Source organism: Dehalobacter sp., assembly GCA_023667845.1.
Lineage (GTDB): Bacteria > Bacillota > Desulfitobacteriia > Desulfitobacteriales > Syntrophobotulaceae > Dehalobacter.
Window position 1 is genome coordinate 1 of record JAMPIU010000182.1, and the last position, 57,671, is coordinate 57,671.

A 57,671-nucleotide genomic window follows, 5' to 3' on the forward strand; every position below is an offset into this window, starting at 1 on the left:
AACACGTGGAATTAAGACTGTGTGACACACTTGCAAGTCTAGAAAATAATCACTTAAGGGTAAAAAGCATTACTGGCTGGGATTGGATTGTATCTAATAATTTATACGCAAATTAGTATAATACATTGATAGAATAAATATACACATAGATAGTTAATTCCTGATATGCAGAGCTGCTTATTATCCCTATGATCAGTCTGAGGGACACAGTTTCGCTGTGAGCGGAGCATTGTAATGAACATTGCATTTCTGATTTGACGGGAGAACGCCAGCTGTTCCATTTGCATAGAATATCCCACAGACATTATTGAACTGGAGGAATCATCATGGGGAACACAAGTGGGATTCGGCATTATTATATTGAGGCATTCACGCCTTACGGTTACGTATCGCTGCTGCCTGAACTGCTAAAAGAAATTAAATATACATATCTTCTCACGGGCGGCCCGGGTACAGGAAAATCAACCATGATGAAGCTCATTGGCATCCAGATGATTGACCGTGGGAATGATGTTGATTATATCAGGTCGATCAGGGAAGCCGATTCAGTTGCCGGTCTGTATCTGCCCAAGCATAAAATATGCTTACTCGATAAGGATGAATTTAACTGGCAGATAAATTTTTGCGGCCCGTACCACCGTGAAATTGATTTTTCTTCCTTCTGCCGCCAGAGCAGACTGGAAGAACACAGTCCTAAAATCAGTCAGCTGGGAGCAAGTCTTGCTGACATTGAGCAGGACATCATTGCCCAGCTCAGAAAAGACTATATGCCAAAAAAAGAAGAGGAATCTGAGGAATCTGAGGAAGATAGCCACGCCTGTCAAAACAAAACCAGGAACCTGGACGCTGTCCTGTCTTTGGCCTGGGAAGGCGATCAGCAAGGTGATGATTCGCCGCATATTGATGAGATCACGCGAATCCTTTCCAGAATAAAAGCAAACAATCTGTCGTTCTATTTTCTCCATAGCCTTCAATTAGAAGGGTGGCTAAATCTTGCTCCAAGATATATTCGGGATTTTGACCGGATTTGCCTGGATGGTGAAGAGTCTGCTCACCTTCTGCGGGTACTGCTCGAAGAGGTTAAATGCCTGGGGCAGGCCATGGAAATCATTGTTCATCCGCTAAAACCGTACACAATCGTCGGTTTGCTCTTTCCGGAAAAGAATCTGGCTGTCTGGAAAGGAAATCCCTGTCGGATTGAAGAGCAGGGTTTCCGGATGGGTCACAGTACGGAGCTGATAGCTATTCTCGAACAATACAGAAAGAACCGCCTCGAATTAAAAAATCTAATTAATGACTCCGTGAATTTCAGGGGATTGGACCATTTCCGCAGCGAGCTCCTGAGCAGTATTTTGACGGACCTCCATCAAGGATGAAACAAAAATGCGGGAATGAGAACAAAATGATATAATAAATATACTGTCTTTGATGGAGGGATATTCTATGGAATTTCGACTGCGGGCTCCTTATAGTCTTTCTGGAGATCAGCCCCAGGCAGTGGACAAGCTTACTGAAGGCGTTCTAGCCGGTAAAAAGCACCAAACGCTGCTTGGTGTTACCGGATCGGGTAAAACATTTACAATGGCCAGCATCATTGAACGCATTCAAAAACCGACCCTGGTCTTTGCACACAATAAGACGCTGGCCGGACAGCTGTATTGCGAGTTTAAGGAATTTTTTCCGGAGAATGCGGTTGAATATTTTGTCAGTTATTATGATTATTATCAGCCGGAAGCTTATGTTCCATCCAATGACCTCTACATTGAAAAAGACGCTTCAATCAATGAGGAAATAGAAAAATTGCGGCACTCGGCCACAGCTGCGTTGTTTGAAAGAAGAGACGTCATTGTTATCGCAAGTGTTTCCTGTATCTATGGTATGGGCTCTCCGGATGAGTACCGGGATATGGTTCTGTCTTTGCGGCAGGGCCAGGAAATAGAACGCAATCAGATGCTGCGCAAGCTGGTTGAAATCCAGTACGACCGGAATGATACCGCCTTTTATCGTGGAACTTTCCGGGTAAGAGGGGATGTCGTCGAGGTATGTCCTGCTTCTACGGATGAAAAGGCAGTCCGGATTGAAATGTTCGGCGATGAAATTGAGCATCTTTATGAGGTGAATCTTCTGACCGGTGAAATCCTGGGAGAACGAAAACATATCTCGATTTTTCCAAACTCCCACTATGTGACCGAACGTGATAAATTAATGCTGGCAGCTGAAAATATTGAGCAGGAGCTTGAAGAGCGCCTGCAATATTTCCGTTCCAGGGAAAAGCTGCTGGAGGCTCAGCGCCTCGAACAGAGAACCCGCTACGATATTGAAATGCTTCGGGAGATGGAATTTTGCAACGGTATTGAAAATTATTCCAGGCATCTTACCTTCCGCAAACCAGGAGAAACACCCTATACTTTGCTGCACTTTTTCCCGAAGGATTTCCTGATGTTCATTGATGAATCGCATCAGACTCTGCCGCAGGTCAGAGGCATGTTTGAGGGAGACCGTTCCAGGAAAAGCACGCTGGTGGAGCATGGTTTCCGCCTGCCCTCTGCCATGGATAACCGGCCGCTGCGTTTTTCTGAATTTGAAATAGTTGTACCCCAAAGGGTCTATGTCAGTGCGACTCCCGGACCATACGAAATGGAGCACTGCCGCGAGGTTGTCGAACAGATTATCCGGCCCACAGGTCTGATTGACCCGGAAATCATTGTGAGGCCCACCCAGGGACAGATTGATGACCTGATCGGCGAGATCCGGCAGCGGATTGCCAGGGACGAAAGAATTCTCGTGACCACACTGACCAAGAGAATGTCCGAAGACCTGACAGACTATCTGAAACAGCTGAATATTAATGTCAGATATCTTCATTCTGATATTCAGACCCTTGAGAGGCTGGAAATCTTAAGAGAACTCCGTCTTGGAGAAATCGATGTGATTGTCGGGATTAACCTTTTAAGAGAAGGCCTTGATTTGCCTGAGGTATCGCTGGTGGCGATCCTTGATGCTGATAAGGAAGGATTCTTAAGATCGGAAAGGTCTTTGATCCAGACTGTGGGCCGGGCGGCACGTAATGTCAACGGAAAAGTCATCATGTATGCGGACAATATGACGGAATCCATGAAAGCCGCGATTGGTGAGACCAACCGTCGCCGAGCGATCCAGGAAGAATATAACAGAGCACACGGGATTATCCCGCAGACCATTCGCAAGCAGATCTATCAAGTGCCTGAAGCGACGAAAGTTGCGGAGAAAAAGACGGCTTATGGGGAAAAAGGCGGCAAGTTAACACCTGAGGAACAGGAAAAAACCATTCAGGTCCTGGAAGAAGAGATGCTTAAGGCTGCCAGGGAACTGGATTTTGAACGCGCAGCTGACTTGAGGGATGCGATCATTGAACTGAAGGGAGAATATGCTGGTATGACACGGAGCAGCCGCTCTAAATCCGGCAAAAACTATTCTTCCGAGAAACAGAACAGATCCCGTAAAAAAAGAAGGTAAATGAATGCGAACAAATGTTCCTTTTTGCTGTTTTTTGGTGTAAGATAAGATCGTGGCAATTATAGTAGAATAGATGTTAAATAAGGAATAGAATCAAGCAAAAATATAGCCTTATCATCTTTAGAAGCCTTATGGAGGAAATGTATGACCCAGGATTATATCAAGGTACGGGGCGCCCGTGTCCATAACCTCAAAAACATTGATGTCGATATTCCGCGGGATAAGCTCGTTGTTATTACCGGCCTGTCCGGTTCAGGAAAATCATCTCTAGCTTTTGACACCATTTACGCTGAAGGCCAAAGACGCTATGTTGAGTCCCTTTCAGCTTATGCCCGCCAGTTTCTGGGCCAGATGGACAAACCGGATGTCGATTATATTGAAGGACTATCACCCGCAATCTCCATTGATCAGAAGACGACCAGCCGCAACCCGCGATCAACTGTAGGAACGGTAACAGAAATCTATGATTATCTCAGACTGCTTTATGCAAGGGTCGGCCATCCGCATTGTCCGAACTGCGGCAAAGAGATCAGTCAGCAGACCGTTCAACAGATGGTCGATCAATTGCTGACCTATCCGGAGAAAAGCCGTCTGCAGATTCTGGCACCGGTAATCAAAGGGAAAAAAGGAGAGCACGTCCGGACACTCGAACAGGTCAGAAAAAGTGGCTACGTCCGGGTGAGGGTGGACGGAGAAGTCAGAGACCTCAGTGAGGAAATACTTCTCGAAAAAAACAAAAAGCACTCCATTGATGTGGTTGTCGACAGAATTTCCCTGAAGCCCGACAGCACCGCCCGGCTCGCCGACTCAATCGAGACTGCGCTAAAGCTCGCCGAAGGCACGGTCCTGGTCGACATCGCGGGTCGGGAAGAGATTCTGTTCAGCGAAAACTTTGCGTGCCCGGACTGCGGAATTGCAATCGACGAGATTGCTCCAAGACTATTTTCCTTCAACAGCCCATTCGGGGCCTGTCCGTCGTGTACCGGACTCGGAGCGAATCTGGAAGCAGATATCGATCTGATTATCCCTGACCGCAGCAAGTCGATCAATGAAGGTGCAATCGTGCCGTGGGCGAAATCGAGTTCGAGCTATTATCCTGCCCTGCTGCAGGGGCTGGCCGAAAAATTCGGCTTCAGTCTGGACTGCCCGGTGAAAGATCTGACACCGGAGCAGTGGCAGGCCCTGGTCTATGGCTCTGATTCACCGATTAAATTCAGTTACTACAATGTCTTTGATGAATTAAAATATTGGAAAGCGCCTTTTGAAGGACTGGTGCCGTATTTTAACCGCCGATATAAGGAATCGACCTCGGACTATGTCCGGAATGAAATAGAAGGTCTGATGACAGAGAAACCGTGCCCGGCCTGTCAGGGCAAGAGGCTGAAACCGGAAGCGCTGGCTGTAAAGATTAATCGTTTATCTATCTATGAGCTGACCCGGCTTACCGTGATGGAGTCCCTGGACTTTTTTAAAAAGATCGTTCTAAGTGAAAAGGAACAGATGATTGCGCGTCAGGTTTTGAAAGAAATCAAAGAAAGGCTTGGTTTTCTTGTTAATGTCGGGCTGGACTACCTGACGCTGGATCGTGCCGCCGGGACACTTTCAGGCGGGGAGGCCCAGAGGATCCGTCTGGCCACGCAGATTGGTTCGAGTCTCACCGGCGTGCTGTATGTGCTGGATGAGCCAAGCATCGGTCTGCACCAGCGCGATAACGCTAAACTGCTGGACACGTTGAAAAAACTGCGGGACTTGGGGAACACGCTTTTGGTCGTGGAACATGATGAGGATACGCTTTTGGAGGCCGACCATATCATTGATATCGGCCCTGGTGCCGGAGCCCATGGGGGGCATATTGTGGCGCAGGGAGATCTGGAAGCGATCAAGGCGTGTGAAGCTTCGATTACCGGGCAGTATCAGACCGGTCGAAAAAAGATTGAAGTCCCGGCTGAACGCCGTCGGCCGAACGGAAAATGGCTTGAAGTAATCGGCGCAGCCCAGAACAACCTGAAACAGCTCCATGCCAAATTCCCATTGGGTGTGATGACTTGTGTAACAGGCGTGTCCGGATCGGGCAAAAGCACGCTGGTCAACGAAATATTATTCAAAGGGCTTCAGATGGAGCTCAAAATCAGCAGCAAAATCCGTCCCGGGGCTTACCAAGAGCTCAAAGGACTGGAGTATGTCGACAAGGTTATCGACATTGATCAGTCTCCGATCGGGCGTACACCGCGATCCAATCCGGCCACGTACACCGGGCTATTTGATTTTATCCGGGACCTCTTTTCTCAGACGCCGGAAGCGAAAATCAGAGGCTATAAACAAGGCCGGTTCAGCTTCAATGTCAAAGGCGGACGCTGTGAGGCATGCCGGGGAGACGGAATCATAAAAATCGAAATGCATTTTCTTCCGGATGTCTATGTGCCGTGTGAGGTATGCCGCGGGCAGCGTTATAACCGTGAGACCCTGGAGGTAAGCTTTAAAGGAAAAAATATTGCGGAGATCCTCGACATGACGGTTGCTGAAGCGGTTGAATTTTTCGCGGCTGTACCTCGGATTGCTCGGAAACTGCAGACCCTGCAGGATGTTGGCTTAGGCTACATCAAGCTTGGGCAGCCGGCTACGACCCTTTCCGGGGGAGAGGCCCAGCGCGTTAAGTTGGCCACGGAGCTCAGCCGCCGCAGTACGGGGAAAACGCTGTATATTTTGGATGAACCGACGACCGGTCTGCACGTTGCCGATGTGGATAAACTGTTAAAGGTCTTACAGCGCCTCGTTGAGGCGGGCGATTCCGTTTTGATCATTGAGCACAATCTGGACGTGATTAAAACCGCCGATTATATCATCGACCTCGGTCCGGAAGGCGGCAGCCGGGGAGGCGAGATTGTCGCAATTGGTACGCCCGAGGAAATCGCCGCGGTTCCGGCATCATATACAGGACAGTTTTTAGGAAAACATCTGGGAATTTAGGACAATGGGTTAAATTCATTAATTTTTACAAGCTGATGTCGTTTTATACGGTATCAGCTTTTATGATTTTTCGACAATGTCATTAATTGGTGTACTCCCCTTGTGGAAAAGTGTCGGCAGGGGGTAGACAATTGAAGGCAGATGGTATATATTATATTGTAAATAATTTTAAGGAATCGTTCCTATATTTTTTGGAGGGAAAGAGAAAATGCGATCGAAAGTCAACATCAATGCGTTGCAGAACAAAGTGAATTTAAGTGAAAAAATTACCATGCTCACGTGCTATGACTATCCAATGGCCCTTCTTGAAGAGAAGGCTGGTATCGATATTATACTTGTCGGAGATTCTATGGCGATGACCGTTCTGGGAGAAGAAACAACCCTGGGCATGGATCTGGATACCATGGTCACACATGCTAAGGCAGTCCGTAAAGGTGCACCCACGGCGTACTTAGTCGGCGATATGCCTTACATGACCTATCAGATCAGCAAAAAAGAAGCCATTCGCAATGCAAGCCGTTTTATGGCAGAGGCTGGCTGCGATGCTGTCAAGCTGGAAGGCGGATCCAATATGGCGGATACCGTCGAAGCTATGGTCAAAGCGACCATTCCTGTCATGGGACATCTTGGCTTAACTCCGCAATCGATGGCTCAATTAGGTGGATTCAAATCCCAGGGACGCGATTGTGCAGGCGCCTTAAAGATTATTGAAGATGCCAGGATTCTTGAGGAAGCCGGTATTAGCCTGTTACTGCTGGAAGCTATTCCGCCTGAAGTCGGCAAGATTGTTACTGAAAGAGCAAATATCCCGGTTATTGGGATCGGAGCAGGTCCATATGTTCATGGACAGCTGATGATCGTCCACGATGCGCTGGGTTTCTTTGACGCTTTCACCCCCAAATTTGTCAAGAAGTATGTGAATCTGAATTCGATCATCTTGGATGCTTTGGAAAGCTACAAGAATGATGTAGTTGGGGAACAGTATCCGGAAGACGGGCATAATTATAACTTTATGAATGGGGAATTGGAAAAGCTTCTCAGGCAAGCATAAAAATCATACAGTAATATGAAGGTTTAATTTTAGATACTGCTGACAACCGTTGTTGGCAGTATTTTTGTTTCTTCAGTACAAACAAATGAATTACACGAATTTCTGGATATTGTTTTCCCTGGCGAACCGGTACACTGCAATTAGGAAGAAAGCCACGGCAAAAGCAATCAAGATAGCAATATTCATCAGGATTTCCGACAGACTGCTGCCGGACTGCATTTTTTGAATCGCATCCAAAGCCCACCATTGCGGCATAAAGTGGGCGATTTTCTGCATGGTTTCGGGCATCAGGCTAACCGGCCAGAAACATCCTCCCAGCATGCAGGTCGGCGTCAGGATAAGCGTAGAAAGCGTGCCTGCCATGTAGGACGAACTGGAAAACGCTGTTGTAATAAGTCCGATCCCGATTGAAACAAGGCCGAACAGCAGAAGGATAAAGAACAGAAGGATTGCAGGCACATAGGTTTCAATACGGAACAGATATTGTAAAGCCACGATGATAAAGAGTGTTTGAACGGTAACGATGATCAGGCTGCTTAGCGCATTTGCACTGAGATATTCCTTTGGCGATACGGGACTCGCACAAATTCTGTGATAGGTCCTGGTTTTTTTTTCATTCAGGATAGCATGAGATGTCAAGCCTGCTCCGAGCATTACAAACATCAGCAGGAAGCCGAAGCTTGTCAGGGTAATATCCTTGCTGACACTTTCGTCCTGCAGTTCGACAGCAGATACCTGGAGCGGATGGCTGCTGTATTCCTGAAACAGTCCCCGGAAAGCTGTCTCGTCCCCGCCGGCAGCGGCAGCCAGATCTTTCAGATTCCGGGTCTGCAGATTAAAAAACTGCTCCAGCCAGGCCGTTGTATCCTGTCCCTTTAACGAGATGATTTTGATTGCTGCCGGAGAGCCGGCAACAATACTTTTTTCATATCCACCGGGGATGATGATAGCTGCCTCCAGGGTTTGATCCAGAAGGTTGTTTTTTATTTCTGTTTCTTGGAGGGGAGTAAGCGTATAGTTTCCCGCTTTAGCAGTTTCCTGGACAAGGTAGGCGGAAAGGGCAGTTTGGTCTTTGTCAATCAGCCCGATTTGGACGGGTTCTGACTTGGCCCCGCTGTAGATCGCCAGTGCAAAGACAATACCGAGCAGCGGAAGAAGCAGATAGACAATATAATTCCCCTTTTTTCTAAAGGTGACCTTTAAGGTGTTCCGGACTAAAAATAGAATGTTTTTCATTCAGACCGCCTCCTTTCTGGATAGGAATGCTGAGACCATTAGAAATGTCGCGGCGACAGCCAGATTGATCAGAATAGCAGGAAGCATGATCGTATAGTCCTGATCATAGATCAATCTGAAAATTGCCTCATTTGTCCACTTAAGCGGAGATAGCGCAGTGATGGCAGTGAGTGGACCATTCAGCGAGGATAACGGGACATACCCGCCGCCGAGGAAAGCAATAATTGGGATCAGAACATTTAGACAAGCGGCACCTGTACCGTCATTGCGAATCAGGTAAGCAATTCCCGTACCCAGACTGATTGCCAGAACAGCTTCAGAGAAAATGATCAGCAGGACCGATAGCAGGTCTGATCCCCAGTACACTTTAAAGAAAAGCGAGCTAAACAGAAGAACGACCGCTGCCTGCACGATGGTTACCAGGAGGCCGCCGAGGGTTTTGCCTGTGAGCAGTTCGATTTTGGTGACAGGACTGCTAAGTATCCGGTTGCCGGTTTTAAAATTCTGTTCATTTTTAACAGACCAGAATCCGGTCAGCGAAGCGTACAGTAAAAAAAGTGTCAGCATGGTTACCGCGTAGTAATCCAGTGAACCGGGTTCTCTTTTTTTGTCTATGGATTCGGACTGAACATAATCTTCTTCAGGACTAGCCATAATGCCCGCTAATGCAGAAGGATTTGTTTGGGCAATCAGCTTAACGGCATCATATCTGGCGGCAAACACTTTAACGGATGATTCAACGAGATTGGCCTCAAAGTTAAAACGCGCATTTTTGTAGACGTGAATTTCCGGGGGGGCGCTCGTCAGCAAAATAAAACAGGAATACCGGTCATTTCTAATACTGCTTAGACCTTCCTCTGGGTTTGTCGTTTCGGTAAAAGTAATTCCCAGCTGTTTCTGCAGCTCCTCCTGAAAGGAATGAAAACTTTCGGTAAGTGCCGGATCTCCTTGAACAGAATAAAGGACACGTATATCGTCCAATACAATATCATTGGAAAATACACCGGAAAAGGCCGTACCCAGGATGACAATCAAGACAATCGGGAAAAGGACCATCATAATATTCGCTTTGGAATCCCGAATGTTCTGTTTGAATTCCTTTAAAATAATATGAATAATTCTCATGGCAGCCACCTAATCCCTTAGACTGCGGCCGGTCAGCGACAGAAATACAGTTTCCAGGTCCGGTGTTCTGCTCTCAACACTTTTGATTGAGAACTTGTTTTCGGTAAAGTAACAGATAATTTTATCAAGGTTGTGGACTTCTTTGGCAGTGCTAATTTTTAGCGTATTTTCTTCAATGTCCATCTGAAGAACCCCGGGTATTTCCCTGATCTTGTCTTCGACAGCTTTCGTGATCGAGTCGTTAACGGTAATCCAGACAATATTGGAGTCGGTTAACAGCGCTTTCAACTCTTCTTTGCTGCCCAGGGCAATCACTTTGCCGTGATCCATGATCGCGATTCGGGAACAGATTTCTTCGACTTCTTCCATGTAATGGCTGGTATAAATGATCGTACAGCCCATCTGATTTAATTTCTTAACAGATTGCAGGATATGATTCCGGGATTGTGGATCGATACCTACGGTAGGCTCATCCATGATAATCAATTTCGGTTTATGGGTAATCGCACAGGCGATATTCAGCCGTCTTTTCATGCCCCCGGAAAAGCTTTTTGGATAACTGTTTGCCTTATCGCTTAATCCGGTAAATTCAAGCGCCTCAGCCGCTGCCTTATTCAGCTCATCCCCTCGCAGATCGTAAAGGCCCGCAAAAAATTTGACATTTTCCAGCGTGGTCAGATCTTCATAAATGGCAATATCCTGGGGAACTATGCCTGTGTTTTTCTTCGAAAAGGCTTTGTTTCTTTTCGTATCTTTATTCAGAATAGAGATCGTCCCTTTATCGATGGATAATAAGCCAATAATCATGTTAATAGCGGTGCTTTTACCTGCGCCGTTCGGTCCCAAAAGTCCAAATATTTCTCCCTGTGCAATGCTGATATTCATGTTATCCACAGCAATGACATCACCGAATTTTTTCGTAACATTTTCCATTACCAGGATGCTCATAATGAACCGCCCCTTTCATTTTCCTATCCATCACTATGATTCATCATAGATACTACTAAAAAAAGGAACCTTTCGTTAGTAGAAAAGGTCACCAATTCGTATGACAAAAGTCATTTGTTTATGATGATTGTAACATTCTTTTGGTTATGTAATGTTTTTATGATCTGGAACCGGTCAGGTAATAAATCGCAATTTGGGTTCTGTGCTCAAGCTCCGTTTTATTCAGGATGGAAGTGATATGATTTTTTACCGTACCTTCCGAGACATAGAGCTCCTTTGCTATTTCGCGATTAGCAAGGCCTTTGGAGATAAGTTTGATGATATCCATTTCTCTATCAGAGAAAAGATCTTCAGCAATTTTGACTTTGGGATTCGTGACCAGTTCCTCCCGAATTTTTTTCATCACACTGTCCTGCATCACAATGCCGCCCTCATATACCATTTTTATCGCGTCCATGATCCGGTCAGGGGAACTGTTCTTCAGCAAATACCCTCTCGAACCGTTTTTTACAGCCGTCAGAATAAAATCATCGTCGTCAAATGTGGTCAGGATCAGTGGCTTGACGGTCGTTTTCTCAGATATTCCTCTGGAAGCCTGCAGGCCGTCCATGACAGGCATCCTGACATCAAGCAGCACGATATCGACTTTCTGGGATTCACAGTATTGGATGGCCTGCAGGCCATTTCCCACACAGGCGGTTACTTCAAAACGTTCGTCGTTTTGAAGTATGATTTTAAGCCCTTCCCGAATCAGGATGTCGTCATCGGCGATAAGTACTTTAATCGGCATTTTCTGCTCCTTTCACAGGCAGTAAGGTAATGACGGAAAAACCGTCTGAACTGTCCAGAATTAGTTTGCCTCCGCAGCTTTCCGTTCTTTCCTCCATCCCTTCCAGCCCCAATCCCTTCTTAATCGATATGGCACCGACTCCATTATCTTTTATTTCGACTTTAATAAGTTTATTCATTATTTCAAGGTTTATTTTCACTTCTCCGGCGGATGAATATTTCAATATATTTGTCAGTGCTTCCCGGACATTTTCCAGGATGATTCTCCATTGTGAATGGGTAATGCAGTTCAGATCACCCCGGTAGTTCAAATGTGTTTTCATTTGGCTGTTAAATGAATGCTCATCCAGAATCGCTTTCAAACGATTAATGCCAAGCTGCTCAGGAGCTGGTTTGATAGTTCTGAGTGTGGAACGGATATCCTCCATGCCTTCTTTCAAGACATGGATAACATTGGAGATAATCTTCTTTGATCTATTCTGGTCCCGGTCAATCACCACGCGGGCGGCTTCAAGCTGGATCAGGCTTCCGGCAAGGACATGCCCAATTTTATCGTGAATATTTTGCGCAAGCGTATTTCTTTCTTCCAGCTGGCTTAAATACTTGACCTGGTTTTCATATTCGGTACCGGAGTGCAAACGGCCGTAAAGAGAATGGTTCTTTTCTCTTAAGAAATCGTTGTCCGCGGCCAGGCGGGCAATGCGCATCGAAGATTTTAGGGACAGTTCATAAATCATGGCGCTCAAAAGACTGATCAGCAGATATTCCGGGATAATACTCCCCGCAAGCAAGAAAAGAGGAAGAGATGTAGAGATCAGGGCATATAATGGATTTTTCCCGAACTGGTGAAACAATTCCAATAAGTTTAACGGCAAAAGAAAAACAAAGAGATTAGAGGCATAGAAAGCAGAGAGAATCAGAAAAACACATATCAAAACCATCCATGTTTTTTTTACGGATTCCTTGGAGGAAATAATATGAAACATACTCACAATGATATAGATAAGTAGAAGTAACAGCACCAGGGGTAAATTGGTCATCCCAGTCAGTACATAGCAAAAAATACTATATAGAATAATCACTAATTTCGTGCCCAAAAGCCAGCTGGTCATCAGATTACCTCGTTCATCCTATTTCAGTATATCAGAAAAACCTTAGGTGCTTTCTGATATATCTATGGGCAACTAAGGCTTACGCCTGTGCCAAAAGGCTTGGCGTAAGCCAAGTTTTCTATATAATCCTACTATAGTTTTTCTACCGGGACCATGTCAACCCTAATTCTGGTATATTATACGTCTGACTACCTTGCCCAAAAATCGAAAAGGCTACGGCCCTGAAGTTCTATGGTATAATAGTATCGATTTATTCGTGTAATCTACCAAAGGAGTGAAATAGATTGATCCGACTTGTTGCCATAGATTTGGATGAAACACTGCTTAACGATGCGTGGCAAATTTCAGAAGGGAACATCAAGGCCATCCGCCGCGCAGTGGCCAAAGGCGTGATGGTTACGCTTGCTACAGGAAGGATGGCTGTATCTGCCAGAAAATACGCCAGCCAGCTGGGTCTGGATGTTCCGATTATTACATGCAACGGAGCCTTGATCGAGCACTCCCTGAGCAGGGAAATCATCTGCCATAAAGTGATTCCGTCAGGATTAGCTATGAAGATTATTCAGCATCTCCAGTCGAAAGAAGTCTATACACAGGTGTTTATCAAAGATGAAGTCTTTACAAATAAATGGAATCAATATTCCAAAGCCTATGAGGAAATGACCGGAATAAAGGTCCAGGAAACGGATGTGCTGCAAATTTTGCACACTGAGCCGGAAGGTGCTGAAAAAATATTGTGCATTTCCGGAGAGGATTATCTCCAGGCTGCTACGGCAGATCTGCGGCAGATCTATGCCGACAGGCTTCATTTTACGCGTTCCAAGCCAATTTTTCTGGATATGATCGATAAAGAGGTCAACAAAGGCAGCGCGCTTAGGGCGTTAGCCGCGAATTTCGGCATCTTGCCGGAAGAAATTATAGCGATCGGGGATAATTTCAATGACCGGGAAATGCTGATGTTTGCCGGCATCGGTGTAGCGATGGGCAATGCCCTTCAGGAACTTAAAGAAATTGCGGATTATATTACAGCTTCAAATAAAGAAGACGGAGTAGCCAAAGTTTTCGAGAAATTTGTTCTGTAAGGTCCATCATAAATCAGAAAAAAGAATCAGCCTAAGAATTCAGGTAAGGAGTTTTAATGTGAAGATCCTGCTCGTTGGCATAAATACCCGGTATGTACATACAAATCTAGCCATTCGCTGTCTGCGTGAAGTCTTGAAGACACAGGGAAACACCGAATGGGAAATCTGTATTCGCGAATTTTCGATTAATGAGCATCTGGACAAAATTGCCGGAGAAATATTTGAAGAGAAACCGGATGTCCTTGGTTTCTCCTGCTATATCTGGAACATTGTCTCCGTTAAGGCCCTGGTACGCAGGCTGAGGCCTGTCTTGCCCGATGCCTTCATCCTGGCCGGGGGGCCGGAAGTATCTTTTGACTGTGATCGTCTTATAAATGAAGTCCCCCAGCTCGATGCGGTCGTTGCCGGGGAAGCTGAACGGGTTCTGCCTGTGCTGCTCGAAGGTTGGTCCGAAGGCAATCTTCCCCGGGATGTTGCCGGTGTTGTCTGGCGACTGCGGAGAGAGGCCGGCGGTCCCCAGGGCCTGGACAGCATGACCGCCTCGGATGGTTTCCGGGGAATGATCAGCGCCGATGCATGTGGCATGGTAGTAACGAATGCAGCAGTACCGGATGCCGTAGATCTGAATCTTCTTCCAAACCCCTACGCGGGGCAAGAGGATCTTCGCGGAAAGCTGGTTTATGTCGAGACAAGCAGGGGCTGTCCGTATAACTGTGAATTTTGTATTTCGTCCACTTTCAAGGGTGTCCGGTTTCTGCAACCGGAGCGTCTTCGTCCCATTTTGCGGCAGCTTTTTGCGAACGGGGCAAGGACGATTAAATTTGTGGACAGAACATTCAACGCATCCAAAACGCACGGGTTTCAAGTTCTTGACCTATTTAAAGAGGAAGCTGAACGGGAGTACGAAAAAACAGGACCGGAGGGCACATATGGATTGTCTGGGGACATTCCACGGGCTCATTGCGAGATAGCCGGAGATTTGCTGGATCAGGACTGGCTGCAGTACTTGCAGAACTATCCAACAGGAATGATTCAATTAGAGATAGGAGTCCAGTCCACCCATCCACCTGCTTTAAAAGCGATCCGCCGATCCCAGAATTTTGCGGACTGGAAAGATAAGGTTCGTTATTTGCAGCACGATTGCGGTATACCGGTTCATTTGGATCTTATTGCAGGCTTGCCCCATGAGGGGTGGGCAGAATTCCGCAAGTCATTTGATGAAGTTTTTAATCTCAGACCGAACCATTTGCAGCTTGGTTTTCTCAAGGTATTGAAGGGTTCGGGAATCCGCAGGCAATGTACCCGATACGGGCTGAAATACTGCCCGGATCCGCCCTATACGGTCCTGAAAACACGGGAGTTGAGCCACGAACAGGTTTTGGACCTGGTCCGAATAGAAGAAATTCTGGAAAGGTACTATAATTCTGGAAGGTTTAAGTTTTCACTCGAAGTTGTTCTTGCTGATCGGCAGAGTCCGTTTGATTTTTTTGATGCTCTGGCCAGATACTGGCACGGCAAGGGCTGGTTCCAAAGAGAATGGAGTTCCAGGTCACTCTTCGAGAATATCTGGGAATTTCTGATGGAACAGCCGGACGGCCGGACCGCACTGAATCGGAAACTTTGGCGCGAAGCACTGCGTTTTGATTATTTTGTCGCTGAACGTCCCGGGCAAATCCCTGATTTTCTACAGAGAGCAGAAGAGACTGTCCAGGATAAAAGTTGGAAAGAAGAGATAAGGAAGGACCCGATTTGGCAGAACCGGATTCCTGCGTCTGAGGGCATGGACAAAAGGCAGTGGATTAGAGCTACGGCTATCGAATATTTTGAGCGGGATATTCCAACAGGGACTACAGAACATTCCCCGGGAAAAGGCGGCTGGTATTTGTTCTACTACGGTCGAAAGCCGACCCAGTATTTTAAAGTTGAAAGTTGAAGCTCCTAAAAGCATATAGAAAACCAATTGACAAAAACAGTCTCAGAAAGTAGTATTTGTAACTTTCCAGCGGACGGATTAGAATAAGAAGAAAAGAAACGAATATTTGCTCGGGTTAGTCTCCGTAATGGATGGCGCAACAGCCGAGAAGCGGTGTTGTGGCCCTCAGACTTGCCCTAGCATAATGGTTTTTTATTTTAGTGAGATTGTATCAGGTATGAGGAGAGGAAATCGCTCTGAATGGAAAAAAGGCTGAAAGCACTTCCGTGTATTATGATAATTATATTGAGCTTAACGGCTTTAACAGCTTGTTCCAAGGGACCCTCTCCGGGGAAACCCGGCGGAGACGCCCCTGCGGTAATCTCTGTCTGGTATTCGTTGGACGGCAAAGAAGAACAGGCTTTACTTGCGCAGTTTGCCAGAATCAATAAGGAATATCCCGAAGTATCGGTTAAAGGTGAAAAAATTGCTGAGGCAGATATTGTCCAGCAGGTCTGGAACTACCAAGCCGGAGCAGAGGGGCCGGAAATTGTGATTGCTAGAAGACAGATCCTTGATGCGCTCTATAAAAAAGGAGCGGTCTCACCTGTCCTGGCGGATATCGACTCAGCCTATCCGGCGGCGAGAGCGGTTTTTACGTATAATAAACAAGCATTTGCAGCACCCTGGCTTACGGATGTACCACTGCTCTACTACCGCAAAGATAAAGTACCGGTGCCCCCGGCAAGTCTGGCGGAAATCTGGGAGAAACATTCCGTCATCGCAGTTCCGGGTCTGAATGCGTCGCTGCTCAGTCCGTGGTGGAGGGCTGAGGGAGGAACGTTAAGCACTAACGGTATTCCAGCCCTGAATTCGCAGAAGAATCGGGCTTTTATCAACAATTTTGCAGCGCTTCGTCAGCAAAACCAAGTGCTTTTGGACAGCGCGGCCTTAGCCCGGTTTGCCGGGGGTGAGACCGGTTACCTGCTGACCTGGGCCAGTGACAGTACCAAACTGACGAACATAGGCGGAAACTGGGACTGTCTGTCCTTCTATTCTTTACTGGGAGCCAAGGGACAGGTTTTGCTGGATCATACGATCGGAATCGCTAATTCATCCATAAAGACGATTCCTGCCATGGAAAGCGCAATTAGGCTGGTTGAAGAAGAACTGCTGAAGCCGGCGGCGGAAGAGGCGATGTTTCAAGCCGGCGGCAGGCTGCCTGTTAACAGTGCGTATTACGAATCGGCGGCGAAGCGTTTTCAGTCAGAGGTTGCTTTGTCTTTGCAGTCTGCCTGGTATTTGGAGGGTTCAGTGAACGACTGGACGTATTTGGACCTCCTAAATTCCAGCTGGCAGAATATTGCAGGAGGGGCCAATATGGAAAGTGAACTCGCTCGTATTCAGCAGGATGCGTCGGATATTGGCAAGCAAACGAAATAATCAGGAAAGGAACAATTCAGGTGGGGGAAAAGGCTATGAAAAGAGAAGCATTGAAACTGGTGATTATTACCGGTTTGTCCGGGGCTGGGAAAACGCAAGCCCTGCAAAGTATGGAAGACCTTGGATTTTTTTGCGTTGACAATCTTCCGCCGAGCCTTATTGAAAAGTTCGTTGACTTGTGTGCCCAATCCCAAGGAAAAATAGACAAAGCTGCCATTGTCTGTGACTTACGCGGCGGAGATTTCTTTTCTTCTTTAAACCAGGCGCTCGCGGATCTGCAGGAGGCGGGATATCAATACGAAATTTTATTCCTAGAGGCTTCGGACGATGTTCTGGTCAACCGTTATAAAGAATCAAGAAGAAGGCATCCCGTATCTCCGAAGGGAAATGTGCTGGAAGGCATTCACAAAGAGCGGCAATATCTTGCCGATTTACGCGGGAATGCAAGCAAGATCATTGACAGTTCAGACCTGACAACCGTACAGATGAAGGAAAAAATCAGGAATCTGTTTGGAAAGGAATACGATCCGGCCAGGATGTCTGTATCGGTTGTTTCTTTCGGGTTTAAATTTGGGATACCGCTGGATGCCGATACAATCATCGATGTCCGTTTTCTGCCTAATCCGTATTATTTAAAGGAACTTAAACCCCTGAACGGCAAAGATAAAGAGGTCAGGGATTATGTTTTGCTGAATCCTACCACGACTGATTTTATCGGCAGGTTTTTTCATATGCTGGAATTTATTCTGCCGTTATATCTCAAAGAAGGTAAAAGCCACCTGGTCATTGGCATAGGATGTACAGGGGGGCAGCACCGTTCCGTGGCAATTGTTGAGAAAACAGCGGAGTTCCTGCAGATGAACAATTACTCCTGTGTTATAAACCACAGAGATATCAAAGGATAGGAATGGTTTGACGAGATGGAACTTCCGAAAAAATATTTGGAAATGTGCAAATGGTTCTATCCAAATTTAGGTGTAAAAAGATATTTTCTGTTGGCAATCCTCGGTTTATTTCTTGTCGCCGGCGGACTTTCGGTCATCAGCTCCGGGGAAACCCTCGGATTTATTGAAGTGCAGTTTCGGGAGATCATCTATCAGCTGGCCGGCAAAGATACCGTAATGGTGGGTCCGACGGGGGTCGTTACCTGCCTGGCAGGAATGGCTATTGTTTTTATTGCGTTTAAAAAAATGATCAGCTCTATCATTTCCGTGCTGATTCCGGAAAATGAAGATAGAATTCTCGATGTGATCTATTCCCGCCGTCAATTGAAGCGAGGACCTAAAATTGTTGTTATCGGTGGAGGTACGGGGCTGTCGGCGTTGCTGAAAGGGCTAAAAGAATATACCAGCAATCTGACGGCTATCGTTACCGTTGGGGATGATGGCGGAAGCTCGGGGCGTCTGCGTCGAGAGCTTGGAATTCTGCCGCCCGGGGATATCCGTAACTGTCTGGTTGCTCTGGCCGAAAAAGAAGATATCATGGAAGAACTTTTTTCCTATCGCTTTGATACCGGGACGCTGGCCGGACACAGCCTCGGGAATTTGTTTCTTGCAGGTCTGGCCGGAAGATTCGGCGATTTTCAGAAAGGCATCGAGCAAATTGGCAAAGTATTCGCCTTGCGCGGGGAAGTATATCCGTCAACGCTTTCTCAAATCACCCTGAATGCTTATTTTGAAGACGGTAGATTCATTAACGGCGAGACAGCCATCCGGACGACGCCTGGAAAGATCAAAGTTCTCAATATTATGCCCCAGGATTGTCGGCCCTTGCCCGGAGCTTTAGCGGCGATTGAAGATGCCGACCTGATTGTTCTTGGGCCGGGGAGTCTTTATACCAGTATCATTCCGAATCTATTGGTGAAAGGGCTTCGCGACAAGATTGCTTCGGCCAAGGCTCCGTGCATTTATGTCTGCAACATTATGACGGAACCTGGAGAGACTGACCATTATGCGGTCGCCGACCATTTAAAGGTAATTATCGAGCATGCTGGGAAGGATCTGGTTGATGCGGTGCTGGCTGCCAGAGAAAATATATCTCAGCAAGTCAGGGAACGCTATCAGGCAGAAGGCGCTGAGGTTGTGGACGGTGATGCCGCTGAGGCCGAAAAACTGGGTGTTCGTTACTTTGAAGGCAGTTTTTACACCGGCGGGGAAGTTGTCCGGCATAATCCGGATAAGCTGGCTAAAGAAATTCTGCGTCTGTTATTCCGTCTGAAGCCCGTGAATGAGAGAGTCGCCATGGTTGATTCGTATCTGCTGAATCGAAAAATTAAGTCGATATAAATATAAGCCGCTGTTGACGAAAAAGGATATTATTTTGAAGGGCCGGAGTTGATGGTATGTCGTTTAGTGCCATAACCAAAGAGGAACTAGCCAGACTGGAGCTGCAGAAGGATTGTTGTGAGCTGGCTGAGCTGGCTTCGCTTATCCGCATGGATGGAACACTGCAGATCAGCGCGAATCAGAAATATTCCCTGAACGTGATCACTGAAAGCGCTCCTGTGGCGCGAAAAATATATAACCTGGCCAAAGAATCGCTGCATCTGCCAGCCGATATTGTGGTCAGGCGGAAATTAAGACTGAAGAAAAACAATTCTTACCTGGTGAAGATTTACCCCAGAGAGATGAGTGATCTGCAAAGACTCGGATTGTTTAATGAAGAGGGAGAAATCCAGGCCGGAATTGATAAGAAACTTATTGCCAAAAAATGTGACCAGAAGGCTTACCTCCGCGGGGCATTTCTGGCCGGAGGCTCGATCAGCAACCCTGAGGGGAATTATCATATGGAGATTATCACGAATGATCCGGTTCTGGCAGGAGACCTGAGCAAACTTTTGAACAAATTCGATCTAAAGGCGAAGGTCAGTACCCGTAAGAATTTCCATGTGGTTTATTTAAAGGAGAGCGAACATATCGTCGAGTTTCTGGCGCTGATTGGTGCCCACCAGGCGTTATTTGAGTTTGAAAATATCCGGATCATCAAAGAAATGCGCAACCAAGTTAACCGGATCGTTAATTGTGAGACTGCCAATCTGAATAAGACGGTGGACGCCGCAGTACGTCAGTTAGAAAACATTCGGCTGATTGAAAGGACCATCGGACTCAAAGCCCTGCCGGAAAATCTGCAGGAGATTGCTTGCCTGCGTCTGGAATTTCCAGATTATACCTTGAAAGAACTGGGTGAAATTCTGACCCCGAAAGTCGGTAAATCCGGCGTCAATCACAGACTGCGCAAGATTGAAGAGATTGCCGAAAAGATCCAGACGGATAAGAACAAACCACAGCCTGGCAAAGGAAAGAGTTAAAGCAAATGTTTTCGATCACGATGGTAATGCAATTTCTAGGCGGACTGGGACTGTTCCTGTACGGGGTTAATGTTACTTCGGAAGGGCTGCAGAAAATTGCCGCGAAAAAGTTGAAAAACATCCTGGCCTCTTTAACTAGAAAGCCTTGGGCGGCGACCCTATTCGGAATTGTGATGACAGTCGCGCTGCAAAGCAGTACCGCGACAACGGTCATGATCGTCGAATTTGTCAATTCAGGCCTGATGACGCTGACCCAGGCGCTTGGTGTTGTTCTGGGGTCAGCGGTCGGGACCTCGATCGTCATTCAATTAATCTCTTTCCCAATCCTGGATTTTGCACTTTTGCTGCTTTTCATCGGATTTATTATGTTTTCTCTTGTCAGAACCACGCTGGCCAAAAGTATCGGACAAGCGCTGATCGGTTTTGGCTGTATTTTTGTTGGCATGTCTTTGCTTTCTGGAGCATTTTCACCGTTGAAAAGCTCGCCTGATGTCGATGCGTTCCTCTCCCAGTTCGGGACAAACCCGATTCTCGGTATAGCCATAAGTATGGTTGTGACAGCATTACTGCAGAGCAGTGCTGCGTTTCTGGCAATTCTGATTTCCCTCTCCACACACGGACTGCTGTCTGTGGAATCGGTCATCCCGCTGGTCATGGGGGCTCACATCGGGGGGACGCTGACGACTTTGTTTTCCTCTCTCAGCGCTGAACGGGCCGATGCGGTCAGGGTAGCCGCAGCCAACACGCTTTATCGTCTTGCTGCAGCGGTAATCTTACTGCCGTTTTTTTCGTACTTTACCCGGTTTATCGAATGGAGTGCTGCGGACCTGCCCCGGCAGGTAGCGAATACGCATCTTTTTTCGGCAGTCTTAATGGTGATTTTATTTCTGCCTTTAAACAAAATCTTAAGCAAATGGCTGATTAAGCTGATCCCGCAGCGAAGGGACGAAGGCAAAAAACCAAGGCTTATTTATATTACCAAAGCAGCTCCTGAACTGCCGGCTGTTGCTTTGACCCAGGCAAGACAGGAAATCCGCTGGGTGGCGAATAAGATCCTTGAGAATATGGTTCAAATACTGCCGCGTATCATCTTTTACGGGGATACAAAAATACTTCAGGAGCTGGAACGGACGGAGCGGGAAGTAGACTGGCACTATCAGGAACTGTCGAAATTCTTTACGGAATTATTCCGTCGGAATATGACCCGGGAACAAATTGTCGAGAGCCACAGCTACCAGTTGATCATTAAGGAACTTGAATATATTGCCGACAGCCTGATTGTGATGGCCAGGCTGGGGGCCAGGATTCATGCTGCCCAGATAATGGTTGAAGAGACTGATCAGGAAAAGGCCGGAGAATTATACATCGCTGTATCGAGCAATTTTTTAACCCTGCTGCGCTATTTGGAAAGAGGGGATCAGGCTCTTGCTTTGCTGATCATCAAAGCCCATCAGGATATTATCGAAATCTATAATCAAGTTCAGAACAGCCTGACTTGCCGGATCTCCAAAGATGATCAAGGTATGCAGGAATTGAACAGCTGGCTGTATAAAATTGGGGAGCATATTGTCCGGATCGCCAAGATATTGCAGGATTAGATGTAAATTAATTTCACAAATCATGAGAAAACACTGTTGAAAATCTTTGGTTTGTGCTATATTGTAGCTCTAAAACAGTAATAGGAACCGGAGGGGTTAACGTGCGGGTAGTCATTGTGGGAGCTGGAAAGGTTGGTTTCGGTCTGGCGCAGTACCTCGTTGATGAAGACCATGATGTCATTGTTATTGAGGAAGATGAAACACGCCGGAATATTATCCAAAACAGCCTTGATGTCATGACTATTCAAGGAAATGGAGCGAGCCCCAGGGTCTTGATGAACGCGGATGTCCGGTCGGCAGACTTGATGATTGCGGTCACCGACAGTGATGAAGTGAACATGGTAGCGTGTATGGCCGCGAAACAGGCCGGAATACATCAAACAATCGCCCGAATCCGTAATAGCGAATATATTGGTAACGAGGAATCCGAATTCCATCGTTCTTTGGGAATCGATCTGACGATTAACCCTGAACATGTTACCGCGGTTGAAATAAGCAGGATCTTATTTATTCCGGCAGCACTAGAGGTCGAAGATTTTGCCGATGGAAAAGTCAGGTTGTTGGAAGTAAGGATCCGGCCAGAATCACCGCATACAAATATCCCGATTTCCGAACTGGATCTTCCAAAAGATATTTTAATTGTTGGCATTCTGCGTAAAAACAGGATGATCATACCGAACGGCGCGGAGATGCTGAAGCCAAGCGACAATGTTTTTCTTGTCGGCGATCCGCAAGCTTTAAATGAGATCCAGGATGAGTTTACCGAAAAGATGGTCCCGGTCAAGAAAGTCATGATCATCGGAGCCGGCCGAATTGGCCGCAATCTGGCCGTTCTGCTCGAAAAGGCAGGTATGATCGTCAAGGTGATCGACAAGAATCCGGAACGGTGTCAGGCTTTGGCCAAAAGCCTCAAAAAGGGAACTGTGTACTGCGGAGAAGGAACCGATGTTGATCTGTTGATGGAAGAAGGGGTCGGAGATGCCGATGCCGTAGTCTGTCTGACAGATGACGATAAGCTGAATCTGCTTCTGGCCCTAATGGCCAAAGATCTGGGTGCCCAGAAAACAATTTGCCGGGTAGGAAGAACGGAGTATATTCCCCTGATGGAAAAGGTAGGAGTGGATTCTGTCTTATCACCAAGATTGATCACAGCCGGTTTTATTCTGAGCCAGGTCCGCAGGGGTAAATTTATTTCCGTGGCTCTGCTGGAAGGGGCCAAAGCGCAGGCTATGGAAATCGGCATATCTCCGACGTCCAAAGTTGCCGGCAAGAAGCTGAAAGAGGTCAGGTTTCCCTACAATTGTCTGGTTGGAGCAGTCCTGCATCAAGGTCGGGTTTACGTGCCAAACGGTGAATCCGTTCTGATGCCCGGTGACCAGGCGATAATCTTTGCACTGCCTGATACGATCATTAAGGTCAATAAATTCTTTTAACGGAGAATCAGGATCATGAATTTTACGCTGCTGGAAAATATCTTGGGAAGGTTCTTGATTGCCTACAGTTTTGCCATGGTTGTTCCGATTGCTGTTGCACTGTTCTTTCAAGAGAAGGTCGGCTGGGCTTTTCTAATTTCTTTTTGCGTTACCGTCATTGTCGGAACAGTTATGCGCCTGCATGGAAAAGTTGAAGGCAAAATTAGCGTGCGGGAAGGCTTTGCAGTTGTCGGGGGAGCCTGGATTTTTGCGTCGCTGTTTGGGGCGCTACCTTTTATTATTTCCGGCGTCGTTCCAACCTATATTGATGCGTTATTCGAAGTGGTTTCCGGCCTGACAACGACGGGATCAAGCGTATTGAGTAATCTGGAGGTTCTGCCCAGGAGCATTCTTTTCTGGCGCAGCCTGACCCACTGGATGGGCGGGATGGGGATCATCGTGATGTTTATTGTACTCCTCCCGAACCTTGGCATTGGGGCAGTCCACATCTTTAACTCCGAAGTCCCTGGACCGATTTCCGAGAAGATTGTTCCGAGAATCAAAGATACTGCGCTGATTCTCTGGGGGATCTACGCAGGGCTTACAGTGGCGACGATTGTGCTGCTGTTGTTCGCGGGGATGTCCCTTTTTGATGCGGTGAACCATGCCTTTGCCACTGTGGCGACAGGCGGCTTCTCCACGCGCTCGGCAAGTATTGCTGCCTACAATTCTTTCCCTATTGAGCTTGTTCTGACCATTTTCATGTTTATCGCAGGTTCAAACTTCAGTCTTTTCGTCCAGGCTTGGCGGAAACGTTCTTTGCGTCCGCTCAAAGATACGGAATTGAAATATTATTTTTTAATAGTTGTTGTGTCTACGCTCATTATCACCGGTTCACTTGTCATCCAGCAGGGCTGGGGATCACTTGCTGCTCTGAGACATTCCGTCTTTCAAGTGGTAACGCTGATGACGACTACCGGATTTGCATCTACTGATTTTGACCAGTGGTCGGGGCTAGCAAAATTGATTTTATTTTTTTTAATGTTCATCGGCGCGAGTGCCGGATCCACTGCCGGTGGTTTAAAAGTGTCCAGAGTAATTTTATTGGTCAAAATGGGTCTGGCTCAGCTCAGACAAGCGATCCATCCGCGCTTGGTAGTCAATATTGTTGTTCAGGATAAAGTGATTGACACGACAGTGCTGAGTAATGTGGGACGGTTTTTCTTCGTTTACTTCCTGACGTTTGCTATCGGGTCTATTCTTTTGGCCGGTACAGGTCTGGAGCCTTTTGATGCGATGTCGGCAGTTATTGCGAATCTCAGCAACGTTGGACCAGGGTTTGGCGTCGTCGGACCGATGTTTACCTATGCACCGATTGAACCTTTCGGGAAAATTGTTTTGACAGCGTGTATGCTGCTGGGCAGGCTGGAACTCTTTACCCTGCTGGTCTTTCTAACGCCGGAGTTTTGGAAATCGAAAAAAAGCTGGTAAGCTGCTGGTAAGCTTATCTCAAAAAACTGGCTACGGCCAGTTTTTTTGATGGTGGCCTAATGCCGAACGAAGATTCTGTGAATATGAATTGCCTAATGAAAAAAACATGCGCAAACAAACAAAAACATGTTAAAATAAAACATAAAAACAAACAAATATGTTCATTTGAACAGAAGGAATCCGGGAAATGATATTCTGAGCATACGACCGAATAAGAAAATAAGGGAAAAGGGAAACTAAACCTGTTCTCCAAACATATGAAAGAAAAAGAGGGAGATATAACGATGAATAAAATCGGAATCGATGAAATAGACGTAAAGGGAAAGTGTGTTTTCGTACGCGTGGATTTTAATGTGCCGATGGACGATCAGCAAAATATTACGGATGATACCAGAATCAGGGCTGCACTTCCGACGATCCGTTATCTGAAAGAAAACGGTGCTAAAGTCATTTTGGCTTCCCACCTCGGAAGACCCAAAGGCAAAGTCAATCCCAAATATTCACTGGCACTTGCAGCAGCACATTTAGGCATTCTGTTGGAAACCGAAGTGAAGCTCGCTCCTGATTGCATCGGGCCCAAGGTTGCAGCGCTGGTTGAACATATGGAAGATGGGCAGGTTCTGCTTCTGGAAAATGTCAGATTTCATGAGGAAGAGGAAAAGAATGATCCTGATTTTGCACGCAGCCTGGCCGGCTTAGCCGATATCTACGTGAATGACGCGTTTGGAGCGGCGCACCGGGCGCATGCCTCAACTGAAGGGATAGCCCAATATATACCTGCTTATGCTGGATTCTTGATGAAAAAAGAAGTGGACATCCTTGGCCAGGTGCTCGGTCAGCCGACCAGACCATTTGCTGCGATTATTGGTGGAGCAAAGGTCAGTGATAAAATTGGTGTCATAGAAAATCTGCTGAAAAAGGTGGATGTTCTGATCATCGGAGGCGGGATGGCCAATACGTTCCTGAAGGCACAGGGCCTGGAAGTCGGGAAATCACTGATTGAAGAGGACAAGGTGGAACTGGCCGCCGAACTTCTCCGGCAGGCCGAGAGTACCGGCGTAAAACTGATGCTCCCGCAGGATGTAGTCGTTACGCTGGAGTTCAAAGCGGACGCCCCGTTCAGAGTTGCAGAGGTCTCCAATATTCTTCCGGAAGAAATGGCTTTGGATATTGGCCCGGCAAGTGCTGAATTATTTGCAGAGGCGATTCTGCCTGCGAAGACTGTCATATGGAACGGCCCGATGGGCGTATTTGAAATGGAAAACTTTGCGCGGGGCACGGAACAAATCGCGCTGGCGATGGCTAGATGCCAGGGAACAACGATTGTCGGAGGTGGGGACTCTGTTGCTGCTGTGGAAAAAGTAGGTGTGGCAGAAAAACTGACGCATATTTCTACCGGAGGGGGAGCTTCGCTCGAATTCCTGGAAGGAAAGATTCTGCCGGGTGTAGCAGTACTAAAAGAAAAAACTGAAAACTGAAATTGACTCAATTTCAGGTATTAGCGGAATTTAAAGAATCAGTCTACGAGATATGAATATCACAAAATAAGATATAAAAATATCAGGCATAGGAATATATTACAGATAAAAAAGCTATGGGAGGGGTCTCTGATGACAAGAAAGCCGATCATTGCAGGTAATTGGAAGATGTATAAGACGGTACAGGAAGCCAAAGATTTTGCCGCGGGACTGTTGGAAAATTTGGAGAAACTGGAAAATGGAACAAACGCGGAAATGGTAATTTGTGCACCGTTTACTGCGCTGGCTGCCTTAAAGGATGAACTTGAAGAGAGTATCATCCATATTGGCGCCCAAAATATGTATTATGAGACACAAGGCGCGTATACCGGAGAGATATCGCCGCTTATGCTGACAGAGCTAGCCTGTACCTATGTGATTATCGGCCACTCGGAACGCAGGGAATATTTTAAAGAAGATGACGCGCTTATAGCAAGAAAAGTTAAGACCGCACTGGACTTTGGACTGACGCCAATTCTGTGTGTCGGTGAGAACTTGGCTTTGAGAGAAGCAGGTCAGGCCCTAGTCTTTGTGCAAGGGCAGGTTGAGAATGCCCTCAGGGAGTTGAGTCCTGAAGCAATCAGAAAGATTGTTGTTGCATATGAACCCATTTGGGCTATCGGAACAGGCAGGACAGCCTCTCCGCAGGATGCCCAGGAAATGTGTGCCGCAATCCGTACCACCCTGGCGAGGCTCTCCGCTGAAGCCGCTCAGGAAATACGAATTTTATACGGTGGAAGTGTCAAGGGTTCCAATATCGCCGAACTGATGGATCAGCCGGATATTGATGGTGCGCTGGTCGGTGGAGCAAGTCTGGACTTCCTTGGATTTACTGAACTGATTGGCAGCGTGAGGTGATTTTGATGTCCGAGGCAACAGGGAGGCCGCTCCTGCTGATGATCCTGGACGGTTGGGGCTGTAGCAAAGAAAAGAATGGAAATGCAACGCTGCTTGCAAAGATCCCGAATTTTTCCCGTTTGCAGGAAAGTTATCCACATACTCTTCTTAACGCTTCGGGTGCTGCAGTGGGATTGCCGGAAGGACAAATGGGCAATTCGGAGGTCGGCCACTTAAACATTGGCGCCGGCCGGGTCGTCTATCAGGAACTGACACGGATCTTCAAGGCAATGGACGAAGGAGACCTTGTCAAGAATGAAGTGCTGCGCGAAGCAATGACCCGAGCCAGGGATTCCGGAAAAGCTTTTCACTTGCTGGGGCTGCTTTCGGACGGTGGTGTCCATTCCCATATCCGTCATTTGTTTGCATTACTGGACATGGCGGTTGAGGCCGGCGTAGAGAAGATTTATATTCATCCGGTTCTTGACGGCAGAGATGTTCTTCCCCAAAGCGCCAAGGAATTTATTCGGCAGCTGGAAAATAAACTGAAACAGCTTGGCAGAGGAAAAATTGCTACAGTTAGTGGGCGTTATTATGTGATGGACAGAGATAAGCGCTGGGACAGAGTGGAGAAAGCATATAAAGCCCTTGTAGCCGGAGAGGGGCCGATGGCCTGTAATGCTCTGGCAGCTGTAGAGAATGCTTATGACAAAAAGATTGTCGATGAGTTTGTTGACCCGACCGTAATCACGGATGAATCAGGCCGTCCAGTGGCGGTCATTGAAAACGACGACAGTGTGCTTTTCTTTAATTTTCGGGCAGACCGGGCCAGAGAAATTACCCGGGCGTTTATTGAAGAAAATTTTGAAGGTTTTATACGGACAAACCGTCCCCGGGTGCATTATGTCTGCCTTACCGAGTACGATGCCAGCTTTGACTGTCCGGTGGTTTTTCCGCCGCAAAACCTCGAAAATACACTTGGCGAGGCTCTGGCAGCCAAAGGTCTAAGGCAGCTTCGCATCGCTGAAACAGAAAAATATGCGCATGTAACATTCTTTTTCAATGGTGGGATAGAGGAACCTGAAGATGGAGAAGACCGCTGTCTGATTCCGTCACCGGGAGTGCCTACCTACAACCTGCAGCCGGAAATGAGCGCCTATGGCATCACCGAGGCCCTGCTTAGCAAAGTGCGGGAAGATCAATATGATGTAATTGTTTTAAATTTTGCTAACGCCGATATGATCGGACATACCGGATATCTTCTAGCGGCAGTCAAGGCCTTGGAAGCTGTCGATGTTTGTATCGGGAAGATCGTTGATGCAGTTCAGGCCAAAGGCGGGACTGTGTTAATTACTTCGGACCATGGAAATGCTGAGTGCATGATTGATCAGGAAACAAATTCACCGTTTACAGCGCATACGACCAATAAGGTACCGTTCATTCTGGTGAATGATACGTATAAAGACCGTACCCTCCGGGAGGGAGGAAGTCTCTGCGATATTGCACCGACAATGCTGAAGCTGCTGAAGCTTGATATTCCGGCGGAAATGACCGGTAAATCCTTGCTTTTATACTAGTATCCATGGCAAACAAACAAACCCAGGTGTATACCCAGTACCAAGGTACTAGCAATAGCGTATGCCCAAAAAAATCAAAAAAAATGAAGGAGTGACTATGATGAGTTTTATTGACCAGGTAATTGCACGGGAAATCCTTGATTCCAGAGGTTTTCCGACTGTTGAAGTAGATGTTGTGCTGGAAGACGGCACCATGGGGCGGGCTGCTGTGCCGTCCGGCGCTTCCACCGGAGCTTTTGAGGCTCTGGAACTGCGCGACGGGGACAAGAACCGTTATCTTGGCAAAGGCGTTCTTCAGGCGGTTGACAATGTCAATGACGTGATTGGTCTGGAAATGGAAGGACTCAATGTCTTTGATCAGCCGGGGATCGATCGGACGCTTCAAGAGATCGACGGAACGGAAACCAAGAGCAAGCTTGGAGCTAATGCCATTCTGGGCGTATCGTTGGCTGCAGCCAGAGCGGCCTCTCTTTATCTCGGCCTGCCGTTCTACCAGTATATCGGCGGCATTAATGCCAAGGAGCTTCCCGTGCCGATGATGAATATCCTGAACGGAGGCAAACATGCCGACAACAATGTGGATATTCAGGAATTTATGATTATGCCGGTCGGAGCAGCCAGCTTTGCCGAAGCGATGAGAATGGGCTCGGAAATATACCATACCCTTAAGAGCGTCTTAAAGGGGAAAGGTCTGGTAACCGCAATCGGAGATGAAGGCGGCTTTGCGCCGAACCTTGCTTCCAACGCCGAAGCTTTGGAAGTCATTGTCGATGCCATTCAAAAAGCCGGCTACAAACCTGGCGAAGAGGTTACACTGGCGATTGATGCAGCGGCTACCGAAATGTATAAAAACGGCCTATATGTTCTGGAAGGCGAAGGATTGACGAAAACCGCGGACGAAATGATCGCCTACTATGAAGACTTATGCAGCAAATTTCCGATTGTCTCGATAGAAGACGGTCTGTCAGAGGAAGACTGGGACGGCTGGGCTAAACTCACCCAACGGCTCGGCAACAGAATCCAGCTTGTCGGGGACGATTTGTTTGTTACGAATCCAACGCGGCTTAGCCGGGGAATTCAGGCGAAGTGCGGGAATTCCATCTTAATCAAGCTGAATCAGATTGGCACCCTGACCGAAACCCTCGATACGATCGAGATAGCTAAAAGAGCCGGCTATACCACGGTTATTTCCCATCGGTCCGGAGAAACAGAAGATGTCTCTTTGGCCCATATTGCCGTAGCAGTCAATGCTGGACAGCTGAAAACAGGCGCGCCGGCTCGTACGGACCGTTTGGTTAAATATAATGAACTTCTCCGGATTGAGGAAGAACTCGGGTTAACCGCTATCTACAAAGGCAGAGCCGTGCTGAAATAGTCAGTCCTGGGTCCATCCACAATCGGCTATGGGCATTCCATCCGCAATAATCGGCCATTCAGGCCGTATTCCCTTGCGTCAACACTGGGGCTGTGCTAAAATAGCAATACTGACCATAATCAGACAAACATGCTATTTTATGCCGACCAGGGAAACATATGCTGTAAATAGTTAAAGCCGGGTAAAATAACGGTTTAAACCTTTGAGGGAGGTGAAAATATGACAATAGCAATCGTTGTAATTTTAATTATCAGTTCTCTCGGGTTAATCGCCACAGTTCTGCTGCAGCCAGGAAAAAGCGCTGGTCTTTCCGGTTCGATCACCGGAGCGGGTGAGCAATTTTTCGGTAAGGCTGCCAAAGGAAAGGAAGGCTTATTCGCCAAATTTGGTGTTGTATTTGCCGTTTTGTTCCTTGTAAGTTCGCTAGGGCTGACCATGTTTTTAAAATAAGATAACAGCAAGATCCCGTGACCTGCAGATTTATCCGTAATTGTGCGGATTATTCGGTATAAAATAAGGTCAACACACCAGGCTGCGTGGAACATACTTCGTGTGGTTATTTATTAGGAGGTAGTAGGAATGGATTTCTCACAGATACCCTTAGTGGGTGTAGGAGCAGGAATTATCGGACTGCTCATGGCATTGTTTTTTGCAAAAAGTGTACTTAAGGAAAGCGCCGGAAATGACAAAATGAAAGAAATTTCCAAAGCGATTCAAGTTGGCGCGATGGCTTATCTAAACCGTCAATACAGAACGCTTATTCCGATTGTTATCATTATTTTTATTGCTTTATTTGCGTTAAAAGGTAACGCTGCGGCACCACTGTCCTTCTTGGTTGGTGCAGTAGCTTCAGGTGCTGCAGGTTATGTCGGCATGGGGATTACGACCAGAGCCAATGCCCGTACAACAGAAGCTGCCCGTACCAGTTTGAACAAAGCACTCGGCGTGTCATTCCGTGCAGGCGCAGTTATGGGATTTTCGGTGGCTGGTCTGGGTCTGTTAGGTGTTGCCGGGCTGTTTATGATCTTTGGTGATGCTGAAACCATCAACTCCTTTGCTTTTGGCGCAAGTGCGATTGCACTGTTTGCCCGTGTCGGTGGAGGTATCTTTACCAAGGCTGCTGACGTTGGAGCGGACCTTGTAGGGAAGGTTGAAGCCGGAATTCCTGAAGATGATCCGCGTAACCCGGCAGTTATTGCTGATAATGTCGGTGACAACGTTGGTGATACAGCAGGTATGGGTGCCGACTTGTTTGAATCTTATGCTGCAACCGCCATTTCCGGCATGCTGATCGGCTTTTCGGTCTTCGGCGGTCATGGCATTGGCGAGTCTATCTTCCTGATTATCGGTGCGATCGGTATTCTTGCCTCGATTATTGCCAGCTTCTTTGTGCGCACAGGAGAAAAGGCCAATCCACAGATGGCTCTGAACATGGGCCTTTGGGGAACAAATGTGATTACAGCTATTGGTTCTTTTGCCGCAGTCCATCTGCTGATGCCGGCAACTTATGTCACAGAATCCGGACTCGTACTCACACCAAACAGGATATTTTTAGCCATTATCTGCGGTCTTGCAGTAAATATTATCATTGGTTTGATCACGGAGTACTACACATCCAATGAAAAGAAACCGGCTCAGTCGATTGCCAAGGCCTCCGAAACCGGAGCAGCTACGAACATCATTACGGGTTTGGCTGTCGGTCTAAAAAGTACAGCTTTGCCGGTCATTACGATTTGTGCTGCGATCCTGGTGGCTTATCAGGTTGCGGGTATATATGGCATTGCGATGGCTGCAATGGCGATGCTTTCCACAGCGGGAATCATCGTTGCGATTGACTCTTTCGGACCGGTGGCTGACAATGCCGGCGGTATTGCCGAAATGGCTGAACTCGATCCGAGTGTGCGTAAAACAACAGATAAACTTGACGCTGTTGGAAATACCACAGCTGCCGTAGCTAAAGGCTTCGCGATTGGATCAGCTGCAATTACCGCGCTGGCTCTGTTCAACGCGTTTGCTGAACTTGCCGACCTTCAGGTCATTGACATTCTTGTGCCGACGACGATTGTCGGTCTATTTATTGGTGCTGCCCTGCCGTTCCTGTTCTCCGCTTTTGCGATGCAGGCGGTCGGAAGAGCTGCGTTTGACATGATTGCTGAAGTCCGCCGTCAGTTCAGAGAAATCCCCGGACTGATGGAAGGCAAAGCGAAACCTGATTATGCAGCCTGCGTTGATATTTCGACCAAAGCGGCAATCAGACAAATGATCGCTCCAGGTTTACTGGCCGTATGCACACCGGTACTTGTTGGATTTATTTTAGGCAAGAGCGCCATGGGTGGAATGCTCGCAGGCGGTACATTTGCCGGCTTCCTGATGGCCGTATTCATGGCCAACGCCGGCGGGGCCTGGGACAATGCCAAGAAATATATTGAATCCGGACATCATGGCGGCAAGGGGACTCCTGCTCACGCTGCAGCTGTTATCGGCGACACCGTTGGCGATCCGTTCAAAGATACTGCCGGTCCTTCCCTGAATGCTTTGATTAAGGTTATGGGAACAATTTCCCTGATCATCGCTCCTTTCCTTCGCTAAGAGGTTAGGTCCGTCCAAACATCGTTTTCAAGTGAAATATATGGAGATGCCTTTAAAGCATCTCCATTTCTATTTTCGTATGAACTTTATTTATCCTAATAAATCATTTTATTTATTCTTTAAGACTATCAGCGAAGCTTATTTACCATCATAAAATCAAAGACATTGCATTCAGTAAAAAAATCTGTTTAAATAAACCGATAAGGACATTATTGCCTGATGTTGGTAAGTGGAAGGGAGAAGTATGTTTACACGAGAAGAGCTGATCAAACCTTTTTACTTTTCAGGCGGAAGCACGGCGATCCTTCTGATTCACGGCTTTACAGCCTGCCCGATTGATATGAAGCCACTTGGCGAGAGATTGAAAAATTGGGGATATACAGTCCAGGCCCCGCTTCTGCCCGGCCATGGAACTTCAATAGAAGACTTGAAGAAGACATCCTGGCAGGATTGGGAGCGAGCTGTTGCCGAAGCAGCTGAGCAATTAAAGAAAACGTGTCAGAGAGTCCTTGCCATTGGACATTCCATGGGCGGATTGCTGGCACTATCTCTGGCAGCTCAGGGCAGGATCGACGGTGCAGTCTCCATCAATGCCCCGATTATTTATGTTGATGAAAAGCTGCATCAGGCCGAAAGCTTGATAGGAAAAATAGAATATGTTGGCAAGCCGCATAAAACCGCTGAGATCAGCCTGAACAGCGAGGGAATCCCACATTTTTCCTATATTCAGGTACCGGTAATATCATTTATTTCCTTAAACCAAGCCATTGAACGAATGAAAGGAAAGTTGCCCCAAATTAGCTGTCCGACGCTTATGGTCCAGAGCATGGCTGACGGGACAGTCCATCCGTCCAGCGGCGAATTTATTCAGAAGAGCATCGGAGACCGTTATTGCGATGCAGTTTACTGGAAAGATGAGGACCACTATCTGCCGTTGAGCGCAGCGCGGGACGAATTGGCCCAAAAAATACGGGAATTTATAGAAAAGCGTCAGCTGCTGGTCCCATAGGTCGGTTTACTGATTTTTTCTCAAAATAATCTCAAGGAAATACCCATTGCCTGAGCGGTCAACAACGGGTAATATTATTAATAGATAAAGCAGCGAGGTGGAAATAAATTGGCTGAGGGAATTAAGGTCATCGCTGAAAACAGAAAAGCCAGGCACGATTTCTTTGTCGAGGACAGTTATGAAGCCGGGATCATCTTAACGGGGACCGAGATAAAGTCAATCCGGGCCGGCCGTGTGAATCTCAAAGACAGTTATGCTGAGATTATCAAGGGTGAGGTCTGGCTAAATCAGATGCATATCAGCCCGTATGAACAAGGGAACAGGTTCAACCATGATCCGCTGCGGAAGAGAAAACTGCTGCTTAATCGCACCGAGATTATTAAGATGGGGGATAAGGTCAAACTACAGGGAATGACCCTTGTCCCGTTAAAGATTTATCTCAAGCACGGCATGGCCAAAATTGAACTTGGGCTGTGCAAAGGCAAAAAAACTTATGACAAGCGGGATGATCTGGCCGAGCGGGATGCCAAAAGGCAAATGGAACGGGATTTAAGAGACAGAAACAAGGGTTAGTTCGGGGAAAGGGGATGGGGAAATGGACAGCAATCTACGAAAAAAAGCTGAAAGTCTGATCAATATCTATCAGCAGGTTGCCAAAGATTTTCGCTGGAAAAATTCAAGCAGTATCAATACGCTGATTGCTTTGTCTTATGTAACCAAAGACAAGGCTTATGACAGGAAAGAAATCGAAAGGGTCAATGACTATATCAAAAAGAATTTGGGTTCTTTTTCGAGTTTCAGACAAAGATCCATTCTGTATTCAGCCTTGCTGCTCGTCAATTCTCCCGATCCGGAAACAAAACTGGATATCCTTCTTGCTTATGATGAGAAACTCAAAGAAAACGGGTTTCGCAGTTACACATACAGGCCGGTGACTGCCTATACACTGTTCTTGAATTGCGAACCGCGCAAAGCCGATATTCGGATTGCCAAAGCCTATGAGATTTTCACCGAAATGAAGAAACATCACCCCTGGCTGACTTCCGGTGATGATTATGCTGTCTCAATCCTGCTTGCAGCTTCGGATAAACCCGTACAGAGTATCATAGCCAAAATGGAAGAGCTGTACAAAGAACTTCATGAATGTGGTTTTAGCCGTGGAAACGGGCTCCAATTCTTGTCGCACATCTTAAGTCTGAGCGAGGAGAACAGTAAGGCTAAAGCTGCAAGATGCCGCATCCTGTATGATTTCTTCGGTCAAAATAAATTAAAAGTCTACGCCAATAACTATGGAACACTCGGTCTGCTTACCTTGCTTGAAGATAAAAGCCAGAGAGCTGCGCGTGAGGTGCTCGGAATGAGTGAAGTTCTCCGAGAAGACCGAAATATCCGCTGGCTGGGCAAGGAGACTATTTTTCTTACAGCAGCGTCGCTCGTTTCTTGCACGATGTTGGAAAGCCTCAAAAACAGCAATGATGTGATCTATACCAATGCTTTTGTGACAATTGAAGCACTCATCGCAGCTCAAAATGCAGCAATGATCGGCGCTGCGTGTGCCGCAACGGCTGCATCCAGCGGTAGCTAGCGTGTATCGATCATCCGCCAGGCAGTTTTGTCTATCAGGTGGCTATTAAAAGCAGACTCCGCATCCATAAAGACATGATCATAATGGCCAAATTCTAATTGCTGAAATGCTGATTGATTAATAATAAGGTGAGACATACCGCCCTGATTTGAAACATAAATATTTGCAGTCTCCCTTGTGATTGTATTTGTAGTTGGGTCCTGCGCATAGACCTCATTTCCTTTGACGATGAGGGTCAGGTGCGAGGACTTTTCTTTATTGATAAAGACCAGATTATAACGATATTCATTTAATTCCTTAATCATTTTTTGATCTGTTTGTATCATAAGATGCAAATTGCCTTCCTTGGAGATTTCTGCATAGACAGCTAAGATATCTCCTCCTTTGTCCACATCCAAAAGCAGTTTATCCTGAACAGGGTCCTGAATCAATATATTGCCGGCATTTGGCGTAATGTCCGAATCTATATGCATGCCGCTGATTAGTTTAGCATCTGTATACTGACCGAATAATTCGCTCTGCTTTTCAAAACAGGACATCTGGAATCCCAGTGTTTTTTGCTGCGAATGATACAGCTTGATCGCATCGGTCTTTAATCTTATTTCCTGATCAGTTAGATCGAGTGTATACCACTTGGTACCGGTTTTAAGCAGTTTGGCCGGTGGCGCAAGATCCCTTTTATGCTGTGAGCCGGCTTCCGGGCTAGGCCATAAACCGCGGTGAATTAGATAAAGCCACTCTTTCTGCGGAGAATAGTTCAGCACAGTCAGCGTATATTTCGTGAAAGCATTGGTAGCCCAATGATCCGGATGTTTATCATTCGGGTGCGGCATGACAATATCGGTTGGCTGAAAATCGTGAATGATCTGTGATAAATCAGCGACAACATTTTGCCCGCAATACAGGCGGTTTTTCTTAAAACTGTCGGTATAGGGTGACCGGTCTGCTTGGGTATAGGGACTGGTGTACGGACTCGTTGAATTCCAGTTGGAAGACCATAGTGAGGCAAGTCCGCCGTCAGGATAACCCAGGAAGATAATATCGCTTTCAGAAACTCCTGATGAATCCAGAGCTTTCACTGATTCCTGCTGGCGTGTATAGCCAAAATTGATATATTCTTTTGATGTAAGCGTTATCTTTGTATAGTCTAAATGGGCTGCAACCCTATAACCATCACCATTGGTCATAAGGACCACTTTTACTTTACCTCCGTTAGCCAGCGTCTTTTTGATGAGCATACCCGCCCCCAACGTCTCGTCATCGGGGTGCGGCGCAATAATCAGGACCCGGGAGCTCGCCCCAGGCGCATCGATATGTTCCGGAGTTGTGTTGACCATATAATTGGCAGCCATCTGATCGGATAGGATAAATACAAACGCGAATACAATAATCAGAGTCGAAGCAGCCAGGAGAATTCTTCTTTTCAAGATCTTTTTCATAATACCTCAGTTAAGCTCAGCAAAATTTGTGTTTAAGAATTTTTGCTCGAGTGATTTTATACAAATTTATAAGTCTCTATGGTTAAATTGCCACCTAATATTATACCTTAAAATAAGATGGTTAAAATAGATGAATGATAAAAATATAACAAATTGAAGTGATTTAAAAATTAACATTCTATATAAAATTCTGTATAAAGTGGTATTATTTCAGGATGGTGTATTAAAATAACAAAAACAAATGCAAGTAGAACTCAAAAAGATAAAGCATTTAAAAAAATAATTGTAATAAAAAAGTAATTAAAATTAAAAATAAGGTTTTATAAGCCTGAATCATGCTTATTAAGGAAGATGTTTATGTTTTCTTAACATTAAATAAAAATTTTTAAGTTGGTACTAGTCAAAATGTAGAGATATGGTATAATGATATCGCTACACTTTCTCGGGGGCGTTTTAGACTCGCTCGGGGGAGCAATGGCAAGAGTTGCGTGTCGAGATCCCGCTTGACCTCGTTAAACAGCGGACAAACAATAACTGACAAAACAAATTACGCTTTAGCAGCTTAAGCTGCTACATCCTGCCTTCTGTGTCTGCGGTGAAGAGTTCAGGGTGTCAAAACAGCAGGCTATCCTGTGAGACCACCGTCTGAGGTCAATCAGGTAAACTAATCAGACTGGCTTCAAAGGAATCCCGCTTTCAGGAGTCCCGCGAAGCGAGAATTAAAATGAGAGCTACACACGTAGATGCTTTTGGTATTGTCTTTCGATACAGGGGTGCAAGTCCCCTCGCCTCCACCAAAATTCGTCCAAAAACCTGCTATTCATGCGGGTTTCAGCGTTTTTACGAAGTAAATTTTAAACGGTTTTCTAACCGTTTTTTATTTTGAGCAGAAAATTGCAAACAAAGAAGGCCATCAAGCCTTCATTGCTGCCACCAATTTCTTTGTTTTGAACAAAGACAAGACGAGTGTGACAAACTCATATTGACGGCTTGTCCCAAAATCGACACCAGTGTCGATTTTGGGACAAGCCTAGTTATTGGATGCTTATCAGTGAGACTAATGTCGCAAAGAAGGAATTTATCAATTTGCCCAGAAATTACATTTATATCCATTGTATGACTGCTATTCATGAGTTTAACTTTTATATCCGGGAAATAGGCATGTGTCGGCTTATCTGGGATAAATAAAATGTGTCATTATTGATACTTTAATTGTGTTTCATATGTCTAAGTATTAATTAGATAATATAGAATTTTGCTCTCGAAACATGAATCTTTTGGTTTGCTGGTGCATTTTTTTATTTTTGGGAGGTGGAAACTTTGGATTTTATATTTATAGTACTTTTTATAATTTTTCTCGTTGACATTGTCTACTTTATTAGGAAAACTATAAACCAAAGAGAGAAGCAAATAACTCAGATGGATCAATTTATAGAGCTATATAAAAAAGCAAATGGATTGAATCCGCTTTCCATGCGCGATGAATGAATTGAATTATAAATAACATTAAAATAACAAAGAGAAGTGTTAAATGGAGAGATTGTCTGCACATATTTCTTTTTGAAAGAAGGTGTATCTCATGAAAATGGTACTTTTGCCCGAAACTCGTGCTGGGAAATGGTCAGTAGGGTTATTTATTGCTTTTATTGCTTTAGCTGTAGCAGGAAGTATATTTTCTTCCATGCAGGGGAATACGATTGAATATCCTAATCCAATCAATAGTCTATTTCTGGGAACTGTCATTTATCTTATGTTTTCAGCAATAATTATTGCTTCTGTCGTTGGACTAATAGGCGTCAAAAAACATAATGAACACTCTGTTTTGGTTTATCTATCAATTCTCCTTGGCATTGTATTTCTTATTGGTGTTTTAATGTTATTGATTGACAATATATTAGGACCACCAAACCAGTAAATATAATTTTTGACGTGAATGCATACTTTGTAACTTAGAAGTGTTGCAGGTGAATGTTCAAGGCACGCCGTCCATGGGTGCGCCACGAGGCGCACGAATACCAGTTGGTGAAAGTCCAACTCAACCAATAACCATTCAGTTGAAAGAGAATGAGGATATTACGACCAGTGATGGACGTAGTATAAGCCCTCAAACTCGAATAAGTGAGCCGTAACGGAAGTGAACAGGGTTAGCCTCGTTAGGCGCAAACTGCAGTCGGTCAAGCCTTCCATGGGGGAGAAACCTGCCATCGTACGGGAAGAAATGGTGAATGCACCGTATGAGACTGCCGGGGTTGTAACTGATGGCGCGCTTATAAAATGGCATTCGTGTGAACGTGGGAGGTCTCAGGTTTTAAGGCTGGTAACCCTAAACGGAAGTCTATAAGTCCAAGACGAAATGAGTTCCGGGAACCTGAGAAGTCGGATATGCCCATAGTAGCTGAGAACCTGAAGACAACACAACCTCAGGGAGCCAAGGGGCATTACCTCAAACAAGCTTTTAAAGAAAGGAGTAGTTCAGATTGGTCGATGACCTACAAATGAACCCGCGAACGCCAAAGAGCGACACGGAAAAGATACGAGACTTTCAGAGGAAGCTATATCTCAAAGCCAAGCAAGAAAAAGAATTTCGGTTTTACGTACTGTATGAGAAAATAAGAGAACCCCGATTTCTGAAAGAAGCCTACAGAAGAGTAAAAGTCAATAACGGAAGTCCCGGAGTAGATGGAGTAACATTTGAAGCCATCGAAAGAGATGGAGTCGAAAACCTTCTAGAGAGCATCAAGGAAGAACTGGAAAAGAGAACCTATCGACCCAGCCCGGTACTGCGGGTATACATTGAAAAAGCCAACGGCAAACTACGCCCCTTAGGAATTCCGACCATCAAAGACCGAATCGTACAGATGTCTTGCAAGATGGTAATAGAACCAATCTTCGAAGCAGATTTTGAAGACAGTTCCTATGGATTCCGTCCCAAGCGTTCAGCCCATGATGCAATAACAGCCATAAAAGAAAATATCCAAAAAGGAAACACAGAAATACTGGATGCTGATTTAAGCTCATACTTTGACACCATACCTCATGACAAACTAATGATACTAATAGGGAAAAGAATCAGCGACAGAAATGTATTGCATCTCATCAAAATGTGGCTCAAAGCGCCGGTAGTAGAAGATGGAAAACCCAAGGGAGGAAAGAAAAACAACCTGGGGACACCTCAAGGAGGAGTAATATCTCCGCTTCTGGCAAACATCTACTTGCATTTAGTCGACAAAATCGTCAACAAAAAGGGAGGAATCTTCGAACAAAATGGGGTAAAGATAATCCGTTATGCCGACGACTTTGTATTAATGGGAAAGCATATATCTAAACTGACTATTAAGACGCTAAAGAAGATACTGGAACGGATGGAGCTGACCCTGAACGAAGAAAAGACAAAAACACTTAATGTAAGGGAAGAAACTTTTGATTTCCTTGGCTTCACCATCGGATACAGAAAAGGCTTCAAGAACAAGAAATATTTGAGCATAACGCCGGGGCAGAAAGCGGAGAAAAAGTTCAGGAGAAACATAGACAAATATTTGAAAGAGCACATGAATGCAAACGATGCAGACCTAAGTAAAGGGCTAAATGAAAAGATACGGGGATGGGTAGGATATTTGACGATACCAGGAATAAGTCATACATCGAAGTCCCGAAGTAGCCTAAGCTATTATGTCGGGATAAAACTGGAATGGTACTTTCAAAGGAAAAGTCAACGAAGAAAGCGGCTCTCAAACCAAAGAGCAATCCATTACCTAACAAGACATTACGGGTTAATAAATATGGAAAAGGCTTCTTCAATGAAACCTGTGAATGCATTGAGATGAAGTTTGTTGGAAAGCCGTATGCGGGAAAACCGCACGTACGGTTTGACGAGGGGGAAAGGTCATAAGCCTTTCTCTACTCTACCGCGGGTGAAAGGAATTGATAGTATTCCTTCGCAGTAGTAGAATATAATAACTACAAGAGGTAAAATTATGAGGGATATTTAAATTTCGGAGGTGTAACGGTATGGCCTTGGGTATTATTCTTATTGTAGCTTCGCTTACAGGTTTAATTTACGGAATAATAAATAAGAAAAAACCCCTAATGGTATCTTCAGTTATTGCATTGATTATTATTGCAATCATTTGGATAGTATATTCGTATTTATACTCGATAAATCCTTATTAAAGGATTTGATTTATTAGAATAATCTGACGTTCAAGGCAGGCTGTGATATTGACTTCCTCCATCCGAGTGATGAATTAATCCCTCTCCTGGCCTATACCTTTTTAATGCGTTCCTTATAGCTTCCAGACACAGTTCTGTTCTCATAGGATCGGCTATTGCCCAGCCTACAATTTCTTTATGAAATAGATCCTTGATATAAGCGATACAATATTAGGCTGACATAGAGAATTATCTAAAAGGAAATAGAGAGAATTAAGCACAAGTTTGAAGATTATGAAGGATATAGCAAGCTTGAACGTAGCTAGGACAAGTCGTTTTTTTATGGGGTAGAATTCCAATTATCCGAATCGGTGCAAAGAACCCTGAGAAAATCTGAGAGGAGAACAGGGATGAGGGTAAAGAGATTATTGGTTGCGATTTTTACCCTGGCGCTGGTGTGTTGGCAGGCACCGACGGTCTGGGCCGACTCAAGCTCGGTGGTGAGCGCCGATAAGTCCGTCAGTATTGCCGGTCAATCCACCACAATTAAGGCGGTGCGCGCCGATCTGAATGATCCCAATATCCGTGTGCTTTCCGTGCCGGCAGGCAAAGTCGGCGATGTTAAGCCCTTCGAGCAGATCATCGGCAGCATAGACAAAAACAAGTATGAAGTATTGGCGGCAGTCAACGGCGCGTTCTTTGAGGCCTACAATGAAGGCAAGAAGCCCATAAACGGGACGTTGGTACATAACGGGGCGACGATGCACTATGAAACCAGCAGCATGATCGGTTTCGGCAGCGCCGGCGAAGCGCAGCTCGACAGGGTGGCTTTCAGGCAGTACGTCTATGTTGACGTTACCGGAGGCAATTACCTTTATAAACAACTCTTTTACTTACGCAACTGGAATGTCATCAGGCCAGCCGGCTACACGGGTTATCGCGAGGCAATGATCACCCCGGATTACGGTACGGAAACCGGGGACACAGATATGGTCTGTGTAGTGGTACGCAATGTCAAAGACGTGACGGACAACGAATATACAGCGGGTGGCGCGAAAGTTCTGCAGAAAGGTACTGTTACGGATATCAGCCAGGGCAATACGGCAATTCCGGCTGATGGATTTTTGTTGCTGATGCCGACTGACAGCGCCTACCGCCAGCTATTCCATGTTGGATCGACCATTGATTTTGTGCGGCAAGTATGGAATAGCCGCACCAATATAGATGATACGGCCGATTGGATAAATTTGACCAACATCACCGGCTGCGGCCCGAGCCTCATCTTGGATGGCCAGGTGACTGCCGATCCAGCCGGTGAGGGCTGGAACGACCCAAAACTCACCACGGCTGCCGGCAATCGCTCGTTCATCGGGCTGACGGCCGACAAACAATTGGTTTTCGGTACTACGTCAGGCCTTACGATCAAAAATTTGGCCCAGGTTGCCCAGGTGTATAACCTGACAGACGCTATGAATTTAGACGGCGGCGCCTCCAGCGCCCTGTGGCTGGGCGGCAAGACAATAACGCCCGCCGGGCGCCAACTCTCCAATATCATCGCCGTCGTACGACTGAAAGTTTCCGAGCCGGCCATGCCGGCGAGTGGAATCACTGCGGACAGATACATTGACGGGGGCAGTACGCCGGCTACCTCGGTAAAAGTGTCCCAAGAAGGATGGCTAAAGGCCGACTCAGTGGTCGTCGTCCCCGGAGAAAACAACCATTTGATCGACGCCCTGGCAGCAGCACCCTTGGTCGGCCAGGAGCAGGCGCCGATCCTTATGGTGGAAGGTGGCGTCCCGACGGCCGAAGTGATTGGTGAGATAAAACGGCTGGGAGCAGAAAGAGCTTACTGCATCGGCTTCCAAGCGGATGTCGTGTCTGAGAAATTGAAAGCAGCCATCCCCAATCTCGAGGCAAAAGTGCTGCAGGGGGAAGGGCGCGCGGAGACGGCGAACCTGGTAGGAGACGAAATTGTTGATCCACATGGGGTATTCCTCGTAGGTTTTGATGCTCTGGCCGACGCGGTGAGCGCCGGGCCCTACGCGGCGGCCAACGGATGGCTTATCCGCATAACGGACGGAGCCGGCGTCTATCATCCCGAAGCCTGGAGTTTACTAAAGGCTGGACTAGACGCCAATCATTTGGTTATCTTGGGCGGTACGTCCAGAGTCCAGGATACAAACGGATTCCGCCGCATGTCCGGCGTGGATCGCTACGTGACCAACCAGGATTTTAACGAGAAGATGGGGCTGGCGACCAGCAAGGTTTACTTTGCTGACGGCTACTCTTTGGCCGCAGCTCTGATGGTTGCGCCGTTGGCTGCCCAGAACAATTGCCCGGTTGTCCTGGCGGAAAAGAACGATCCGAACCAAGCCAGGTTTCCCGCCGGAGTCACTAACGACGCTGCTGTTATCGGCATTGGCTCGCCTGCCCGTTGACCTACGTTGATTAAATTATTGAGCATTTTAATAACCACTAAATGCTATGTTAACAGCATTTAGTGGTTTTGATTTTTGTGGATGCTGGAGACGTGAGTAGATTTCTAGAAATAATGGAATAAATGAGTTATTTTAAAAATACGTTTTAGCGTAAGAGTTAACGAAGGAGGGATTTAATTGAAAGCAATATTACTGCCTGGAGATTTTGTTCGGGAGTCCTTGGAATTACACCTGTTTTTTGGACGAATTATGAAGGAGCATTCCATATTTCTCGAAGCTGGTTTTGTGACGAAGGATGCAGCATTTGCGCAACAAGCAGATATGTTTAAGACCCAATTTGCTGAAGTATTAAGGGAGACTGTATTTTTGGCAAACGGGGTTGTCAGCGAAGAAACATTAAGATCAGGGGAATCAATAACAGATAAAACGCTACGAGCTGAACAAATTACAGAGGAGCTATCTGGGATCACTATCGAATCAGTTATTACAAATGAAGAATTCGGACTAACCCCAAATGGCGGAGTAAATCCAGCACAACTTGAGGCACAAGTCACTGCCTTAAATCAGAAAGCCATTGGTTTGACCAATGCTTTGGTCCAGTTTAAAACCAACATACTTAATGGAATGCTTCAATGTAAATTGTTCACTTTTAATTTTCCTTTATTAATAATCCATATCCGAAGAGAAGCATTATTTTACATAAATCATTTAGAGCGATTGCAAAGGCACATGGCGGTTGATTTTATTCAGGAGGCTATTGAAGAAGAAAAGTTCTGGAACAGGCAAATGGCGGAACACGCACAGTTTATTCGTCAATTATTAGATCCAACTGAATCTGGCCTAATTGTTAAAGCAGAAGGCTTTGACAAGCAATTCAATACACTTGAACAAAAGGTACCGGAAGCATCCTTAACTAAAACAGATATTAGCGGTTTAACACGGTCAACGATTACGGCGACCCGAGCATTTAGAGATTTTAAAGCAGCCGGTACAGAAGGGATACTAACGTGTAAGATAAAATCAATAATCATTCCACTCTTAGCAGATCATGTATTGAGAGAAGCTAATCATTACCTAAGAATATTAAACAGGTTAAAACGGGATTTACAGTTATAACACATTAGAATATTTCTAGGATTAGTTATTCTAGATCATTCCCGGATATTTCTTTTCCGCCCTTGCTCGCGCTAGAAGGGAAGAGTTCGTTAACTCTCCCCTTAATTGACATTCAAATATTCGTTTAGAAAATAACACCTAGAGCAATAAGAATTAAAATGGCGATAGCAATAATACCAACGCCAGCTCCACGACCGTCGTAGCCCATCATGGGCATGGGGTATGCCATTGTCGGGGATACTGTTCTGCAGCAGCAGCCACCTCTACCTAACATAAGAATTTCCCTCCTCTCATTTAATTAATTTTTAATTTAGAAAACGATGCCCAATGCAATCAACAGAAGAATGATAACAACAACAATAGCAATTCCTTCGAATCTTTCACGTTTTTCAGGGATAAAACCTTCGTAAGCCATTCTCGCACCTCCTCTTTATGGAAATTATATCCAATATAGTTATATGTTTTGTCCATAAGTTATGTTAATAATTGTCCATAAAAATCGATCAAGCTTATCATAGAAAACAGAGTGTTTGAATTGATATTAGATTATTATTTCTTATAGCATTGGGAAAACTTGTAATTCTAACATATTAGTTGCAACCACTGATCCTACTGTATCCTCCATAACGTTATTAGGCGGCAAAGCTATTGCTGTTGGGGATGGTCAGGTGGACAGTACCAAGTAATTAACCTAGGACAAAAAAATAAGCAAAGGTAAGCATAAGCTTTCCATAGTGGCATTAGAAGGATAAACCTTCCAATGCCACTATCCGTCGTAATTGGAGTGGATCCAATACCCCTCTGCTGAATGAGAATGATAGTACATTCTATGATCATCAAGCTATTTTGAAAAATATAGTTTGTCCAGGAATCTTCGTCCGGTTTCGGTCTTAAATATTTTCTCAGAAACATTTTGAATGGCGATCTCTGACAGGTCATCTTCAAAAGCATTAACAATGAAATCGGCCTCCACCAGTATCTGGTGATCAAGTCCGTCAATCTTATCATACGTATGGTGATGCGCAATCAGCCAGCAAATCCTATCAATGACCATGGGATCAAAGTTCAAATCTTCCAATAGCTTTCTGGCTTCAGGAGGCCCTTCGACTTGTTGGTGGCTTCCAGAAGCACTGTTGTATTTTTTCTCGCTGTTTTTTATCCCAATGTCATGAGTGACAGCCGCAATTTCAAGAATTTCCTGCGTGCTTTCATCCAGCCCTTCCAGCACGCCAATGGTCTTGGCAAAGCCATAGACCTTAATAAAATGGTTGATGCGCCGCGCGTCGCCCATAAAATAATTGATCATAGCGTTGATAACCTGCCCGATATGATTCATTTCGCACCTCCAGATTAAGCTGCCATGGTATTGGCCGCTGTCTTAGTCAATTCTACTATAAAATACATGTAAAAGAACTATTTTGAATAGGTAACTTTATAACTGCAGAACATTCTGTTTTCCCTTGACGGCCAGTCTTTTCGAATTATACTAATACTTAACGAATATATTCGACTCAATATGCGCAGCCATTCGGTATTTGTGCTGCGGATCACAAAATCGACGCAGTGGGCCTACCAATAAAACAGGTATTGTGATATGGTCTGCATGAGCGTAAAATGTACAAGACAGAAGTTAGAATTATGTTGCACACCAGAAATGGAGGTACTATATTTTGTTACAAGCTGTAAAAAGATTGTATGTCGAGAAAAAACAGGGGTTCAATATCGAAGCTCAGGGACTTTTTGCAGATCTTCGGGATAATTTAAGCATTGCAGGACTGCAGGGGGTCAGAACGATCAACCGCTATGATATTTCCGGGATTACCGATGAAAAATATGAGAAATCTCGTACAATTATTTTTGCCGAACTTCCCTTGGATATCCTTTACGAGGAAACGCTGGACATCTCGTCAGGGGACAGGGTTTTTGCGATGGAGTATCTGCCGGGCCAGTATGATCAACGGGCGGATTCGGCAGCCCAATGTATCCAGATGCTGACCCAGAAAGAGCGTCCGCTGATTGCTTCAGCCAAAGTGATTATCCTGGAAGGAAAACTATCTGATCAGGACTTTGCAAGAATCAAACAATACTGCATCAACCCGGTCGAATCGCGGGAAGCTTCGCTGGAAAAACCGCAGAGTCTGGAATTTGAAGCAGCAGAACCGGCTGACGTAGAAATTTTGGAAGAATTTATCACTAAAACACCGGAAGAAATCACTGTGATGCAGCAGCGCATGAATCTCGCCATGAGTGTCGAAGACTTGCTGTTCTGTCAGTCCTATTTCCGGGATACGGAAAAAAGAAACCCGACCATGACCGAAATTAAAACGATTGACACTTACTGGTCCGATCACTGCCGGCACACGACATTTCAGACTGAAATTGAAGAAGTCGATATCAAGGATGGAAATTTTTCCGGGCCTATCAAAACGGCTTTCGATTGCTATAGGGCTTCCAGGGCTAAGGTATATCAGGACAAGCTGCCCACTAAGGACATTTGTCTGATGGATATCGCTACAATGGGGATGAAAGAGCTCAAAATGGCAGGCCTGCTTAATGATCTCGATGAATCTGATGAAATCAATGCCTGCAGTATTGTTGTGACTGCCGAGGTGAACGGCCAGGAAGAAGAATGGCTGGTGATGTTTAAAAACGAAACGCATAATCACCCGACAGAAATCGAACCGTTTGGCGGTGCTGCCACCTGTCTGGGCGGTGCGATCCGAGACCCATTGTCAGGCCGGACCTATGTCTATCAGGCGATGCGGGTCACCGGCAGCGGCGATCCGCGGGTAAAGGTCGAAGATACTTTATCCGGTAAACTGCCTCAAAGAAAGATTACCACCGTTGCTGCAGCCGGATATAGTTCTTACGGCAATCAAATCGGACTGGCGACAGGTCAAGTTGCCGAAGTCTATGACGAAGGCTTTATCGCTAAAAGAATGGAGATCGGTGCGGTCATCGGTGCTGCCCCCAGAAAAAATATCATTCGCAAACCGCCTGAAGAGGGTGACGTGATTGTACTGGTTGGCGGCAGGACAGGCCGGGATGGCTGCGGCGGAGCGACGGGTTCTTCCAAAGAACATACGTTGGAATCGTTGATCAGCTGCGGTGCCGAAGTCCAGAAGGGCAATCCGCCGAATGAAAGAAAGATTCAGCGGCTGTTCCGCAATCCGGAGGCCAGTACGCTTATTAAAAAATGCAACGATTTTGGCGCCGGTGGTGTCTCTGTTGCCGTGGGGGAACTGACTGACGGCCTTGATATCTGTCTGGATGCCGTGCCAAAAAAATACGAAAGTCTGGATGGGACAGAACTGGCGATTTCCGAATCCCAGGAACGCATGGCTGTCGTCCTGGCAGCTGAGGATTGGGACAAATTCAAATGTCTGGCAACCGAAGAAAATCTTGAAGCAACCATTATTGCCCGGGTAACTGGCGATCATCGGCTTAAAATGTCCTGGCGGAGCAAGACGATCTTAGATCTCAGCCGTGACTTTCTGAATACCAACGGGGTCAAACAAAAGACGAAGGTTGAAGTGGCAGCACCGCTGGAAACGCAAAATTACTTTAACGCTATCCCCAGCCCAGTGGCCCGGGAACTGCCGGATTTACGTAAAGCCTGGAATGCTAATTTAGGCGATTTGAATGTCTGCAGTAAAAAGGGACTGATCGAGAGATTTGACAGTACGATCGGCGCGGCATCGGTACTCATGCCGTTAGGCGGAAAATACCAGCTGACTCCGGCTGAAGGCATGGTCGCCAAACTGCCGGTACTTGAAGGTGATACGACGACAGCTACGATCATGACGTATGGCTATAACCCGCAACTAGCCAAATGGAGCCCGTTTCACGGGGCTTTATATGCGGTGCTGGATGCCGTTACGAAAGCGGTGGCGATAGGCGGAGATTACCGCAAGATACGCCTTACCTTACAGGAGTATTTTGGCAAACTCAACGACGCCGGCAAATGGGGGCAACCTTTCAGTGCTTTATTGGGCGCTTATTATGCTCAAAAGCAGCTGGGTATTCCCGCTATAGGCGGAAAAGACAGTATGTCGGGCAGCTTTATGGAGCTGAATGTCCCGCCCACCCTGGTCGCATTTGCCGTTTGTACGGCAGATGCCCGCAAAGTTGTATCTCAGGAATTCAAACAGGCCGGAAGCAACGTTATCCTGCTGAAACTGGCCAGGGACGAACAGGAAATCCCTGACTTTACCATGGCGGCGAAAAACTTTGTAAAAGTCTCGGACTTGATTCAGTCAGGCTGTGTGCTCTCATCGCGTTCGGTCAGAATAGGCGGGATTGCCGGTGCTGTCAGCGAGATGGCTTTCGGCAATATGATTGGTTTTCATTTCAGCAAACAAATAGAGTCTTCAGACCTGTTTCGGACAGATTATGGTTCGATTCTGTTGGAATTGGATGACAAGGCTGATCTGCCTGCTCTGTTTAGCAGTGTCGAATACGAATTGCTCGGATGCACGCAGGAAAAACCAGTAATCGCTGTCAACGGAGTTGAATTGCTGTTGACGGATATGCTGGGCCAATGGGAAATGCCGCTGGAAAAAATCTTTCCAAGCAAGGTTGAGAATGACGAAAATACCGAAAAACCTCGGGCAGTCAGTTTTGACAAGCGCAGCACTTTTAGACCGGCGATTAAAGCAGCAAAACCACGGGTATTTATCCCTGTTTTTCCGGGGACAAACTGTGAATATGATTCTGCCAAAGCTTTCACGAAAGCCGGTGGTCTGGTCGAAACCATGGTCATTCGAAATCTCAGCCCTGCAGATATTGAAAGCTCGATCAAAGAAATGGTGAAAATCATCGATAACTCCCAGATCATCATGCTTTCAGGCGGTTTTAGCGCTGGAGACGAACCGGACGGATCGGGCAAATTTATTGCCACCTTGTTTAACAACCCACGCATCAAAGATGCCGTCATGAACCTTCTGAAACAGCGGGACGGTCTGATGCTCGGAATATGCAACGGCTTCCAGGCTTTGATCAAGCTGGGACTTGTCCCCTACGGGGAAATCAAAGAAATAAACGCAGAAGATCCTACGTTGACCTATAACAAGATCGGACGCCACGTTTCCTGCATGGCCCGGACCAAGGTTGTTTCCACACTTTCCCCCTGGTTTAGCGGTGTTGAATTGGGAGAGATTCACACGATTGCAGTTTCACACGGCGAAGGAAGATTTGTCGCGAGTCAGGAAGTCATCAGCAAGCTCATTCAGAATGGGCAGATCGCTACCCAATATGTCGATCTGAATGGAACGGTAAGTAACGATATCAAGGATAATCCGAATGGTTCCTTTGAAGCCATCGAAGGGATCACCAGTCCTGACGGACGGGTATTGGGTAAAATGGCGCATTCCGAACGGACCGGAACCGGTGTTGCTGTAAACGTTCCCGGCAACAAATACCAGCCCATTTTTGAGGGCGGCATCCGTTATTTCAATTAATAGTTCCGATCCAAATCATGTAGGCGCAACGACTATAGTTTCGATGCGCCCTCTCTGTCTGCAATACCCTAGAAAGAGAAAAGACGCCTCTATGAAATGAAGCGCCCTGTTTTGTTGCAGCATTTATTTTGGTAAATGAACACAAGTCTATTTCTTAATCTCGGTAATATTGACAATGGCTTTATTGGGCAGACAAACAGCATAATCCCCTGGGTTTTCCAGCCAGCCTGTCCGGACACAAATCTGGTCGGGACAGTTGGTTTCTTTAAATCTGATGCGGCCTTTTTCTACCAGAACAATCTCGTGGTACTTGCCCGGAAGGGTAATTTCCCGCGGTTCCTGGACCGCATTTAAATCAATACGTTCGATAAGCACGTTATTCTGTGTGATTTCGGCAAACCTGAGGTCTTTTTCATTTTGGGATTGATGGAATTTTATACTGCCTAAACCGATGAGCACGAGTAAGATTATGATGCCAACTAGGATAATATCATGTTTCTTCATGGTATTTGCAGGTCCTCCTTGAGCATTCTCCTTATGGATGTCTGACTGAACAGCACAAGAAAAACAGAACATAACTTTCTACATTCAAACATACTATAATTGATCAAGCAAAACAGTGTCAAGAGATGTCAAAAGGGAATCTGTCAAAATGGATTATTCGAAAAAATCAAAAGCATCTAAACACATATTCAGACGATGAGTGCCGGCTGTTTTGGATCAAATTCAATATGCCGATCATTGGGAACGATACCTTTAAGCATGGTATGACATATCGATATAATGAAAATGTAGGTAAATGATGTCGAATGAATAAGTAAGTTTATAAGGACTATTGAAGTTTGCAGGCAATTAATATAAACTTAAGCCGTCACTAAAACGGTAAAAATAATTTTCAACTGGGTAATACTATGCAAAAGCATACATATAAAAAATATCTGGAGGGAATTAATATGCCACTGGTAACTTCTGCTGAAATGTTTAAAAAAGTCTATGGGAAATGTGCTGTCGGAGCATTTAACGTTAACAATATGGAAATTATTCAGGGAATTGTTGATGCGGCGAAGGAAGAAAATGCACCTTTGATTTTACAGGTTTCTGCGGGTGCCCGGAAATATGCCAAACATATTTACTTAATGAAGCTGGTAGAGGCTGCAGTGGAGGATACCGGCTTGCCGATCTGCCTGCATTTGGATCACGGGGAAGACTTTGAGATTTGTAAGGCCTGTGTTGACGGCGGCTTCACTTCGGTGATGATCGATGGTTCTAAGCTGTCTTTTGCCGAAAATATTGCCGTTACCAAAAAGGTTGTAGAGTACGCCCATGCCAAAGGCGTCGTCGTGGAAGCCGAATTAGGCAGACTTGCCGGCATTGAAGATGCAGTAAATGTCAGCGTTAAGGACAGCAGCTATACGGATCCGGAGCAGGCTGCCGAATTTGTTCATAAAACTGGTTGTGATTCCCTGGCTGTTGCGATTGGCACCAGTCACGGAGCGTATAAGTTCAAGGGAGAAGCGATGCTTGATTTCGAGCGTCTTGAAAAGATAGCCTCTCTGCTTCCTGGCTTCCCATTAGTTTTACACGGCGCGTCCACGGTACTGCCGGAATTTGTGGCAAAATGCAACGAATATGGAGGAGATATCAAGGGAGCGCAGGGTGTCCCCGAAGATATGCTTCACAAGGCTGGGACCATGGGAGTCTGCAAAATAAATATTGATACCGATCTGCGCCTTGCCATGACGGCTTCAATCCGCGAGTATTTGGCGAATAGTCCTGCTGATTTTGACCCCCGTCAGTATCTAAAACCGGCTAGAGAAGCCATCAAAAATATGGTTAAGCATAAGATTGCTAATGTCTTAAACTGCAGTAATCAGCTCTAAGAATAGTATAGTGAGCGAACGACAAATAAAAGATTCCACTTAGCGGAAATACGAAATATTGCGAAAAAAGTAGACAGTTTAAGTCTGCTTTTTTATTTGATATAATGGAAAAAGGTATTTTGTAGATTTATGTAGAATTTTCCCAGAAACAATTTTTATAAGTAGGGATATTAATTGGAAAATAATCGGAGTAGGCTGGCAAGAACGGTTAACGTTCTTATTCTTGCTTTGCTGGTATTAATTCAAATTCTCTTGATCAGGTCCTGGTATAATAAGACCCTTGATGATATCGGCATCAACGCGATGACCATTTCTCGGGTTGTCGCTGACAGTATTAATATTACTGAATATGAAAAGTTACTTGCGGAGAAAGAGCCTAATGATTATTTTAGAGAGATGCAGGCATATTTTCAGCGTATTCAAGCTGAAACCGGAGTGAAGTATGTTTATGTCGAACATCAAATATCACCCAGCCAAATTGAATACATTTTCGATTCGGAGAAGGATTCTTTAGGTGAGACCGATGAACTGTCTACACCGGCAGCACATACGCATACCAAAGCTTTTCACACGAGAGCTCAGACTTCAACGCTTTGGGGTACTTTGATTACCGGCTATGCACCATTGGTCAATGCCGACGGTCAGGTCATAGGCGCAGTCGGAACAGATGTAGATATCCAATATATTTATCAGGAACTGGCCAAACGCGTCGGGCAGATCATTCTTTATACAGCAGCCATGGTCGTTCTCTTCGGCTTGCTTATTTACGTCACGCTCAGTGAAGAAATACGAAGACGGCGCGTCGTCGAAAAAAATCTTAAACAAAGTATGCAGTCTGTGAAAAATTTACTCAATAATGCCGGGCAGGGCTTCCTGTCTTTTGGATCAGACCTGTGTATTGAACCTGAATACAGCATTGAATGCCAGAGATTATTGGGTCCTGACTTAGATAAACGTAACTTCCCGGACTTAATTTATCCGAAGGATCAGGAACAAAGAGACTTTGTGAACAAAGTTCTTCTGGAATGTTTTCAGGAGAATGACCCGGTGCGCAGGGAGGTATTCCTTTCTTTTCTGCCGGATGCAATTTTCCTGAATAACTACTATATAAAAATCGAATACAAGTTTATCGCGGATAAGCGTCAGGAAGAAACACAAGCTTTGATGGTTATCTTAACGGATGCTACGGAGAAACGTGCTTTGCAGGAACAAATGGAAAATGAACGGAAAACACTTAAAATGATTGTTAAGGCTGTTATCAGCCGTAATGACCTTTTGGAACTTATTTCAGATTACCAGCGTTTTTGCCAGATGACCGTACCGCAGCTGGTTACTTGCAAAGAACCGCTTCAGCGGGTAATTGTCGATGTCAAACGAAGGATTCATACCTTTAAAGGGGAATTTGGCCAGTTTGAGATGATACATATGGTTCGTTCTCTTCACCATCTTGAAGAAGAGATCAAATCTTTTGAACAAAGGGATTCAGCAACCAGTACTGGTTTAGGTATGCTCCTGCAAAATTTGAATCTTGAACATGTTCTGAATGAAGGTTTGCGTATTCTGCAGTCAACCTTAGGGGAGAATTTTATTGTCAGAGATAAAATCATCGAGATCCCGGAAGAAAAACTGCTTGAATTGGAAGATCAAATAGCGATGCTTATTCCATCGCAGGAGGCCAATATTCTGATTACCAAAATCAGGCAATTGCGTTACCGCTCGTTCAAAGAGCTTTTAGCTGCTTACCCGAATACTGTAGAAGGCTTAGCTCAGGGCTTGGAGAAATCGTTGTATCCTCTTGAACTAGAAGGCGGAGAGTTCCCTGTAGATACAAAAAGGTACCAGGCCTTTACCAAATCACTGATTCATATTTTTGCGAACTGCGTAGATCATGGCATTGAAAACAGGGAAGACAGAATCAAAGCCGGAAAAGAAGAAAAGGGCCGCGTTGTCTGCGAAATGAAATTAGTTCAAGATCAAATATTATTAAAGATCGCTGATGATGGCAAAGGCTTAGACTTGGAAGGAATCAAACAAAAAGCGCTTGAGCTTGGGGTATTTACCGCAGAACAACTGGCAGAGCTGGACGATAAAGATATTATCCCACTTATTTTTGAAGACGGGCTTTCCAGCAAAGACAGTGCATCGATGATTTCGGGACGCGGCATCGGCATGGCGATCGTTAAACAAGAACTTGAAAAAATAGGCGGTCATTTGGATATTGTTACAAATCCTGACACTGGAACAGAATTCAATTTTCTGCTGCCAATTGGAACCGGCACTCATAGTTACGACTGAGGAGGAAAAATGGCTAAGGTATTAATCGTTGATGACTCTGCAATTATGAGGAGAAATTTAGCTGCTATCATGGGGAGAGGCGGTCATGAAGTCATAGGCGAAGCGCTCAATGGCATGCAGGCTCTGGCTGAATATGGAAATTTGCATCCGGATATTGTGACAATGGATATTACGATGCCTCTGTCAGACGGCATCGAGGCACTTGGTAAATTGCTCGGCAGGTACCCTGATGCCAGGGTGGTCATGATAAGCGCAATTAACCAAAAAGACAGGGTCTTCGAGGCAATTAAATTGGGCGCCAAGAATTACATTATTAAACCTTTTGAGGAAGACAAGGTAATCAATATTATAAACCAGGTCCTGGGTTTAAGATAATAGTTATCCGTGTGAATCAAAAATGATGTAAGGCCGACGAAGAGAGGGAGTTCTTTCTTTGTTGGCCTTCTTGTTAGGGTAATATAAATGATATTTACAACAAACAACTCGGATAGTATAATAAAGTTGTTTGAAAAAACGGCAATATCATGTTTTAAGGATAATCAATCAAATAGGGTAAATGAAACAGGATTAACCAAGAATCGGAGGAGAAAATGGCGTGCAATAAAAAGGAAACAATTGATTCTTTTACACATAAGTACAGCAAGATCTGTCAGGAAAACAGCTGGATTGATCCAAGCCTCTATAATGAGTATGGCGTAAAACGCGGCTTAAGAGATAAGAACGGGGAAGGGGTACTTGCCGGGTTAACCAATATCTCTTTAATCAAGTCTCATGACGAAATTGATGGAAAGCGGATTCCCTGTGACGGAAAACTTCTTTACCGGGGATACAATATCACTGATTTGGTCAAAGGATTTGCACATAATCAGCAATATGGCTTTGAAGAAATAACTTATCTGCTTCTGTTTGGATCACTGCCTAATGAAGAACAATTAGCCCACTTTAAAGACATTTTAGTGGAAAGCAGAAATCTTCCTAAAAATTTTGTGCGTGATGTCATTATGAAAGCACCGAGCAGAGACATCATGAATTCTCTAACAAAGAGTGTTCTTACCCTGGCATCCTATGATGAGACCATAGACGATGTGTCTTTAGATAATGTTTTGCGGCAATGTCTGATGCTGATCAGCATTTTTCCGATGCTGTGCGTGTACGGGTATCATGCCTACAATCATTATGAATGCAACGAAAGCTTTTATATCCACAGACCTGATGATCAGCTCTCCACAGCTCAAAATATCCTGAAAATGTTAAGACCGGATAAACAATTTACGGAACTTGAAGCCAAGGTGCTGGATATTGCCCTTGTACTGCATATGGAACACGGCGGGGGAAATAATTCCACGTTTACGACCAGAGTCGTTTCTTCTTCCGGTTCGGATACGTATTCCGTCATTGCGGCGGCCTTATCCTCTCTGAAAGGGCCAAAACATGGCGGAGCAAATATTAAGGTTGTCGAGATGGTGGCTGATATCAAATCCCACGTTGCCAACCCTAAGGATGAAGAAGAGGTCAAAAGCTACTTAACGAAGATTTTGAAGAAGGAAGCGTTTGACCGGAGAGGTCTCATTTATGGGATGGGACATGCTGTTTATTCGATTTCCGACCCAAGGGCCCAAATCTTCAAAGGCTTTGTCGAGAAGCTGGCGGATGACAGAGACCGAAGAAGTGATTTTGAATTATATGCGATGATTGAGAGACTCGCTCCTCAGGTCATCGCTGAGGAACGGAAAATCTATAAAGGTGTCAGTGCCAATGTGGATTTTTACAGCGGCTTTGTTTACAGTATGCTGGATATTCCGCTGGAACTGTATACGCCGTTGTTTGCGATGGCCAGAATTGTCGGGTGGAGTGCCCACCGTTTGGAAGAATTGGTCAATGCAGACAAAATCATCAGACCGGCCTATGAAAGTCCCCTTATTGATAAGGATTATAGGGTAATGCAGGAACGGTAAGACCTCTATTCGATTGATAAGCATTGGAAGGAGACAGTGTATAATTGCGGCTTAGGAGAAAACGGAGCGCAAAGCTCGAACTAGAGAAAGACACCAAGACCATTTTAGCCCCTGCGGAATGCAAAGGGAAGTGGAATGAAGTATTCGACAATAATGATCCGGTTCATTTAGAACTGGGCTGCGGCCGGGGGGATTTTATCGCATCACTTGCAGGCAAAACTGAAAATATCAATTATATTGCAATTGATTCCTACCCGGAAGTGCTGGTTTGTGTGTTAAGGAAACTTAATCAAAGCAAGCTGCCTAACGTCAGGCTGGTTTCCATGCGTATTGAAGATACCGACAGTATTTTCGGACAGGATGAAATTGATAAAATCTATATCAATTTCTGTAATCCATGGCCCAGCAAGCGACACCATAAGCGCAGACTGACACATCCGAACTTTCTAAGGAAGTACCAGACCTTTGTAAAGAAAGGATCGGAGGTTTGGTTCAAAACGGACGATGAACCACTTTTTGAAGATAGCCTGCAGTATTTTCAGGAGACCGGTTTTCAGGAATTATACCGGACATATGATTTGCATCAAAGTGGTTTTGAAGAAAATATCATGACCGAATACGAAACAAAATTTACAGGTCAGGGGATCAAGATTAAGTTTGCCGTTTTTAAGTATGAATAAATAGGATTCGCACCTATTTCTGGGAGAATGGACTGAAACCATGATTAAGCTTCCGATCAGACAGCTGGTTGAATTAATAATGCGCTGCGGGGACATTGACAGCAGGTATGCTTCCAAGGACAGGATGGCGGAAGGGGCTAAAGCGCATCGGATCCTGCAGAAGAGGAACCGTGAAACCTATGAGGACTATCGAAGCGAAGTTTCGCTTTCTGAAGCATATTGTTACAATGGCATTGATTATACGTTGGAGGGACGTGCTGACGGCATTTTCAGCTGTGAAGGCCGGACCGTTATTGAAGAAATAAAAACCACGGTGCTGCCATTGGATTCTATTAACAAGGATTTCAGCGGCGCTCATTGGGCGCAGGCTAAGTGCTATGCGTATATTTACGCTGTCCAGAACGCTCTGACAGAAGCCGCCGTTCAACTGACGTATTTCAATCTGGAGACCAATGAAACCAAACAATGGCTTAATTTTTTTGCAATCAATGAACTGACGGAATTTATCGGCAGTCTTATTCAAAAGTATTCGGTATGGGCAAGCTTTTCTGCCGAATGGGCAGAGATTCGGGACCCCTCGATCAAGGCGCTTCAGTTTCCTTTCCCGGCCTACCGGCAGGGGCAGCGGGAGCTGGCTGTACAGGCCTACCGGGCCATAGCCGGCCGAAAGAAACTGTTTGTGCAGGCCCCGACAGGAACCGGAAAAACTATCTCGGTGCTGTTTCCAGCCATCAAAGCGATGGGGGAGGCGAAAACCTCTAAACTATTCTATTTGACGGCCAAAACGATAACGCGTCAGGTTG

Annotated in this window: 43 protein-coding genes, 1 other RNA gene and 1 pseudogene (1 of these 45 running past the window's edge); 35 read left to right on the forward strand and 10 right to left on the reverse strand. The window is 45.7% G+C overall.

All coding sequences use genetic code 11. The features are described from left to right. Positions 1–326 precede the first annotated feature (326 nt). The 4 genes from NC238_15175 (at position 327) to panB (ending at position 7,513) form a co-directional block, all read left to right on the forward strand. A complete protein-coding gene (locus NC238_15175) occupies positions 327–1,376 on the forward strand; it encodes a hypothetical protein (GenBank protein ID MCM1567249.1) in 1,050 nt (349 codons plus the stop codon). Positions 1,377–1,443: 67 nt separating this feature from the next. Next, complete coding sequence (gene uvrB / locus NC238_15180) at positions 1,444–3,495, forward strand: excinuclease ABC subunit UvrB (protein ID MCM1567250.1); 2,052 nt, start codon at positions 1,444–1,446, stop codon at positions 3,493–3,495. Positions 3,496–3,639: 144 nt separating this feature from the next. After that, positions 3,640–6,462 carry an excinuclease ABC subunit UvrA gene (uvrA, locus tag NC238_15185; GenBank protein ID MCM1567251.1) on the forward strand — a complete coding sequence of 941 codons (2,823 nt, stop codon included), beginning with the start codon at positions 3,640–3,642 and terminating at the stop codon, positions 6,460–6,462. A 208-nt stretch (positions 6,463–6,670) separates the two neighbouring features. Next, positions 6,671–7,513: a 3-methyl-2-oxobutanoate hydroxymethyltransferase gene (gene panB / locus NC238_15190; GenBank protein MCM1567252.1), complete on the forward strand. Its 843-nt coding sequence runs from the start codon at positions 6,671–6,673 to the stop codon at positions 7,511–7,513. A 90-nt stretch (positions 7,514–7,603) separates the two neighbouring features. On the opposite strand, the gene NC238_15195 is transcribed toward panB, so the two are convergent. From NC238_15195 to NC238_15215, 5 genes are all read right to left on the reverse strand, one after another. Then, complete coding sequence (locus NC238_15195; GenBank protein MCM1567253.1) at positions 7,604–8,749, reverse strand: ABC transporter permease; 1,146 nt, start codon at positions 8,747–8,749, stop codon at positions 7,604–7,606. Further along, positions 8,750–9,874: an ABC transporter permease gene (locus NC238_15200; protein MCM1567254.1), complete on the reverse strand. Its 1,125-nt coding sequence runs from the start codon at positions 9,872–9,874 to the stop codon at positions 8,750–8,752. 9 nt (positions 9,875–9,883) lie between these two features. Beyond that, positions 9,884–10,822 (reverse strand): ABC transporter ATP-binding protein, encoded by a 939-nt coding sequence (locus NC238_15205; GenBank protein ID MCM1567255.1) that lies wholly within the window; start codon positions 10,820–10,822, stop codon positions 9,884–9,886. A 157-nt stretch (positions 10,823–10,979) separates the two neighbouring features. Then, entirely contained in the window at positions 10,980–11,612 is a 633-nt protein-coding gene (locus tag NC238_15210) for a response regulator transcription factor (GenBank protein MCM1567256.1), read from the reverse strand. Continuing rightward, entirely contained in the window at positions 11,602–12,723 is a 1,122-nt protein-coding gene (locus tag NC238_15215) for a sensor histidine kinase (GenBank protein MCM1567257.1), read from the reverse strand. The genes NC238_15210 and NC238_15215 overlap by 11 nt, the downstream gene beginning before the upstream one ends. A gap of 284 nt (positions 12,724–13,007) precedes the next feature. On the opposite strand from NC238_15215, the gene NC238_15220 reads away from it, so the two are divergent. From NC238_15220 to NC238_15305, 18 genes are all read left to right on the forward strand, one after another. Then, entirely contained in the window at positions 13,008–13,805 is a 798-nt protein-coding gene (locus NC238_15220; GenBank protein ID MCM1567258.1) for a Cof-type HAD-IIB family hydrolase, read from the forward strand. Between the two features lie 58 nt (positions 13,806–13,863). After that, positions 13,864–15,738: a B12-binding domain-containing radical SAM protein gene (locus NC238_15225; protein ID MCM1567259.1), complete on the forward strand. Its 1,875-nt coding sequence runs from the start codon at positions 13,864–13,866 to the stop codon at positions 15,736–15,738. 240 nt (positions 15,739–15,978) lie between these two features. Beyond that, positions 15,979–17,160: an ABC transporter substrate-binding protein gene (locus NC238_15230; GenBank protein MCM1567260.1), complete on the forward strand. Its 1,182-nt coding sequence runs from the start codon at positions 15,979–15,981 to the stop codon at positions 17,158–17,160. A 35-nt stretch (positions 17,161–17,195) separates the two neighbouring features. After that, positions 17,196–18,065, forward strand: coding sequence for an RNase adapter RapZ (gene rapZ, locus NC238_15235; protein MCM1567261.1), 870 nt, complete (start codon positions 17,196–17,198; stop codon positions 18,063–18,065). Between the two features lie 15 nt (positions 18,066–18,080). Then, on the forward strand, positions 18,081–19,445 hold the full coding sequence (locus tag NC238_15240; GenBank protein MCM1567262.1) for a YvcK family protein: 1,365 nt from the start codon (positions 18,081–18,083) through the stop codon (positions 19,443–19,445). A 56-nt stretch (positions 19,446–19,501) separates the two neighbouring features. After that, positions 19,502–20,467 (forward strand): DNA-binding protein WhiA, encoded by a 966-nt coding sequence (gene whiA / locus NC238_15245; protein ID MCM1567263.1) that lies wholly within the window; start codon positions 19,502–19,504, stop codon positions 20,465–20,467. 5 nt (positions 20,468–20,472) lie between these two features. Continuing rightward, on the forward strand, positions 20,473–22,065 hold the full coding sequence (locus NC238_15250; protein ID MCM1567264.1) for a Na/Pi cotransporter family protein: 1,593 nt from the start codon (positions 20,473–20,475) through the stop codon (positions 22,063–22,065). A 101-nt stretch (positions 22,066–22,166) separates the two neighbouring features. Beyond that, positions 22,167–23,498, forward strand: coding sequence for a Trk system potassium transporter TrkA (gene trkA, locus NC238_15255; protein MCM1567265.1), 1,332 nt, complete (start codon positions 22,167–22,169; stop codon positions 23,496–23,498). A 15-nt stretch (positions 23,499–23,513) separates the two neighbouring features. Next, positions 23,514–24,968 (forward strand): TrkH family potassium uptake protein, encoded by a 1,455-nt coding sequence (locus NC238_15260; protein MCM1567266.1) that lies wholly within the window; start codon positions 23,514–23,516, stop codon positions 24,966–24,968. Positions 24,969–25,252: 284 nt separating this feature from the next. After that, a complete protein-coding gene (locus NC238_15265) occupies positions 25,253–26,446 on the forward strand; it encodes a phosphoglycerate kinase (protein MCM1567267.1) in 1,194 nt (397 codons plus the stop codon). 132 nt (positions 26,447–26,578) lie between these two features. Further along, a complete protein-coding gene (tpiA, locus tag NC238_15270; GenBank protein ID MCM1567268.1) occupies positions 26,579–27,343 on the forward strand; it encodes a triose-phosphate isomerase in 765 nt (254 codons plus the stop codon). Between the two features lie 5 nt (positions 27,344–27,348). Further along, complete coding sequence (gene gpmI, locus NC238_15275) at positions 27,349–28,899, forward strand: 2,3-bisphosphoglycerate-independent phosphoglycerate mutase (GenBank protein ID MCM1567269.1); 1,551 nt, start codon at positions 27,349–27,351, stop codon at positions 28,897–28,899. 100 nt (positions 28,900–28,999) lie between these two features. Beyond that, a complete protein-coding gene (gene eno / locus NC238_15280; protein ID MCM1567270.1) occupies positions 29,000–30,274 on the forward strand; it encodes a phosphopyruvate hydratase in 1,275 nt (424 codons plus the stop codon). A gap of 219 nt (positions 30,275–30,493) precedes the next feature. Then, positions 30,494–30,724: a preprotein translocase subunit SecG gene (gene secG, locus NC238_15285; protein ID MCM1567271.1), complete on the forward strand. Its 231-nt coding sequence runs from the start codon at positions 30,494–30,496 to the stop codon at positions 30,722–30,724. 129 nt (positions 30,725–30,853) lie between these two features. After that, a complete protein-coding gene (locus NC238_15290) occupies positions 30,854–32,863 on the forward strand; it encodes a sodium-translocating pyrophosphatase (GenBank protein ID MCM1567272.1) in 2,010 nt (669 codons plus the stop codon). 244 nt (positions 32,864–33,107) lie between these two features. Next, positions 33,108–33,872, forward strand: coding sequence for an alpha/beta fold hydrolase (locus NC238_15295; GenBank protein ID MCM1567273.1), 765 nt, complete (start codon positions 33,108–33,110; stop codon positions 33,870–33,872). Between the two features lie 108 nt (positions 33,873–33,980). Continuing rightward, entirely contained in the window at positions 33,981–34,445 is a 465-nt protein-coding gene (gene smpB, locus NC238_15300) for an SsrA-binding protein SmpB (protein MCM1567274.1), read from the forward strand. A 22-nt stretch (positions 34,446–34,467) separates the two neighbouring features. Continuing rightward, positions 34,468–35,457: a DUF4003 domain-containing protein gene (locus NC238_15305; GenBank protein MCM1567275.1), complete on the forward strand. Its 990-nt coding sequence runs from the start codon at positions 34,468–34,470 to the stop codon at positions 35,455–35,457. Here NC238_15305 and NC238_15310 read toward each other — a convergent pair. Continuing rightward, positions 35,454–36,896 carry a PIG-L family deacetylase gene (locus tag NC238_15310; GenBank protein MCM1567276.1) on the reverse strand — a complete coding sequence of 481 codons (1,443 nt, stop codon included), beginning with the start codon at positions 36,894–36,896 and terminating at the stop codon, positions 35,454–35,456. The two genes, NC238_15305 and NC238_15310, sit on opposite strands and share 4 nt — an antisense overlap. Positions 36,897–37,340: 444 nt before the next feature. Here NC238_15310 and ssrA point away from each other — a divergent pair. The 4 genes from ssrA (at position 37,341) to ltrA (ending at position 40,720) form a co-directional block, all read left to right on the forward strand. Further along, positions 37,341–37,693, forward strand: a transfer-messenger RNA (tmRNA) gene (gene ssrA, locus NC238_15315). A 782-nt stretch (positions 37,694–38,475) separates the two neighbouring features. Then, positions 38,476–38,811 (forward strand): hypothetical protein, encoded by a 336-nt coding sequence (locus NC238_15320; GenBank protein ID MCM1567277.1) that lies wholly within the window; start codon positions 38,476–38,478, stop codon positions 38,809–38,811. Between the two features lie 219 nt (positions 38,812–39,030). Beyond that, a complete protein-coding gene (locus NC238_15325) occupies positions 39,031–39,237 on the forward strand; it encodes a hypothetical protein (GenBank protein ID MCM1567278.1) in 207 nt (68 codons plus the stop codon). Positions 39,238–39,373: 136 nt separating this feature from the next. After that, positions 39,374–40,720 carry a group II intron reverse transcriptase/maturase gene (gene ltrA, locus NC238_15330; protein ID MCM1567279.1) on the forward strand — a complete coding sequence of 449 codons (1,347 nt, stop codon included), beginning with the start codon at positions 39,374–39,376 and terminating at the stop codon, positions 40,718–40,720. Between the two features lie 391 nt (positions 40,721–41,111). Here the strand turns inward: ltrA and NC238_15335 are convergent. Further along, positions 41,112–41,270: pseudogene (locus NC238_15335) on the reverse strand (IS3 family transposase). Positions 41,271–41,455: 185 nt separating this feature from the next. Here NC238_15335 and NC238_15340 point away from each other — a divergent pair. Together NC238_15340 and NC238_15345 are read left to right on the forward strand one after the other, a co-directional pair. Further along, a complete protein-coding gene (locus tag NC238_15340) occupies positions 41,456–43,483 on the forward strand; it encodes a phosphodiester glycosidase family protein (protein ID MCM1567280.1) in 2,028 nt (675 codons plus the stop codon). Positions 43,484–43,660: 177 nt separating this feature from the next. Beyond that, a complete protein-coding gene (locus NC238_15345; GenBank protein ID MCM1567281.1) occupies positions 43,661–44,599 on the forward strand; it encodes a DUF2935 domain-containing protein in 939 nt (312 codons plus the stop codon). Between the two features lie 124 nt (positions 44,600–44,723). Here NC238_15345 and NC238_15350 read toward each other — a convergent pair whose 3' ends face one another. Together NC238_15350 and NC238_15355 are read right to left on the reverse strand one after the other, a co-directional pair. Further along, complete coding sequence (locus NC238_15350; GenBank protein MCM1567282.1) at positions 44,724–44,873, reverse strand: hypothetical protein; 150 nt, start codon at positions 44,871–44,873, stop codon at positions 44,724–44,726. 567 nt (positions 44,874–45,440) lie between these two features. Then, a complete protein-coding gene (locus tag NC238_15355) occupies positions 45,441–45,935 on the reverse strand; it encodes an HD domain-containing protein (protein ID MCM1567283.1) in 495 nt (164 codons plus the stop codon). Between the two features lie 334 nt (positions 45,936–46,269). On the opposite strand from NC238_15355, the gene NC238_15360 reads away from it, so the two are divergent. Continuing rightward, on the forward strand, positions 46,270–50,058 hold the full coding sequence (locus tag NC238_15360) for a phosphoribosylformylglycinamidine synthase (protein ID MCM1567284.1): 3,789 nt from the start codon (positions 46,270–46,272) through the stop codon (positions 50,056–50,058). Positions 50,059–50,205: 147 nt separating this feature from the next. Here the strand turns inward: NC238_15360 and NC238_15365 are convergent, their stop codons facing one another. Then, on the reverse strand, positions 50,206–50,562 hold the full coding sequence (locus tag NC238_15365) for a NusG domain II-containing protein (protein ID MCM1567285.1): 357 nt from the start codon (positions 50,560–50,562) through the stop codon (positions 50,206–50,208). Positions 50,563–51,011: 449 nt separating this feature from the next. On the opposite strand from NC238_15365, the gene fba reads away from it, so the two are divergent. The 6 genes from fba to NC238_15395 all read left to right on the forward strand — a co-directional run. Beyond that, positions 51,012–51,938 (forward strand): class II fructose-1,6-bisphosphate aldolase, encoded by a 927-nt coding sequence (gene fba, locus NC238_15370; GenBank protein MCM1567286.1) that lies wholly within the window; start codon positions 51,012–51,014, stop codon positions 51,936–51,938. Positions 51,939–52,112: 174 nt separating this feature from the next. Beyond that, complete coding sequence (locus NC238_15375) at positions 52,113–54,233, forward strand: ATP-binding protein (GenBank protein ID MCM1567287.1); 2,121 nt, start codon at positions 52,113–52,115, stop codon at positions 54,231–54,233. A 9-nt stretch (positions 54,234–54,242) separates the two neighbouring features. Further along, on the forward strand, positions 54,243–54,608 hold the full coding sequence (locus tag NC238_15380) for a response regulator (GenBank protein MCM1567288.1): 366 nt from the start codon (positions 54,243–54,245) through the stop codon (positions 54,606–54,608). Between the two features lie 215 nt (positions 54,609–54,823). Then, complete coding sequence (locus tag NC238_15385) at positions 54,824–56,188, forward strand: citrate/2-methylcitrate synthase (protein MCM1567289.1); 1,365 nt, start codon at positions 54,824–54,826, stop codon at positions 56,186–56,188. 44 nt (positions 56,189–56,232) lie between these two features. Continuing rightward, on the forward strand, positions 56,233–56,868 hold the full coding sequence (trmB, locus tag NC238_15390) for a tRNA (guanosine(46)-N7)-methyltransferase TrmB (protein ID MCM1567290.1): 636 nt from the start codon (positions 56,233–56,235) through the stop codon (positions 56,866–56,868). A gap of 40 nt (positions 56,869–56,908) precedes the next feature. Continuing rightward, positions 56,909–57,671, forward strand: the 5' portion of a protein-coding gene (locus NC238_15395) for an ATP-dependent DNA helicase (GenBank protein ID MCM1567291.1). It continues 1,595 nt past the right edge of the window; the window shows 763 of its 2,358 coding nt (coding positions 1–763); the start codon lies at positions 56,909–56,911; the stop codon falls past the right edge of the window.

Excerpts from the sequence above, each read along its gene's own strand:
- NC238_15175 (MCM1567249.1), top strand. The coding sequence starts at position 327 with ATGGGGAACACAAGTGGGATTCGGCATTATTATATTGAGGCATTCACG.
- uvrB (MCM1567250.1), top strand. The coding sequence starts at position 1,444 with ATGGAATTTCGACTGCGGGCTCCTTATAGTCTTTCTGGAGATCAGCCC.
- uvrA (MCM1567251.1), top strand. The coding sequence starts at position 3,640 with ATGACCCAGGATTATATCAAGGTACGGGGCGCCCGTGTCCATAACCTC.
- panB (MCM1567252.1), top strand. The coding sequence starts at position 6,671 with ATGCGATCGAAAGTCAACATCAATGCGTTGCAGAACAAAGTGAATTTA.
- NC238_15195 (MCM1567253.1), bottom strand. The coding sequence starts at position 8,749 with ATGAAAAACATTCTATTTTTAGTCCGGAACACCTTAAAGGTCACCTTT.
- NC238_15200 (MCM1567254.1), bottom strand. The coding sequence starts at position 9,874 with ATGAGAATTATTCATATTATTTTAAAGGAATTCAAACAGAACATTCGG.
- NC238_15205 (MCM1567255.1), bottom strand. The coding sequence starts at position 10,822 with ATGAGCATCCTGGTAATGGAAAATGTTACGAAAAAATTCGGTGATGTC.
- NC238_15210 (MCM1567256.1), bottom strand. The coding sequence starts at position 11,612 with ATGCCGATTAAAGTACTTATCGCCGATGACGACATCCTGATTCGGGAA.
- NC238_15215 (MCM1567257.1), bottom strand. The coding sequence starts at position 12,723 with ATGACCAGCTGGCTTTTGGGCACGAAATTAGTGATTATTCTATATAGT.
- NC238_15230 (MCM1567260.1), top strand. The coding sequence starts at position 15,979 with ATGGAAAAAAGGCTGAAAGCACTTCCGTGTATTATGATAATTATATTG.
- rapZ (MCM1567261.1), top strand. The coding sequence starts at position 17,196 with ATGAAAAGAGAAGCATTGAAACTGGTGATTATTACCGGTTTGTCCGGG.
- NC238_15240 (MCM1567262.1), top strand. The coding sequence starts at position 18,081 with ATGGAACTTCCGAAAAAATATTTGGAAATGTGCAAATGGTTCTATCCA.
- whiA (MCM1567263.1), top strand. The coding sequence starts at position 19,502 with ATGTCGTTTAGTGCCATAACCAAAGAGGAACTAGCCAGACTGGAGCTG.
- NC238_15250 (MCM1567264.1), top strand. The coding sequence starts at position 20,473 with ATGTTTTCGATCACGATGGTAATGCAATTTCTAGGCGGACTGGGACTG.
- NC238_15260 (MCM1567266.1), top strand. The coding sequence starts at position 23,514 with ATGAATTTTACGCTGCTGGAAAATATCTTGGGAAGGTTCTTGATTGCC.
- NC238_15265 (MCM1567267.1), top strand. The coding sequence starts at position 25,253 with ATGAATAAAATCGGAATCGATGAAATAGACGTAAAGGGAAAGTGTGTT.
- tpiA (MCM1567268.1), top strand. The coding sequence starts at position 26,579 with ATGACAAGAAAGCCGATCATTGCAGGTAATTGGAAGATGTATAAGACG.
- gpmI (MCM1567269.1), top strand. The coding sequence starts at position 27,349 with ATGTCCGAGGCAACAGGGAGGCCGCTCCTGCTGATGATCCTGGACGGT.
- eno (MCM1567270.1), top strand. The coding sequence starts at position 29,000 with ATGAGTTTTATTGACCAGGTAATTGCACGGGAAATCCTTGATTCCAGA.
- secG (MCM1567271.1), top strand. The coding sequence starts at position 30,494 with ATGACAATAGCAATCGTTGTAATTTTAATTATCAGTTCTCTCGGGTTA.
- NC238_15290 (MCM1567272.1), top strand. The coding sequence starts at position 30,854 with ATGGATTTCTCACAGATACCCTTAGTGGGTGTAGGAGCAGGAATTATC.
- NC238_15295 (MCM1567273.1), top strand. The coding sequence starts at position 33,108 with ATGTTTACACGAGAAGAGCTGATCAAACCTTTTTACTTTTCAGGCGGA.
- NC238_15305 (MCM1567275.1), top strand. The coding sequence starts at position 34,468 with ATGGACAGCAATCTACGAAAAAAAGCTGAAAGTCTGATCAATATCTAT.
- NC238_15310 (MCM1567276.1), bottom strand. The coding sequence starts at position 36,896 with ATGAAAAAGATCTTGAAAAGAAGAATTCTCCTGGCTGCTTCGACTCTG.
- NC238_15320 (MCM1567277.1), top strand. The coding sequence starts at position 38,476 with ATGAAAATGGTACTTTTGCCCGAAACTCGTGCTGGGAAATGGTCAGTA.
- NC238_15340 (MCM1567280.1), top strand. The coding sequence starts at position 41,456 with ATGAGGGTAAAGAGATTATTGGTTGCGATTTTTACCCTGGCGCTGGTG.
- NC238_15350 (MCM1567282.1), bottom strand. The coding sequence starts at position 44,873 with ATGTTAGGTAGAGGTGGCTGCTGCTGCAGAACAGTATCCCCGACAATG.
- NC238_15355 (MCM1567283.1), bottom strand. The coding sequence starts at position 45,935 with ATGAATCATATCGGGCAGGTTATCAACGCTATGATCAATTATTTTATG.
- NC238_15365 (MCM1567285.1), bottom strand. The coding sequence starts at position 50,562 with ATGAAGAAACATGATATTATCCTAGTTGGCATCATAATCTTACTCGTG.
- fba (MCM1567286.1), top strand. The coding sequence starts at position 51,012 with ATGCCACTGGTAACTTCTGCTGAAATGTTTAAAAAAGTCTATGGGAAA.
- NC238_15380 (MCM1567288.1), top strand. The coding sequence starts at position 54,243 with ATGGCTAAGGTATTAATCGTTGATGACTCTGCAATTATGAGGAGAAAT.
- NC238_15385 (MCM1567289.1), top strand. The coding sequence starts at position 54,824 with ATGGCGTGCAATAAAAAGGAAACAATTGATTCTTTTACACATAAGTAC.